Source organism: Lyngbya aestuarii BL J (genome assembly GCF_000478195.2).
GTDB classification, from domain to species: domain Bacteria; phylum Cyanobacteriota; class Cyanobacteriia; order Cyanobacteriales; family Microcoleaceae; genus Capilliphycus; species Capilliphycus aestuarii.
In genome coordinates this window covers 1-57671 of sequence record NZ_AUZM01000016.1, presented here as the reverse complement: position 1 = coordinate 57671, position 57671 = coordinate 1, and the positions used below count along the sequence as shown (strand labels likewise).

The window sequence follows — 57671 nt, the reverse complement described above, 5'->3', positions numbered from 1 at the left end:
TTAGTTGATTATCTGATGCACCCTACTCCTAATATGTTTTTAAGTGTGGGGTTCTCCAAACAAAACAATAGAACAGGTGAGTTGTTTGATCACTTCAGATGTTACATTACTTACCCCTAAACCTCCCGCAGTTCGACGCCGCATTGAACGCAAAACAACCAAATCAAAAGATTGGGCGGCTCTGACAATGACTTTGGAAACATCATCATAAGCAACGGTTTTAATTCTCGCCTGAACTTGGGGGCCACCTTGAGTTAAAACATCCGCCATTTCTGACTCAAACTTAGTAATTTGTTCTGGGGGTGTTCCGCGATCGCAGACGTGTAAAAGGGCTATTTTCGCCTGGTTGGTATCCGCAAACATTTGAGCAAAACGCAGGGTTCTAATAGCTTCAGGTGTAATATTTTTAACAGGGACTAAAATCCGACGAATATTAATCGGTTCATCTAATAGTTTTACCATCGCCACCGGACAGTGAGAAGACCAAAATACATTGTCAACCAAACTGCCAAATAATCGCGCTCTTAAACTGGTGGTGGAATCACTCCAACCCATAACAATTAAATTGGCATTTTGTTCACGAGCCGTCCGACTAATTCCTTCGGCAATATCGTCGTCTATTCTAACTTTTGGCTTGGCTTCGACTTTAAATTCTTTGGCAACTTCTACGGCTCTTTCTAATAGCTTATCGCTTTGTTCTAGGGCGATACCTAACTGGGGTTCGTCCATGTGAACGTGGGCTTGAGTAATGGATACAGGCACAATTATTCCCGACTCGTGACGCGCCAATAACGCTCCCATTTCGATGAGATAACGTTGGGATAGGGGATTATAAATTGGAACTAAAACGGTAAAGCGATGTTTGAGTTTACACACGGTAAATTTACCGTCTGACTGTTGTATTTCGGACGGTTCAAGCGGTTCTATTCCTAACGTCCATTCTTCGGTTTGAGGTTCTAAATCTGCTTTGGGAATGGTTAAATCTCTTGCGAAACGAGCGGTTAAAACTGAGCCAAGAATTGATGTGACAAGCATCAAAACAATCACGCTGTTAAAGACTTCTTGGCTGAGAAGACCCGCATTAACTCCGACTAAAGCTGCTGCTAAAGTTGCCGCCACTTGAGGAAGGGAAAGCGACCACATGGTTAGGGCTTCATTCCAGTTATAGTTGTAGAGAAGCTTCGCTGCAAAAGCCGCCAGAAATTTACTCCCAATTAGTCCACCGACAATCGCTAAAGTTAACGGTAATTCAGTGGTTAAACTACTAATAAAAGCGGGAACATCAATCAGTAATCCCATCTGAATAAAGAAAAAGGGAATAAATAGGGTACTGCCGACAAATTCAACCTTTTCTTCGACGGGACTGTGACCCAAAACATCATTAACGGCGAGTCCGGTGAGAAACGCCCCCACAATTTTGTCAATATTGATGAATTGGGCGCCGACGGATGCCAGAAAAACCGCCAACAAAATAAACAAAAATTGGTTTCCTTCTTCGTCTCCCGTGCGGCGAAAATATTCTTTTCCGGCCCAATCTAATCCCACTAAAACTATAGTAGAATAGAGCGCTAAAGCACCGAGTTGAATAATTAATGTTGCGGCTGAAAATTCTCCGCCATAAATAGAAATACAAATGGCTAAGACCAGGAGTGCGGCGATATCAGTAAAAATTGTTGCGCCAATAGTTACGGTAACGGCTTCGTTTTTTACAACTCCTAAACGGTTAACGATGGGATATCCGAGGAGGGTATGGGAAGCCAGAAGCGAACCCGTTAAAATTGCAGCATTTAATCCAAAACCAAACAGCAAACCCACACCAGTTCCCGTGAGTAGGGGAAGAATAAAGGTGGCTAAACCAAAACCCAGAGACCGATCTTTTTTCCGTCTAAATTCTTCTAAATCAATTTCTAAACCCGCCACAAACATCAGATAAATTTTACCGATATCCGCAAAGAGTTTCATCGTTTCGGAATCCGGATTAAGTAGCTGAAAGCCGTTGGTTCCCAAAACGACTCCAGCGACTAATAATCCGACTAATCCCGGTAGTTTTAACTTCTCAAAAATGGGAGGAATGGTTAAACTAACGAGAATTAGAATTGTAAACGTAACAATTGGACTATCCGGCAGACCTTGGATAATATTTTCCATACTAATTATTCAAAATAATAGAGATCAAACAAATTTAATGAACTTATATCAGCGAAAAAACTCTGATCAATATTGTGTCTATTGAGACTCGATGATCACAGATAGAGACAGTTAAAATTCAGCAATCAAGGAACAGGCTTTAACAAGATATACTGTTCGGTGATCACTGAATTTTAATTCATGGGTAGGATGGAAAATTATTCTAAATAATCCACTAGCCTCCTGTGAAAGATAAGACCAAAAATAATTTACGGGTTCCCTTGTTACTCTACACTAGATTTGGCTGGCTGTGCAGACTGTTTGAAAGCTAACCGCAGAAAAGGCGGTGCGATAAATGTGGTTATAATCACCATGATAATGATAGCGGCTTCTAGGGGTTTATCAAGTACACCACTGGCTGAACCAATTCCCGCAAAGACCAAACCGACTTCACCCCGAGGAATCATCCCGACCCCAATTGCCAAGCGGTTAATCTGAGGCTGACCAATTACAGCCCAACCTGTAATAATTTTACCGATAATCGCAACCACAATTAAGAAAGTGGCAATAATCAGTCCTTCACGATTGGCGGGAACTGCGGGATTTAATACGCCTAAATCTGCTTTTGCTCCTACACTAACAAAGAAAATAGGAACTAAGATGTCCGCAATTGGAACAACTTGTTTATCGAGTTCTTTGCGTTTGTCGGTTTCATCGAGAACTAATCCGGCTGCAAATGCTCCTAAAATAGCTTCTAAATGAATTGCGTTGGCTAAAAATGCCATCAAGAAAGCAAAGGTAAAAGCGGGAATTACTAACTGTCCTCGGGTTTGTAAAATGTCAGCAATTGAGACAAAAGATTTATTAAAGAATTTCCCGAGTAAAATGGAACCGAGCAGAAAAGCTGTAGCACTAATAATCAGATAAACAACGTTGAGAATGTCTATCTCGCCTGTTTTTGCTAAACTAGCAACAACTGCTAAAACAATAATCCCGAGAACATCATCAATAACAGCCGCCCCAACAATAATTTGACCTTCTTTTGATTTGAGATGTCCGATTTCCGAGAGAACTTTTGAGGTAATGCCAATGCTAGTTGCGGTTAATGCAGCCCCGGCAAAAATAGCAGGAATTGCAGAAACCCCAAAGAAATACATTAGTCCTAACGTCCCGGCTGCAAAAGGTGCTACTACTCCCACAACTGCCACAACTGCCGCTTGATAACCCACACTTTGAAGTTCTCTCAGTTCGGATTCTAAACCAATTTCAAACAGTAGAATAATCACACCCAATTCAGCCAGAACCGAAACTACTTCACTTTGACTGGCAAAAATTGAGGTGACTGATTCGGGACTCAAATCACTAATGGATTGTAAAAAAGTCATCAATAAAGAGTCAGAAGCGGTTGCACCACTTTCGGGAAAAACTAACAGGTTCAATGCCGAAGTTCCGACAATCACTCCGCCGATGAGTTCACCTAAAACTGGGGGTAAATCTAAGCGTTTTGATAATTCTCCGCCTAATTTACTGGCAATATAAACAATGACTAAACTCAGGAGAACAGAAGTTAATACCAGCGGTGCCTTTTCAGCTTCTGTAGCGGTTGCAAAAATTGGAAAAGATTGGGGAATGTTCAAGTCGTGTAACATAGTTTTTCAAGACAATAGCAATCTAAATCAATTGAATCATAAATTGGTTTTCAGAACAAAGCGAGTTGATCTTTATTTTGAATTTCTTAGAAGCAAATATTGATCAACCAGCCCTTAAAATAGCTTCTCACGTTTTAGTTGTGGAGATGATTATAGATAGAAAAATTGTAAAAAGTTTGGAAGGCAGAAACAGCAGAAACTTTAAAAACTCAGTTGATGATTAATTGTTTTTTAAGTGTTGAAGAGAGTTCTACCTTCCCCAGAGTTGAGATCGATCTCAAGTAGATTAGGAAATAGCCCCGATAAGAGGGAGAATATCACGGAGTTACAAACCGGGGCTAGACAATCAAGATTTTTGCAATGTCGCAGCATCAGTAGGATTAACCGGAGGATAGCTATTCATTTCTTCGTCATAGCTTTCAGGTTCAATGATTTCACCGTTAATGCTTGCTAAAGCACGTCGCAGAGCAACAACTCGGGTTGCTACTCGATTTTCTTTGGGTAAACGATCCAAAATATTGAAGCGTTGTAGACGGGTTCTAATTTGATGTTCACTGTTTTCAGCGCCGACAATGTAAACATCAATGGATTTGTTATAAGCGCTATCGATCATTTTCTCTAACGCCAGGGTTGCAGTTACACCCAACAGAGGAACGTGATTTAAGTCAATAATAATCGCTTGATAGTTATCTAAAATCCCTTGACGTTGAGTAATAGCTTTTGCCGCACCGAAGCTCATTGGGCCGCCGAGGTCGAGTAAGAGAATCTGACCTTTGGCTTGTTTCATTAACTGTTTGGCTTCTTCATTAGACATCACTTCATCGTTGGGTGTGTCAATGGCTTTGACTTGTTCGGCTTGGATATCAGCTAAACGTTTGATCGTCAGCATATTGGCAATGAATACTCCAACACCAACCGCGACAATTAAGTCGTAGAAGACGGTGAGCAAGACCACACCATACATGATGGCAGCAGCTTTCCAGGAAAGTCTGTGAGCGCGTTTGAGGAATTTCCAGTCGATAATATCGATACCCACTTTCAGGGCAATCCCTGCAAGAACGGCGAGGGGAATACCTTGTGTCAAGGGAGCAGCAGCCAGGACGATAACTAATAAAATCAGAGCGCGAGTCAAACCGGAAACCGCAGTGCGACCCCCAGCTTGGATATTAACAACGGTTCCCATTGTTGCCCCTGCACCCGGTAAACCGCCACAAATTCCAGAGATGAGGTTTCCAAGTCCTTGACCGAGAAGTTCTTTATCGGAATTGTGTTGAGATTGAGTTAAACTATCGGCAATGACAGAAGTCAGCAGAGAGTCAATACAACCGAGCATCCCCAGAACCAAACCATCAATTAACATGGTGTTGAGTTGGTCGAGGCTGAATACGGGCAGATGTAATTGAGGTAAACCCATCGGAATTTCACCGATGCGACGAATATCTACTTCCGGGAAGAATAATAGAGAAATCAGTGTTCCGATCACTAAAGCACTTAATTGAGGCGGAACAATCTTCTTTAATTTAGCAGGAGTGAAGAAGATAATGGCAATCGCAATCACACCCAACAGGGTTTCTAACGGATTGATATTAGCTATCAAGCTGGGAATATTTTGTAGGGTTCCGACCACTCCACCTTTCGGACCGGCTTGTCCGAGCATCGGCCCTATCTGAAGAATGATCAGGATAATACCGATACCGGACATGAACCCGGAAATTACCGTGTAGGGCATCAGGGTAATATATTTACCCAGTCTCAATGCCCCAAACGCCAGCTGAAATACTCCAGCCAACATGACAACGGTAAAAGCCATTGCCATCCCCGTTTCGGGGTTATCGGCGGTGAGTTTGGCAATGACGGCCGTGAACACAACGGTCATCGGGCCTGTTGGTTCGGAAATTAGAGTCGGCGTACCTCCAAATAAGGCGGCAAAGAAACCCACCAAAACAGCGCCCCAAAGGCCAACTGCGGCTCCGTCTGGCGCACCAGAAGCGACCCCGAAAGCGAGCGCCATCGGTAGGGCGATAACTGCGGCGGTTACTCCTCCAAATATGTCACCTTTTAGATACCTGAAATTAATTTCGTTTGTAATCCTGGTAAATTGCATGGGTTAGTGAAATCTGAGTGAATGCTAAAATAGACATAGGTCTATCGGAATACTAAAATTGATTGACTAAAGTCTATGGTGAGCATACCATAAAAGTCTTAATAGAGTGCAACCTTTTTCAAATTTCATTTACCTATAGTGATTCCAAGCCATACCTATAAAAAGGAGGAGTTCTTGATCCAGGCAACCCTACATCAGTTACGAGTCTTTGAAACTGTGGCTCGTCACGGTAGTTTTACCAAAGCGGCCGAAGAGTTATATATTACTCAGCCCACAGTTTCTAGCCAAGTCAAGCAACTCGCTCAAGCTGTTGGTTTACCGTTATTTGAGCAAATTGGTAAGCAACTTTATCTCACACAAGCAGGCCGGGAGTTATCTGCAACCTGTCACGACATTTTTAAACAACTAGATAACTTTGAGATGAAAGTGGCAGACTTGAAAGGCATGAAGCAAGGACAACTTCGCCTGGCAGTGGTGACAACGGCTAAATATTTTGTTCCTCGACTCCTGGGTTCGTTTTGTCAAAAGTATCCCGGTATTGACATTTCACTTCAGGTGAACAACCACCAAGAAATAACTCGACGAATACAGGATAATCAAGATGATCTTTATATATTGAGTCAACCTCCAGAAGATCTCGATCTTTGTACAGAACCTTTTTTGGATAATCCTTTAGTTGTTGTCGCCCGACACGATCATCCCCTCGCCAAACAGAAAAATGTCTCGATCAAACAACTTCGGGGTGAAGCATTCATCATGCGAGAACCGGGTTCTGGAACTCGACAAGCGGTTCAACAGTTGCTTGAAAAACACAAGGTTAAGGTTAAGGTTCGCCTAGAACTTGGTAGTAATGAAGCCATTAAACACGCGATCGCAGGCGGCTTAGGAATTTCTGTCCTCTCTAAACACACGCTAGTTTTGGAGAGTCTATCCAAAGAATTAACGATTTTAGATATCCAACATTTTCCCATTCAGCGGCGCTGGTATGTTGTTTATCTCGGTGGTAAACATCTCTCTGTGGTTGCTCAGACGTTCCTCGAATATCTGATCGAAGAAACTCAACCCATCACTAAGTTAGCCCTGCGAGCTTAATTGAGTTGGGTATGACACAAACTCTCACTCACAACTATTTTACGACTTACGGTTCACGATTCACTGTCTAAAATTCCCAATTTCTTTAAAGCTGCTTCTGCGGCTTTTTTTTGAGCATCTTGCTTACGACGTCCTTGTCCTAAACCATACACTTGATCTCTGACGCGCACTTCTGCGATAAACTCTTTGGCATGATCGGGGCCAGATTGATCAATAATAAAATACTTGGGATTTTCTCCAAATTCGGCTAACGCCCATTGCTGAAATCGATTTTTTGAATCAATTAAATGTTCAGAATTTTTTTCTTCAGTGTGCATTCCCAGAATTTCATCAGCAACTTTGGTGAATAGAGGAATAATAAATTCTCGAACTTTCTCTATTCCTGCATCTAAATAATAAGCTCCAATATAGGCTTCAAAGGTATCACTAAGCAAAGCCGGGTTTTGATATCCTCCATCTTTGATCGCACCTTTACCCAGTCGCATAATTTCACCAATTCCGAGTTGCTCCGCAAATTTTCCCAGTTGTTGTTCATCAACTAATGCGGCTCGTAAACGAGTCATTTTGGCTTCACTGAGTTCTTCTGGATAATAAGTATAAAGTAACTCCCCCACCACAAACCCTAAGACTGCATCTCCCAAGAATTCTAAGCGCTCGTTATTTTTTCCGTCTCCAGGATGTTCGTTGACATAGGAACGATGGGTTAAAGCACGCAACCTCAGTTTTTCATCTTTAATTTCTGGTAGTTTATCCATTTTCAATATCTTTGTTATCCAGCAAAACCTAACATCATCAATAAAATTTTCTGTTTCCTCACTTTGGTTAGTTTATCATTAAACAATGATGATCTACAACCCAGTGAGGATTTTTTTATCAATACGTTGATAGAATTAATCTTCCTTTATTTCATTAATCAGAAATATCTCTTGATTAACCTTGCGTATAATTCCTTTCTCTCTCACCCGATCAATAAATTTAGTAAACTTTGAAAATTTACTACCATCTGGTTTTCGGATTGATGAAACATTTTTATAGTTGGGAAATTTGGAATTATTACACATTAATTTAGCAATCAAACCGATGGTTGTTGATTTGCCGCTTTTGATCGCAGTTTGAATGGATTATATTAAACAGTTTACAGCATCTTCATAACAAATGTAAGCTTCTGTTTGCAGAGTTTCATAATCCAAATTTTTCACTAAATCAGGAAGTTGATCTATGTAGTAAAATTCATCAACCTGTTTCTTTAAAGAGTGACAATCACTTCCCCGGCGTGCAAGTACAATTAGTTTTCTGTTTTCTGACTTCAAGTTTTGTTGTATAATTTGACTATAACAATCTCCTGTCACTAAGATGATAACCTCTGGGTAAGAATTGGTTCTTGTTGGCTTAAAACAGTCTATTGCGATTTGAAAGTCAACTGCATTTTTAATTTTATCTGGATTGTCTACTTGAATACACTCAAAGCCTTTAAATTCAAGATGGCTTTTATGGTTTTCATTCCAGTTACAACTGTAAGCTTTTGAAGTCACAACTTTTCCTTGCTGACGAGCAAATTTTAACAAATCTGAGGCGATATAAAATTGAGATACATTTTCAAAATCCAAAAAAATTGCTATTGCTAATGACTTTTGTGAGTTTTTAGACTCATTGTTTTTGACTTTCATTAGTTTACTCCTAGTCGAGTTATTTTTTGTTAACTCACCTAGCACTAACGAAGTATTCTGTTATGAAATTCTCGAAAATTAATGGCTTCTTTCCAAAAAATAGAAGTCATCATCAAGGTTGCTTCAAAGGAATGCTATCTAAATTTAGATCTAGCATTTCCATTTGAAACTGATAAATTCAAAGCCAGAACACTTTACATCAATATGTCAGCTAATGTCTCACGACCCGCAATATGTATCCGTAAGTATGTGTATGTACATGGGTAGTAACGCTAAGTCAGACCTTAAAAACTAGGTTTTGCAGAAGATTAAAGCTTTTAATTAACTTGCAATCTAAGTTTTTGGCTGACCTGACGTAACAACCAATTGACACACCTATACCAGCAATACAGAAATTTTCCGGACGGTGAGACAGCAGCCCACAATAGTGCTAACTGATGAGCAGTATTATACACTCAATGATCGCGATCGCGCAACCCCTAATTTTTTTGACAACTCTCACAACTGGGGTAAGCTGAATTGTAGGTGCTTGAACGTTGACCAAACCACTGATAACGGTGATCGCGGACTTGCTCATAAACCCGATCACCTGTCCATTTCAACCCCGGTAATGCTCGATACGCACTCACAAATAGATTGCCTGCGGGTAATAAATTCCCAATTTCTTCGGCGGCATCACTGCCTTGCCAACGACGCTGAGGATGGTTATCATCAATTAAAATCATCCCCTGTTTACAGTCAGTTGATGTAATCCCAAAGCGGTTGAGTTCAGCTTCATTTTGCATGGGGATATATTGAAACTGTTGACCTTGATCGAAGTTCTCTAAAAACTGCACTAAGGTTACACACAAATTGCAGTTGCCATCGTAAATCACATGATAAGTCATAGGGGGAGAGTCAAAAAGAAACTAACACTATAATTGTTACAGATTTTTCTATTTTTTTGGGCTTCAGTCTGAGTGAAAAAACCAGTCAAACTTTTGAAAATCAGTTTGTTGTTAAGCTGGCATGATTTCTAACTTTTTTGATAGAGTCTAGCAACTCTAGGGGTAAATGAAGTTGGTTGAGACTGATATCAGAATTTGGGCTATGAAAGTCACTTCCTCCGGTTTTCAGTAAATCATATTCATCACACAAAGATTCTAAGTGCTTAATTTGTTTTGAGGTATGACTAGGATGATAAACTTCAAGACCCAATACCCCGGCTGAAACTAGATCTTTTAACACTGTTTCAACTTCACCGCCTCGAAATAAATAAGGATGCGCCCAAACCGGAATTGCTTCACAATTGAGTAAGAGTTGAATCCCTTCTGCGGTGGAAAATTTTTCATATTGAACAAAGGCAGGTTGATCATCTCCTAGCCATTTTTCAAAGGCTTCTTTGGAAGATTTAACATAACCGGCTTTGACCAAAGCTGTAGCAATATGAGGACGAGAAGGTGCAATTCCTTCACCCATTGAGGGAAGTTCAACTGGATAACCGAATTCAGCGAGTTTATTAATAATTAATTGGGCGCGTCTTTTGCGTCCTTCTAACCGTTCTTTAAGGGGAGAATAGAGTTTATTTTTATTGGGGTAAAATCCCAAAATATGTAAAGAACGCTCGTTGTAAACCGTAGAGAGTTCAACCCCAGGAACAATTTCCAGATCAAAGTCAGCAGCAGCAGCAAAGGCTTCTTCCCAACCTGAAAGAGTATCGTGATCGGTGATGGCGAGGGCTTTGACTCCGGCTTGCATGGCTAAAGCGACCAGTTCGCTGGGGGTAAGTGTACCATCGGAGTAAGTGGTATGACAATGAAGTTCTAGCATTTTTGAGGCTGTTGTAGGAGAGAAGATTTGTAAGGTTTCAGGAATTGACTAGAAAGCAAATCAAATTCTAGTGATTGACTTGACCCATCGATGGGTATGCTTTATGATAGCTTGAGTAAAGATATACTTGTACTTCCGCAAATTAACGGAGATCAGTAAGCTGACAACTACCATCTGGGTCTTTAAACGTAAAGTTGTCAGAACAGAATGTTAACTTTTTAACAAACTTTAGATCAAACTTTGAACATTTCAATCTTATACTAGATGTTCAGGTTAAAAACGACGCATCTGTCTACCGACAAAACACTTAATCGTTGTATAATAGAGATCAAACAGGTTTCAGTAAATTCCTGGTTTGTAGAGATTGTACTCACCCTAGGAACTTATGGAGCCACCGGTTGATCGAGTTCGTCTTTCCTCTGAAGCGAAAGAACAGCTAATTAAGCTGAAGCGAACAACGAAGATCGAGCAGTGGAATATTCTTTGTCGTTGGGCTTTTTGTCTATCACTTGTAGAGTCTACTGTACCTTCTTCAGTTTCATTACCTGCTGATCAGGGGATCGAAATGACTTGGCGGGTCTTTGGCGGTGAACTGTCTGATGTCTTTATAACTGCCTTGAAGTATAGGTGTTGTCAAGACGGCTTAGGCACAGATAGACAAACTCTCGCAGAACAACTTCGTCTTCATCTGCATCGTGGAATTGGCTATTTAGCCGAGGAACGTCAGGTAAATGAAATCGAGGAGTTGATCGAGACAGCCTTATGATCGACTCGCTAAAGGTTCATTTCTCAGTTATTAGAGATAATCCACAGTAGATTTGTGGACTACAGGGAAAGATCAGCACCAATTCAGTCAAAATACTCAATACACTAAGGTTTTCGGTGACGACTATGTCAGTGAAGCAACGCAGAAAATACCACAACATCATGGAAGACTTGGTGGCTGAGGAAGTCAGAAGTCAAATGGCTCTTTTGTCTCCTCGGTTAACGCAGTACATTCAGCGATCTGAAGTTGAAACCTACGCGCTTAACCGTCTGCCAACTCTCTATGCCTCTAGCCGCGAAGGGTGGCTGCATCAACAAAAATGCGCCCGAGACCAATATCAAGTTAAGATCAAAACGGCAGTTCGTCAAGCGTTAGCCGCCGTGCAGCGTGATCCCCTACGAAGTACAACTCCTCTCTTTCAAGAAAAAGAGGACGTTATGGGTGAAAGTGCCATTCGCAGTGATACAGCAGAAGTGGAAACCCCAAAGGAATTACCCTCTCATCCGTATTACTGGCAGCAAAAACGTTCTTCTCGCTCGGGTCAACGATCGGCTAGATAAATTAAATTTACCGATTCGGCGTGATGGAGCTAGAGTAAAGATTGGCTCTGGGAGAGAAGTGGAAAAAAATGTCCAACCGGACCTTGACCCTGACCGATACTCAGGGAAAATTGTAAAGCTTGGGTGACGTAAGTCTTTGCACCTTGGATAGCGGTCAATAGATCTTGTCCTTTGGCAAGGTTAGCGGTGATCGCGGCTGAAAGCGTACAACCTGTCCCATGAGTATGGGAAGTGTTGATGATTTCAGTTTGTAGAGTCTGAAGCTGTTTGCCATCAAACCACACATCTGTTCCTCGCAAAGACGCTTCTAAACTTCCTCCCTTCACCAAAACCGCTTTGACTCCCAGTTGATCATAAATCTGTTGAACAGCAGTATACATCTGATCAAGGGTTTGTATTTTCAACCCCGTGAGAATTTCAGCTTCGTAGCGATTGGGTGTAATCACCGTTGCATGGGGAAATAGAGTTTCTCGCAAAGCCGTAATTGCCTGATCATCAATCAATTGCGCTCCAGTCCGGGAGACCATCACCGGATCAACCACTAACGGCTGTAGATGCCATTGTTCAACCTGCGCGACAACCTGTTGAATAATCTCGGAGTTGAGCAACATTCCCGTCTTCGTCGCTTGTACCCCAATATCTTCAGCAACCGCCGTAATTTGGTCAGCGACGGCTTGGGGCGAGAGGGCATCGACTCGATTAACCCCCAAAGTATTTTGAGCAGTAACACAAGTTAAAGCACTGGTGCCATGAACGCAATGAAAGGCAAAGGTTCGCAAATCGGCTTGAATGCCTGCACCTCCACCACTATCTGATCCGGCAATGGTGAGAGCGACTGGAATCATGGATTGTAACCTACCCACACTGGCTATGCCTTTCAACGTGGGCTTTCGGTAGCCCTAGAACTACTGCACAAGACAAGAATTCCGAACCTCTAGGTGCGGTTACACTTGCACCCCATAATTTAATCATTTTTGACCCCTTAAAATCTGCATCGCAACTCTTGCCACAATTACCACATTTAAAGGTTTTATTGTTTCGATAAGATTGACCTTTGACTGGATGAATATACAGGCACTTATGACAGGTTTGACTGGTATAAGCAGGTGGAATTGCAATGACATTTACACCCTCTTTAATGCCTTGATATTCAAGGCAGGTTCTTAACTGATAAAAACTCCAGGAATTAGAACGTCTACCCTCTGTTTTTTTCCTGGGCTGATTATTTGTTCTATCCCTTATTCCGGTCAAGTCTTCGATAGCAACAATTGAATTTGTGCTAACTGCTTCTGTGATGATTGAACTCGAAATCTGATGATTTAACCAGGTTTGGTATCTTCTCTCACGTCCCGATAGCCGTTTCAAGATTTCTCGGCATCTACGCCGAGTTGACCTTGTGCGTCCGGCATAAACGCCTGGGGAAACCCTAGGCGACGCGGACTTACCTTGAGACGCTTTCTTTTGAAGGGAAGCTCTAGTCCTGGTATATTTGTCTCTAGTATTGTTGATATCTTTCCCCGACCAAGATTGACCTGTTGAAGTTACTGCTATATCCCGTCTTCCAAAGTCAACACCAATAACATTTTGAGTTTTTCTCGGTTTTGGTGCTTCAAATTTTAGTTGAATATGGAGATAAAAGTTACCATCTTTATGCTTACAAACTTGAGCCGAAGTCGGATTTTGGTTTTTGAGTTTTCCGATATGGTAATTACTTACTCGCATCGGAACTTTAACTCGTTTACCTGTTGTGCTGAGGCTGACTAGATAGCCGTCTTCAATAATCCGAAATGTTCTGGCATCACAGTCAAAACTGGTTGGTTTAAATCCTGTTACCTTGCGTCTTTTTTGTTTTGCAGTTAATCGATTTGCACCAACTCTCGCACAAGCTCTAACTACATGATTAGCTGTTAACCCAAATTGAGATTTAACCTCGCTATAGCAGACGGCTTGTATTGAGTTTCGGTTGGTCAGGTTTGAGTTCACGTTGTCGTTAATCCAATTACAGGCTGACGCAAACGCGACCACAGTATCGTCCAGCAATTTCTGCTGTTCTGCGGTCGGTTCAATTCGCACAGCTAAGGTCATAAGTTGTTTCACGACATCAAAAACTCACCGTATGATATAGTAACATAATGATAAACCCTATGCGTTCGCTCCTCGCCTGTGCGAAGCACATAGTTTTCCTCCACACACTGACACTTCGCTTTCAGTGTAGGCTTCCAACTCGCCGAAAAAGGTGAATTTGCCCTATACGCGAATACTGACTCGACTAACGTCGAGGACGCCGTTGTCTGAGGAAGTCCGGAATATCAAGTCCTGGCTGTTGGGATTGTTGTTCAGCAGGATCTTTTGACGGTTGTTGACCCAGAGGTGAAGGCGGCGGTGCATTCCGGGGTTGGGGCGTGGTTTCTCGAGTGCTAGGAATGCTTTGTTGTTTTTCACCCGAAAATCCAGTCGCAATCACCGTAATTTTAATTTCTCCCTGTAGCCGTTCATCAATCACCGCCCCAAAGATAATATTGGCATTGGGATCAACCACTTCATAAATCGCCTCGGCTGCCGCATTCACCTCATGAAGCGTTAAGTCAGTTCCGCCTGTAATATTAAAGACAACCCCTTTCGCCCCATCAATAGAAGATTCCAGTAACGGAGACGAAATCGCTCCCATTGCCGCTTCTCTCGCCCTTGATTTACCCGAACCTAAACCAATTCCAAGCAAAGCTGAACCCGCATCTGCCATCACCGCCCGAACATCGGCAAAGTCAACATTCACTAAGCCGGGAATAGTAATAATATCAGATATCCCTTGTACACCCTGACGCAAGACATCATCGGCATAGCGAAAAGCTTCCTGAACCGGCGTTTGTTCGTTAATCACCGATAACAGCTTATTATTAGGAATAATAATCAGCGTATCAACCCGACTTTGTAAAGCAGCGACCCCTTCATCGGCTTGAGAAATGCGTCGTCGCCCTTCAAAAGTAAAAGGTCGTGTCACCACACCAATTGTTAATGCACCCACTTCTTTGGCGACTTCAGCCACAACCGGAGCGCCCCCTGTTCCAGTTCCCCCGCCTAATCCGGCTGTAATAAACACTAAATCGGCCCCTTCTAAAGAATGGGCAATTTCATCACGAGATTCTTCTGCGGCTTTTTGTCCAATCGCCGGATTACCCCCCGCTCCTAGTCCTCGGGTTAACTTTTGTCCGACTTGTAAACGTTTCAGTGCTTTTGACTGAGCCAAGGCTTGGGCATCTGTATTGACCGCCCAAAACTCTACACCCGATACCTCACTCTCAATCATGCGATTGACCGCATTTCCCCCACTGCCGCCCACACCAATGACTTTGATCTTCGCTGCGTTGCTTGGTATGATATCGGTACTCCAAGACTCTTCGTGAGGCATAGAATTACTTTCGTTATTGGGGTTTACCATACGCTCGTTTTTGCGGAATGGATTTGCTGATTCCGCCGCTAACCAGAGATTGGCTTTCTGATCAGCTTGGTTATTATTATTATTCCTTTGGGTAGACCCCAGGTTACTCTTAGAATCCATTTTAATCGATAGGGGTAGTGAATAACGTTTCAATAAAGGACGCAACTCAAACTCAACTATAAAGTAAGTTGCGATCTAAACCAAGAGGAATTCAAGATGCAATCAGTTTACGCAACGGACTTGAACCAGAGGGCGACAAGCACAATCAATCGAGGGGTTTAGGTATCTTGATCGCGATAGTCGGCACAATAGCAAAGTTTTAGGGTTCTGGCAACATCTGAATGACTGGGTGATCTGGATTCTGTAAATCAATATAGTCCACTAGGGCTAAATCGACTCGTTCCGGTAAATTTCTCATCTGATCCAAAACACGAAGCTGTTGAGCAAACAAAGGACTATAAGCACCGAGATGTACAACTCCTATTTCGGTGGTGATCATTAAATTGGCTGGATCTTGCCAGTTAATTTCATCAACCACCACTGGAGAGCGACTCAAGGTTTCATACATTTGTTTCCAATGCGGACGGTACTGCTCTGGGTTGCCAATCACCTTCAAGCGGGGCAACTGTCGCGATCGCTCTAACTTAGCATAGCTTTCTAACGGAATCCAACCCCCATTCGCATCAAGCCAACCCACTTGCGAGGCTTCAGAACGTCGAGTTAAAGTCGGACTTGGTTGAGCGATCGCCACTGGACGTCGTTCTTGGACTTTAATCGTTAACTGAGGGGGAAACAACTGTCGGCTGACGCTGGCTTTGGCAATTTGGCCTTGAGATTCTAAGGTCTTTGCTAACGCTTGAGGTTGAATTTCCCAAAGGGATTGAGGATAGGATAAGGGAAGTAAAGCGCGAATTCGTCGATCAGAGAGTAATTGATTGCCTTCAATGCTGACTTGTTCAGGCTGATTAATAAACCAAATCGGCTGGTTAACAGCCCAAAAAACACCTCCAGTTAAACCACTAACGGCTAGAGCTTGCCAAAGAATTTGTACTAAACGTAGACGACGCTGACGACGCAATTGCTGACGCCGATTTCCGAGATCCCGAGAAGAAACAGATACAATATTCGTCATAAGTCTTTCTTGTCGCGACGATTGGGTTTGTTCACATTTATATAATGAGCGGAGAAAAGATTGGGGATCAATCATTTAGAGATTGATTCGCTCAACATTCAGATTTGGACTCAAACTACTGACCACTGACGAGGGTATATCAATTAATACCACCAGTGGGGTTAACCCTTCAGTAATATCACCTAGTCGGTTCGACTCTCCTGTTCTGTTTGAGTCCACACCCCACCGAGCCAAGTGTCAATCTATACTTTTGAGTAAAGAATTGTCACACAAGAGAGTCTGCTGTGGTGAGCTTAGATTTAATTCAATTTTACAAAGCCTGCAATCCGAGTAAAACCATTGATATGGCAAATCCTGAGGATCGGCAGTATTATATCGATTTTTCCTCAGTTCGGGGTAGCGATTTGGTTCGAGAACTCTGCCGCACCATTACGTTACTCTCTGGGGATGAACCGACTTGCCAACTGTTTTCAGGACACATCGGTTGTGGCAAATCGACTGAGCTATTTCGACTTAAAGATACCTTAGAACACCAAGGATACCATGTCGTTTATTTTGAGTCTTCCCAAGATTTAGACATGGCTGATGTCGATATTAGTGATATTTTACTGGCAATCGCTCATCAAGTCAGCGAAAATCTCGAAGGCGCTCAAATTCGGATCAAAGCTGGATACTTTGGCAACCTGTTCTCTGAAATTTCAGACTTTTTGCAAACTCCCTTAGAACTCTCTGGAGAAGCGGAACTATCAGTTGGATTTGCTAAATTAAGCGCTCGCACCAAAGATTCCCCAAAATTACGCTCTCAACTCAGACAATATCTCGAACCGCGAGTCAGTAGTATTCTTGATGCAATTAATAAAGAACTCCTCGAACGGGCTAACACGGCATTAAAAGCAAAAGGAAAAAAAGGCTTAGTTGTGATTATCGATAACCTTGATCGGGTGGATAACTCTCCTAAACCTTGGGGGCGAACTCAACCGGAATATCTGTTTGTTGATCGGGGCGAACAACTCAAACGACTCAATTGCCATGTGGTTTATACCATTCCTCTCACTTTAATGTTCTCTAACGATTATGGAAGATTGTCCAGTCGATTTGGAGTCAAACCCAAAGTTCTGCCGATGATTCCAGTTAAAACTCGTCAAGGTGAAGATTATTCTAAAGGAATGGCAATGTTGCGAGAAATGGTTTTAGCGAGGGCTTTTCCAAAAATTCCATCTGAACAACGTTTTGAGTTAATCCCAGAATTATTTGACACTCGAGAAACGCTAGATCGCTTATGTCGAATTAGTGGGGGTCATATGCGACGGTTGTTGATGTTGATGTATAGCTGTTTACAACAAGCTGATCCGCCTTTTACTCGCGATTGTCTCGACAATGTGATTCGTGAATATCGTGATGATCTCTTAGGTGCAATTACTGAAGATGAGTGGAAATTGCTGGTACAAGTCGTCAATCATCAACACGTTCGGGGAGAAGAAGAATGTCAAACTTTACTTCGGAGTATGTTTGTTTTTGAATATCGTGATGGTGATGGTCGTTGGTTTGGGATCAATCCCGCTTTAGAGGAAACTCGACAATTTAAAAAGGGTACTTTAGAGCTAAATCAGTCTTTAATGGGATAGTCTCTCTATGGGTTTTGTTTGAGTTGGTTGTTGTGTAAGCAGGTAAGCAGGTTAGTCTAAATTGTCTTAAATCCTGAATTCAAGTCTAAGCTTGACAAAGTACAAAACATACCAATTAAATTTGATTAATACTTTCTTTAACATTAGATAGAGCTTTCAGTTTATTGATGTTGAGGATAAATGTGTTCAATTGATTGGATCAAAAAGCAGAAGATGTAACCAATCTTGTGTATAAGAACAGGAGTCATCCGAAGAAGCTTAAGATCTTATTTTTTCGGTCTAATTTCTGCTGAGATCAAATAAACTGAACTCAGGGTCAACTTTTACAATGATTTTGAGCAAAATGGCTCATCCTATGGATACTCTATATACCTCCGAACAAACTGCCACCCATAATGATAAATTATTAACTCGATTGGTGCGGTCAATCGCTTTATCTCAAGGACAATTTTCTCTTGTTTTAGTGCGCTGTAACTATTCCAGTCTCCAACTCAAACTAATCCAACAATTACAACAAAAATCCCCGATTCCGATTCAAGAATTAACCTTGCCAGAATCAGTTGAAACTCTTTACACAACTTTATATTCAGCGATTCAAAATGAACCTCCGACTGCCTTAATGGTTTTAGGGTTAGAAACAGTTGCTTCTCTTGATCATTTACTCAATTCTACCAATCAAGTTCGAGATGAATTTCGGAAAAACTTTACTTTTCCATTGATTTTGTGGATTACCGATGAAGTCGCAACTAAATTAATTCGATTAGCCCCAGATTTCAAAAGTTGGGCAGCAGCAACCCTGAAATTTGAACTCGCAACCTGTGAACTGATTGAATATCTCCAACAGCAAGCAAATATTCTTTTCTCCTGCGCTGAACTGAAAATAAAAGAAGGGGAACTTGCCACTCAATATTCGATTTCTTTTTACCAATTTCCCCAGCAGGACTATGATTTTTCTATCGGTTCTCGACGTCGGCGCGAACTAGAATCAACTTGGCGAGACTTACAACATCGGGGTTATGAGTTGGAACCAACTTTAGAAGCCTGTCGGGAGTTTATTTGGGGCCAAGACCGAGATGCAAGTGACCAAAGTGATATTGCTCGAATTCATTACCAAAAAAGCTTTATAGCATTGCTTCACTATGATAGGAGTTGCCCAGAGGAAAAAAATCAGATTTGTGATCCTCAATTGATTAAATGGGAAGTCATCGTCGAAGATTCTATAGATATCAATTCTATTCCAGAAAATCAGCAAATTCATCCTGATTTTAGTGATTTAGATGAGCAACAATCTCTGATTAAATATCAGGGAATTGTGTTGTTTTATATTGCTTTAACTTACCGTTTACAAGCCGCGCGAAATCCGGGTTTAAGTCAAACATTATTGGAGAAAGCACAAGTTAGTTTAGAACAATGTCAGCAAGTATTTGAACAAGCTGGACGACCTGATTTAGTAGCAGGTGTGATGTCTTATATGGGGGAACTATTACAACGTCTGCAAAAGTGGGATGAGTTGCAAACCTTCGCCCAACGAGTATTAAAAATGCACCTCACCTATGGTACACCTCGTCAGCTTGCGAAAGATTATGGGTTTATGGCAGAAGTTAGTTTACAACATTCTCAATGGTTAAAAGCGGATCAACTGACTCGACTGGCGTTAACTATTTTACCGACATCTGAACCTGTTTCGAGTCGTAGTGTATATCTTTTGCTGTTAGCTCGAAGTACCAAACATCTAGGACGATGGGATGAGGCGGTTGAGGGCTTAGAACAGGCTCAAGCGGGAACAGAACCCGAATATGATCCTCATTTATATATTAATATATTAGCAGAGTTACGTTCAATTTACTACGAACAATGTCAATATTTAAAAGCATTTAGAATCAAGAAAAAACAACGAGAGATTGAGCATCAATATGGGTTTAGAGCATTTATTGGCGCTCATCAACTTCAGCCGACTAAACAGGTTGTTAATCCTTCGAGTTTAAAGGTTGAAACTCAGATGATGATGGCTGAAGAAATTGTCGCATCTTGTCGGCAAAAAGATATTCATAACCTTTTGCAAAGATTGGGCAGAGACGATCATAAACTGGTTATTATTCATGGACGTTCAGGAGTAGGAAAAAGCTCATTAGTGAATGCCGGATTAGTTCCCGCGTTAACGAATATTAACTTGAGCGCTCGTCATGTTTTACCTGTGGTGATTCGTAGCTATACCCATTGGTCAAAAGAAATTGAACAATCTTTGACAAAAGCAATCTTAGCCCAAGAAAGTATTTATCATAGAAAACCACAAGATGATGTTAAAAAACAATGGGACAAGGTGATCACTCAAGCCGCTTATAAATCCTGGAAAAAAACAAAAAATTATCCCTCTAATTTTTTACTCAATCCAAATTCATTTGTCTTAAAAACCCTTCATAAAAATGGAGAAATAAATTTACTAACTGTACTGGTATTCGATCAGTTTGAAGAATTTTTCTTTGTGAATTCTAGATCAGAAATTTGTGCTTTTTCTCAATTTTTGAGGATTTGTTTAGATCTACCTTTTGTAAAAGTTGTATTTTCATTGAGAGAAGATTATCTTCATTATCTTTTAGAATGTGAGAACTTGGTGAAGTTAGATGCAATTAATAATAACATTCTAGATAAAAAAATTCGTTATCACTTAAAAGACTTTTCTAAAAGTGAAGCAAAAGCTGTAATTGAACGTTTAACTCAGCGAGCAAAATTTGAATTAGAACCAGCTTTAATTGATGCTTTAGTTCAAGATTTAGCAGATGAACAAGGTGAAGTTCGTCCCATTGAATTACAAGTGGTAGGAGCGCAGCTTCAAGAAGAAGGAGAACAGGGAATTACCACCCTTACCCAATATAAACAACTGGGAAAAAATCCCAAAGCAGAACTAATCAAACATTCTATTGAGCAAGTGATCGAAGATTGTGGAAAAGAAAATGAAGATGCAGCTTGGGATGTTTTATTTGCTTTAACCGATGAAAAATTTACTCGTCCGATCAAAACTCGCCGAGAGTTAATTACAGCTATTCATTCCCACAATAAATTAGATCTCTCCAAAGATTTAGAACAACCTGTATCATTTATTGATGTCATTTTAGAATCGGGTTTATTATTACGTCAACGAGAAAAAACCTGTATTCGTGAAGCTTCTCTACCCGAAAATCGCTATCAACTTTTACATGATTATTTAGTCTTACCCATTCGTCAACGCTACGCCATCAAAGAACAACAACGTCGGACTGAAATTCATCGACGACTCAGACAAGCCCAAGTGGCGAAAAAAGAAGCAGAAGCTGCATTGCAAAAAATGAGTCAACAGCAGTTGATTCATCGCAACCGAGTTTTAAAACAATTATTAGGATTAGCCATTATTACCGCAGTCGGACTTGCTTTCACTGTAAAAATTGCTTATAAACAAAAACAACTTGCTAATATTGCGACTTTAACATCCGCTTCCGATGCCTTATTCTTTTCTCATCAAAAGTTTGATGCTATTATGGAAAGTTTAAGAGCAGCCAAACGCTTGCGACAACTCAAACAATTAAGCCTGATTAACTTTGACTTACAAAACACCGAAATTTCAATTGCAGCAACCCTACAACAAGCGGTTTATGGAATTCACGAATTCAACCGTTTAGAAGGACACAACGAAGTGGTTTGGGATGTTAGCTTTAGTCCAGATGGGAATATTATTGCTTCGGGTAGTGTAGATAAAGTAATTAAACTCTGGACTCCGAAAGGGAAACTTCTCAATACTTTGAAAGGTCATCAAAAAAGTATTACCAGTGTAAGCTTTAGTCCAAATGCTCAGATGATTGCCTCATCTTCCCAGGATCAAACTGTAAAATTGTGGACGTTGGGTCAAGATACTCAAATGGCTGCCATTCCCATTACACTCAGAGGTCATGGCGATATTGTTTCTAGTGTGTCTTTCTCACCGGATGGTCAAATTATTGCTTCGGCTTCCGAAGACAAAACGGTAAAATTGTGGGATTTAGAAGGACAGCTACTCAGAACAATAACTGCTCATAATTCTCCTTTAAATTGGGTGAGTTTTAGCCCCAAAGGTGATGTGATTGCCACCGCAGGAAATGATGGCACTGCCCGATTATTAACCCCGAGAGGAAGACGCCTTAAAACACTGCGTCATAGTAGTTCTGATGAGTCGAAAGTTTATACTGTGACCTTTTCACCCGATGGTGAATTAATCGCGACTGTCGGTTCAGATCGAACGATTAAATTATGGAATCGTCAAGGCCGTTTACTGAAAATTTTACGGGGACATGAACAGCTCATTTATGGTGTTGAGTTTTCTCCAGACAGTCAAATGCTCGCAACAGCAAGTGGAGATAAAACCGTTAAACTTTGGAGTCGAGATGGAGAACTTTTGATAACTTTTGAAGGACATGGAGATCAGGTGACGAATGTGAGTTTTTCACCGGATGGTAAAATTTTGGCTTCTTCGAGTTATGACAAAAAAGTAAAATTGTGGCGGATTGAAGATATTCCACTGAAACTATTAGAAGGACACCAGGATCGCGTTTTAGGTGTTAGTTTTAGTCCCGATGGTCAAATCTTGGCTTCTGCCTCTCAAGATCAAACCGTCAAACTGTGGAGTCGTTCCGGAACTTTACTACAAACCTTAAAAGGATATCAAGATCGGGTTTCAGCGATTAGTTTTAGTCCCGATGGTCAACTGTTAGCAACGGCGAGTTATGACAAAAAAGTAAAACTGTGGCGGATGACTCCTCATCCCAAAAAAGTTCAACAACAAGATCATTTTCTCTGGACTCATACACCATTGCGAGAACAGCTTTATTTTCGATCCTTTTATTTTCCACTGAGAGGAAGTCTAGACTTTGATCAATCTCCTATTCAGTCTGAGGCTTCAGTTTTTCATCGCTTCTCAACCGTGAAGACTTGGACGGCGCATAGTGATAGTTTGATGAGTGTGAGTTTCAGTCCAAATAGTCAGTTTATTGTGACGGGAAGCAAGGATAAAACGGTTAAACTGTGGACTTCAGAAGGTCGTTTACTCCAAACGTTTGTGGGTCATCAGGGATGGGTTAATAGTGTGAGTTTTAGTCCTGATGGTCGAATGATTGCTTCGGCGAGTGATGACGGTACGGTGAAGTTGTGGAATTTACAGGGAAGATTGTTGAAAACGATTATCGCCCATAACGCCTATGTGTTGGGGGTGAGTTTTAGTCCCGATGGTCATACGATTGCTTCAGCCGGTTATGACAATACAGTGAAGCTTTGGAGTCGTGACGGGATTTTGTTGGAAACATTATTAAAAGGTTCGAGTGATAGTGTTACAAGTGTAGTTTTTAGTCCCAATGGTCAGCTGATTGCTTCAGCGAGTTATGACGGGTATGTGAAGCTGTGGAGTCGCCACAATGGGACTTTACTCAAAACGTTACTGGGTCATCAAGATGGTGTGATGAGTATTAGTTTTAGTCCCGATAGTCGGGTGTTAGCCTCGGCGAGTCGAGATCAGACGGTGATTTTATGGAATTTGGATCTTGATGATCTGATGGAACGGGCTTGTCAATGGGTGGGTGATTATCTTAAGTACAATCCCTATATCAGCAATGAAGATCGGAGTTTGTGTCAGTTAACTGAAAAGAGAGAAGAATTTCCGGGTAGCGGGAATTGATGAATTGCCCCTACTGTCCAAAATTCTATGCTAAAGTTAACAATTGTAAAGAAATATAAGATTTCGATTATCTGCGGGTTAACAAAATCCTTTATCCTTGACAATTTAAACCTTGATAGAAAATCCCATGAAACAGATATGGCTTCGTCGGCTCCTGGTCTCTATCGTTGCGTGTTGTCTAAGCTTATCGACTTGGATGATCGCCCCGGCTGCTCAGGCTTATGATAATCCTGAGTTACTTCCCAAAATTCAAACTCCGATCATTGACTTAGCAGAAATTCTCACCGATACTCAAGAACAATTGATCGCCTCAGAAATTCAACAATTTGAGTCGGAGACGGGCTGGAAACTCAGAGTTCTGACTCAATTTGATCGCACTCCAGGTCGTGCAGTTAAGGGCTATTGGGGACTCGATGATAAAAGTGTTTTGCTGGTTGCTGACCAACGAGGCGGAAATATCCTCAATTTTAACGTCGGTCGTGACCTCTATGCTTTGCTTTCTCGGACGTTTTGGGTGGAACTGCAAACCCGTTATGGAAACCAATACTTTGTACGAGATAATGGCGAGGATCAATCCATCATTCAATCTTTAGATGCGGTTAAATCTTGCTTAGTTCAAGGGGGTTGTCGAGTTGTACCGGGACTTCCCCGTGAACAGTGGATTTTAACTCTGATTACTTCTGCTTTGGGGGGAGTGATTTGTGGTATTGCGGCGATTCCTCGTAAACCCGGACAAATTGTGGCTTGGCAGTGGGCTTTGATTTTTTCTCCGTTATGGGGAATCTTATTTATTGCCTTTGGGATCGGCCCGGTTGTCTCTCGGACTTCGGATTGGGTGCCATTAGTTCGTAATATCGCCGCATTTCTGATTGGTGTTTTGGCAGCTTATTTGACTCCTGCGTTCAATCAGCCTTCGACTTCTGAAAGCTAATTTTAAATTCAACAATCTAACTGATTTGACTACAGGATTGGGAATTGACGAAACTCTCGATCCTGTTTGATTTTAGGCAAGTCTAAATTCAATCCCTCGAAAGTGAGCGACTCTACATTTTGCCTGATAAACTTATCTAATATATAGAATCGTTGCTGCACTCAATTCCCATCCCGAACTCCTGTAAACAGACCATACCTGGCTCAGATTTTTTCGGTTCGGGGGTAATGCACCGATTCACAGACGGATAATAGCGGAAGATCATGATGGAATGGCACATTACCGATGCCCAAAGTCTAGGGATTATTGATCACGAAATTGGTGATCACGTTTTTTCTCCAGCCGAGTATGAGATTGTCCGTCGGGTCATTTACGCGACTGCTGATTTTGAGTACAAGTCCCTCGTTCGCTTTTCTGATCAAGCTTTACAAGCCGGAGCCGCCGCCTTAGCCGCCCGGACAACGATTGTTGTGGATGTACCGATGGTGCAGGTGGGGATTAGTCCCCAGATTTTAGCGACTTTTGCTAATCCTGTTTATTGTTCGATGGAAGCGGTGACTCGACCCCAACGGGAAAAAACCCGCACCGCTTGGGGAATTCAAACTTTAGCTCGACGTTATCCCGAAGCTATTTTTGTGATTGGTCAAGAACAAACGGCGCTTTCGGCTTTGGTTGATTTGATTGAGGCTGAAGAAATTAAACCCGCTTTAGTGATTGCAACGCCTTCGGGTTTTGTGGGGGCGGATGTGGCGAAATCTCGTTTACATGACTCAATGGTGCCTCATATTCGGATTGATGGCCGCAAAGGCAGTGCGGTGGTCTCTGTTGCAATTGTGAATGGTTTGGTCGATTTGGCTTGGCAAGCCTACGGTCGTGAGGTGAATGTGAATTAGTTTTTTTTAAAATTTAAGGGCGCTGGGGTTTGCGCCCCCTCTGCAACAAGTGGGTGATTAAGACTTTTTTATCCAATGCTTGAGTAAGTTATCCTTCACCATATTCTGACGCATCAGTTCCATCAGGTAGGCTTGAGCTTGTTCTTGGGTTAAGCGTTTCACTTCTTTTTGCAGAACTTCTAACTTGAATTGCTGCTCTAAACTGAGAGTTCCAGGTGTTTCCATTGTGTTTCCTCCGATGACTTAACAGGAAGTTGACCACCCCAGATACCTCTAATTTATACGAGCATCTTCTCCGGCTATCAGTCGTTTTTTCACATGAAACGCAGATGAAGGATACCTAGATTTTATCGATCTACAGAAGTTTGCGATCGCCTACGAGTATCGCGTTGAGAACGAACCCAGCGACTTACATCAACAAAGGCATCTCGACGCAAATACGGATAGTTACTCACCCACAAGTTTTGACTGGGAATATAGAGGTCAGAAACTTGGCTAATTCGGCTTAAATCTTCGAGGTAAGACATGACAATCAGTTGAGCAACTTGACCCCGATGAAGTTTTTTGTGAGAGCGGTTTAGAGGGGCTTGAATGCTTGTTGTAAATCCTTTTGAGTCTCCCACTTCTACATTTATTCGCCGCTCTAAGTTTTCGATAATAATTAAATCTCCTTTTTTGTTGACAGATTCCTGTTCGCTGGTTACTTCTTCGGTAATATAATAGTCGAGAACTTTTCCCTGCCAAAATCCACAGTAGGGATATTTACGACATTGTAGATTGCGTAAACTGGCTTCAACCACTGGCCCCCAAAACCAGTAAAGAATGGTGATTAATCCTAAGATTAATAACACCGATTTGATGCTATCAGATTCGACGGCAATCTCAATAATAATCCAAACCGAGGCACAAACGGCCGAAATCAACACTCGCTTTAAAAAATCCGAGAGTTTTCCCCAAGCATAACGATATTGATCGCTGGTGGCGACAGCAGGAATTAATTCCTCAAAGGTTTTGCGAGTTAAGGGAATCAACATATAGCTTCAGTGGTATTGCGTCAGGTGTTAGGTCATAGTGTGATCGGAGGCTCAGACAAAATTAATCAGTCAAATTACGATGATTTTCTATCCCTAACCCTGAACCTCTATAATATCTTTTCTAACCCATAAACGAGGGTTTTGAGTTCTAGAACTTTACGAATCGCTAGCTTTACGCCTGGCATATAGCAAGCGCGATCAGTGGTATCATGGCGGAGGGTATAAATTTCACCGGACGATCCGAAAATCACTTCTTGATGGGCGATTAATCCCGGTAAACGAATACTATGAATGCGAATATTTTCCGCTGCTGTCGCGCCTCTTGCTCCGGTTAATTTCTCGCTTTCTTCAACGCTCGGAGGGTTGTAGGCTTTCCCTAACTCTCCTAACATCTGTGCGGTATGAATCGCGGTTCCACTGGGAGCATCCGCTTTTTGGTTGTGGTGAAGTTCGATAATTTCTACATGATCAAAGTATTGAGATGCGGTAACTGCGGCTTGTTGAAGCAATACCATCCCAATACAAAAGTTAGGAATAATCAAACAGCCAATACTTGCTTTATCTGCAAACTCTGCTAAGTCTTGAATTTGCTCAGGACTTAAACCTGTCGTCCCCACAACCGGACGGATACCATAGGCGATCGCTGCTCTAACGTTATCATAAACAAAATCAGGATGGGTAAAATCGACCATCACACCGGGTTGTTTTTCCTGCGCTGCCATCACCAGTGTCGCTTCACGATCATTGGTAATTGGGATTTCTAGAGGCTCTATTCCGGCTAAAGATCCTGCATCTTGGTTTAATGTTTGCGGGTTGCGATCAATCGCACCCATTAGAGTCAGATCTGAGGCAGTCGCAACGGCTTTCACCACCTCTCGTCCCATTTTACCACCTGCACCATTAACAATTACTGGAATCGGAAATTGATTTGTCATCGGCTTTGATTGATCCTGCACTTTAATGACGAGATTTTTAAAACTCAAAACTCAGACTATCATAAGTCAGTAAGAGCCAAAATATATATTGTCAGCTTAATTGTTTCTTCAGGGGGAAGTTACAATAGTTGGATGACGATTTCATAGTCTAGATGACGTGATTTGGTTTGAATTCGGATTTTGAATTCTACACTTACTCCATGTGGTCTCCTAAACTTCGTTCAATTTTACCGCGAATCTCTTTCCTCAAAAGTGATCAAACTGGTGTTTATACCGGATTAAAGACTCTCCTCTGTCCGGGGTTAATTGCCAGTTTAGCGATCGCTGTGGTTGTTGCCATTTTACAACAATCGGGCAGTTTACAGCCTTTAGAATTGAGAATTTTTGATCTGTTGGTGCGACTCCAACCCGAAAAAAAACGTGATCCTCGACTGTTAGTGGTAACGATTACAGAAGCCGACTTAAAAAACCAAGGCTGGCCATTCTCGGATCAGGCTCTGGCTGAAATCTTAGCTCGACTCCAACAGTATAAACCTGTAGTGATTGGAATTGACGTTTATCGAGATTTACCCCAACCCCCAGGAATGGATAAACTCGCCGCTCAACTCCAAGCTGAGAATATTATTGCTATTACAAACTTAGGGGTTTCACCCATTCCACCGCCACCCAATATTCCTCCTGAACGGATTGGATTTAATGATGTTCCCGTTGATCCAGATGGTGTGATTCGACGTCAGCTTTTGTTTGCCAGTACGGAGGAGGAAACCTTATTTTCTTTTTCATTACAACTCGCCCTATTTTATCTTCAAGCCAGAGGAATTCAACCTGAAAATTATTCTTCTAACCCGAATTATATGCAGTTGGGTGATCAGGTTTTTGTTCCCTTGAAAACTTGGAGTGGTGGATATGCCCAAATTGACGATCAAGGGTATCAACTTTTACTCAATTATCGCAGTCCTCAAATCGCGAAAACGATTTCAATTGGAGAGATTTTAGCCGGAAATCTCAATCCAAGTTTAGTTCAGGATAAAATTGTCTTAATTGGCGCAACAGCACCGAGTTTAAAAGATTCTTTTTTTACTCCTTATAGTGCTGCGGCATTAAATGAAGCCATGATGCCTGGAGTATTTGTTCATGCTCAGATGACGAGTCATCTAATTAGTGTCGCGTTAAATGATTTTGGTATCAATCAATCTTTAAAATTTTGGCAATCTCCCCAATTATTTTGGTTTTTACCCAGATGGCTAGAAGCAATTTGGATTCTCGGTTGGGCTTTGATTGCTGGAAGAATAACTTGGCGAATTCGACATCCGATTAAACAAGCAATTACCTTGAGTAGTGGACTGCTGATTTTATTCGGAATTGGCTATGGATTATTTGTGTTTAAAGGATGGTTTCCTCTGATTTCACCTGCACTCGCTTTTGTGCTAACCAGTATTAGTATTATTGCTTATAAACAAGTTTATTATCTTTCTCATGATCCCTTAACAGGCTTACCCAATCGAGGTAGCTTTTTGAATTATATCGAGAAAGAAATCAATCTCAAAACAAGACAGAAAATATTCTGTGGAATCTTATTTTTAAATATTGATCGTTTTAAAGTGATTAATGATAGTTTAGGTCATCAGGCAGGCGATCAACTTTTAATTGATTTAGTGCAACGGTTGAGAACTTGTGTACGAAACCGTGACATTATTGCTCGCTTGAGTGCTGACGAATTTGCCATTTTGATTGAACATCTTAGACAGCCTCAAAATGCAATTTGGGTTGCGGAACGGATTCAGCAAGCGTTAGTTACACCTTTTTATTTACAAGGACAAGAAGTGTTTAGAACGATTAGTATTGGTATTGCTTTAAATGACGCTACAAATACCAGTGCTGAAGCTTTACTCCGAAATGCTAATACTGCAATGTATCAAGCGAGAAGTCAAGGAACAGGTTCTTATCAAATCTTTGAACACAAAATGAGTGTGGATGGAAAACAACATCTTCAGTTAGAAACTGATTTACGACGGGCTTTAGAACGTCAAGAATTTGTCCTACATTATCAACCTCTAGTTTCATTGAAAACGGGGAAATTGATTGGTTTAGAAGCCTTAATTCGTTGGCAACATCCTCAAAAAGATTTACTATTTCCCGATGAGTTTATGTCAATTGCGAAGGAAACTGGTTTAATTATTCCGATGGGTCAATGGGTGATTAGGGAAGCTTGTCATCAATTAAAAAGGCTGCAAGATCAGTTCGGAAACAATCTAGAGTTGATTATGGGGGTAAATTTATCAAGCCGACAATTTTCGCAACCTGATTTAGTTGAACAAATTCAAGAGATTATTTTAGAATCGGGTATTGATCCTCAGAATTTACGACTAGAAATTAGTGAAAGTGTTGTGATGAAAGAGGTTGATGAAACGATTGCTTTATTACAACAACTAAAAGCCCTGAATGTGCGGCTAAGTATTGATGATTTTGGCACGGGCTTTTCTTCACTGAGTTCTCTAAATCGTTTTCCGGTTGATACGCTCAAAATTGACCGCAGTTTTATTTCTCAAATGGAAGCGGATGGAGAAGGAGAAAATTTAGTGGTTGTACAGACGATTATTACCCTGGCTCATGTGTTAAAATTGGCAGTGATTGCAGAAGGAGTCGAAACCTTAAAGCAAGTCGAACAATTGCGATCCCTGGGTTGTGAATTTGCTCAAGGATTCTATTTTCTCAGACCTGTTCCGGCTGATCTTGCTATAGCGTTTATTGAGTCTGATCCGCGTTGGTAGACCGATAAGTTTTTACTCAAATAATGTTGTTCACTCTACTTGATTTTTAGTTTTCTGTCGGCATCTGACTTTCTAATTTCCAGCTTAATAAAGCAAATATCGTTAAGGGAACAGTTGCCAAAATTAAAAGCATTAAAAACAGACCGCTTCTCACCCAGTTGCGAAGGATAAGCAAAGAAGGAGTGTTGAGAGAAGAAAAAGTAGATTCAGAGTACAGCATAAGATTGATTGAAATAACTTCTACTTTTATTGTCCTATGAATCGCCAAAAAATAAAACCCTCAAAATACTGATTTTTTTGATTGATCCGTCTGGATAGACCGTTGAAAACCCCTTGAAATTACTGATAATCAAGGTTTTAAATAATACCAGTATTCAAAAGTCCGTTGATTTATCCAACTTATATTGATGACTTAATTATGACTTCAAACTTCCACTTAATTGAGCAACTGTAGTAACAAAATTCAAATTGAAAAGATAGAAATAATTTCGCTTTAAGGGTTGACAATGCGGAATTTTTCATTTACAGTAGAGGAAATGGTAGTCTGAGGAAAGCTATGGCTCAATATATGAAGCGATGGGAATCTCCACGCCGCCAGGGGAGAAACAATAAAGGAAAAGGCGGTTCCGCACGAGCAAGACAACTGAAAAAACGGCAACAAGTTCTGCGAAACAAACTGAAGCCCAACCCGGGCAATCAAAACAACTCAAACCAACCAGAACAGCCAGGGAAGGGAAAATCAGAAAACCCCTTCCCTTTGTTTTTGGAACTAAAGCTGAATATTCGGACAAATGGTTTGCGCGGCTTGGTTAGGTGAAGGTTGCTCTTGCCAATGAGCGAGTAACTCCTTTAACTCCCCTCTGAGCGTTTCCAAGGCGGCAATTTGCTGATTAATCGCTTCAACCTTAGACAGCAAACACTGCTTGACTTCGCCACAAGGCAATTGACCGAGATCACGAATTTCTAAAATTTCTCGAATTTCACTCAAACTCAAACCCAAAGATTTAGCCCGTTTAACAAAACTCAACCGCGTTAAAACTAAGGAGTTAAACAAGCGATACCCGGACTCTGACCGTTCAACCGTGGGACTGAGCAAACCAATATCTTCATAGTAGCGAATTGTTTTCACCGATAAACCACTCAGAGAGGCGACTTCCCCAATTTTGAGTGACTTATCGTGCGTTACAGAAACCATGAGAACAAATTTGAATTGATCAATAAGGAGGACGCTTGTGTTTGGGGTTCAACATCGGTAAGGGAGGTCGAGAAGAACTAGAAGGAAGATAATATTCGGGCGCCGCTTCTGGTGACTCCACTTTAGAACCTGGACTTTGCCACCATCGAACTGCAACTGCAACACCGACTGTTCCCAATCCAAAACTTAACAGCGACCAACTCGCACCGACACCGCCAATAATAGCATCAACCACTCCGACGGTAATGATAAAGCTGACAATTGGCTCTCTACGATAAGCGGACTTAAACATCAACATCTGTCGCCATAATGCGTTCATCTCTGCTGACTCTACTCTTTATTATCGTTATTTTCTTTGACTTTTAGTGGGTATCCGTATTGAAACTGACTCACTTGCTCAATTCAATTAACCTGAACAGATTAGAACTTCTTGGGAGAGCAATTTCCTCTAACCTCAGACAAGGAGAGGAAGTTGCCCATAGGTTAACTCAAGCCTAGCCAGGATAGCAACCCCTGTCCGGTAAAATATTCAATCGCCAGGGTAATGACAAATCCCATCATCGCCGCACGGCCATTCAAACGTTCCGCATAGTGATTAAATCCAAATTTCGGTTCTTCTAAGTTCGGTGTAGTTGTCGGTTGTGTTTGTGTCATAAATATTTCACTGTCCTATATGAGTCCTCACTTCAATTTTAGTCTTTCTAGCAGAAAACGTTCTTAATTTACTTGTGCTAAGAGACATCGACATAGTATACATTGAAGCGGGCGATCGCCAAATCCCCAGTTAGACCCAGATTGATTATCCCATTGGAGGTTTTGATTAATGATAGCCGACCAACCGACGCTTCTCGCCCTTGATTTTGATGGGGTTGTCTGTGATGGTATGATTGAATATTTTCAGACTGCATGGCGAACCTATTGTCGAATTTGGTCGTCTTCTGACTCTGTTCCTCCTGATGATCTCGCTCAAAAATTTTATCGAACTCGTCCAGTGATTGAAACCGGTTGGGAAATGCCTGTACTGGTGCGAGAATTGGTAAAAGGAACCCCAGAAGCGGATATCTTACACGATTGGCAAAGTATCGCCAAACAAACGATTACCTCCGAAAATCTTGACCCCAAAATGTTATCGACTCAACTCGATGGAATTCGAGATCAATGGATTTCTGCTGATTTACCGAGTTGGTTGGCTTTACATCGGTTTTATCCAGGGGTAATTGAACGGGTTAAAGCTTTTTTAGAGAATTCTTTAGATCTTTATATTATCACAACCAAAGAAGAACGGTTTGTGCGATCGCTTCTAGAAAAAGAAGGAGTTAATCTGAACCGAGGAAGGATTTTTGGGAAAGGTGAAAAACGTCCTAAATATGAAATCTTGCGAGAGTTATTAGCGGGGGTTCAACCGACTCCTCAAATTTGGTTTGTTGAAGATCGACTCAAAACGTTACTAAAAGTTCAACAACACCCCGACTTAGGAGATGTACATTTGTTTTTAGCAGACTGGGGTTACAATACCCAAACCGAACGAGATTCTGTTTCAGAATATCCGCGTATTCAGCTTTTATCTCAGTCTCAGTTTACTCAAGAGTTTTCGGCTTGGAGATCCTAAAAATCAAAATGGATGTTGAAAAGTTAATTTTATTCTAAACTTAAAGAAAGTACCTGTTTTCTTCTCGGGTAAAACACCATGCTTGATCTCACTAAACTCTCCCAACAAATGCAGGGAATGAGTCAACATATGAGTCGGGAAGTCGAAGCCGCCCACAAACGGTTAGAAATTGCTCAACGCTTTTTAGAAGCGGCTAAACCCCATCAAAGTCAGTTAGTTGAACATCAAGAAAATTTGGGAAATCGCATCCTGTTTAACCCCGCTAAACCGGTTGAACCGATAGATGCTTGTTGCTATATTCCTGTTCCTCCAAAAGTTCATACAGTATTCGCCACAGATGGTTCTCAAATTTCACCCAGCGCCCACGAAATTGCCTATTGTTATTTGTTAAATGTGGGTCGGATTATTTTATATTACGGTCAAAGTCGCCATCCGGTTTTAGATAGTATCCCCGAAATTTATTATCAACCGGAAGATTTATATATTTCTCGTCAGTGGGGAATTAGAACTGAAGAATGGATGGGATATCGACGCACGGTTTCTGAAGCGGTTATTCTAGCAGAAATTGGCGAGTATTTATCGATGATTCCCGGAAATCTACTATCTATTCCAACTTTAGCAATGGTGGATGGGAGTTTAACCTATTGGTTTCTCGAACAACTCCCTTCTGAAGCCCGTAATTTAATCTTAGAACCGATCTTACAAGCTTGGGATACTTTGCGGTTGGCGGGTATTCCATTATTGGGATATGTTAGCGCTTCTCGTAGTAGTGAAACGGTGTCTTTTTTGCGGTTAGAAGCTTGTCCCCACGAAGAACCTAACTGCGTTAAATATTGTCCGACGGTGGGAATTATTGACAGCCAAGGCTTTTCTAAAAAAGCACCCTGTCAAAGTTTTGAACCGTTGCGAGATACTGTCATTTGGGCGTCTAAATTACAACCAGGTCAACGTAGTCCGTTATGGCGAAGTCAAGCTAGAATATTAGATCTGTATGATTGTCATCAAGTTTATTTTTGTTATGTAAATGTGGGGACAGAAATTGCTAGAATAGAAGTTCCGGCTTGGGTTGCGGAAAATTCCGAACAGTTAGAATTGGCTTTGGGAATGATGATCGCCCAAGTAAAAAAAGGCTACGGTTATCCGGTAGCGTTAGCAGAAGCACACAACCAAGCTGTTGTTAGGGGAGGCGATCGCACCCGTTTTTTTGCTATGTTAGAACAAGAAATGATTAAAGCGGGAATGAAAAATATCGGTACTTCTTATAAAGAAGCTCGAAAGCGAGGAAGTATTGCGTAGAAAATGGCTTATCTGGAGTTTAACCAATCTTGGATTTCTTGAGCAAGCCAAAAACATTCTTCTTCTTTTATGTTTTCAATAATTGTATAACTTTTAGTTTCTGAACGAATCTTGACTCCTCGGCTAGACTTATTTTGATACACAAATACGCCCAATATGTCGGAAGTTTTACCCACTTTTAACCCATAAACTAATCCAAATAATTTGCGTTTAATTTCAAGTTGGTTAGGGTTGATATTAACGTAGGTTTTCTGATTGACTAAAACAATGATGCCCGCCAAAAGCATCAGCATCGTGGTTAAAAATACTAAACCAAATACTGGTGAATCATTCCACATCCTGGGAATCAGGGGAAATAAGACAACCGGAAAACTTAGACCTATCACAAATATAGAAGAGTAATAAATCCACTTGTTAATATTTGGATTATATTGATTGATGAAAGATTTAAGTCCTGGCGGAAAATAAATATTTAACTGTTCGGCTGTTTTTTCCAATTGAATTCGAGTATTTTTAGGCGGAGATAATTTATTGATTTTTGCAGATTGAGATGGAAGAAAATGCTGATTGTTTTGATCGATTAGACATTCCAATGCAATCTTTGCAGTTTGAAAGCGTTTTTCAACTGAAATTTCTGTCATTGTTTCCAACCAACTGATGAAATGAGGACTAATACTAACGCGATCGCGAAATTGAATCCGAGACTCTTTTTGAGGTAAATCTGCGGGAGGAATTCCGGTTAAAACATGAATTAATGTCGCTCCTAACGCATACAAATCAGACGCCGGAACCGCTCGTCCCCAAAACTGTTCTAAGGGTGCATAACCGCTAGTTCCAACTACAGTAAACGTCACTCCCGTCACATGAGCTTGAGCTTGTACCGCTCCAAAATCAATTAAATAAATCTGTTTATCGTCTCCGTAAATCAAGTTACTGGGTTTAATATCTCGATGCAAAACCGGAGGACTAAGCTGATGTAAATAAATCAGAATTTCTAAAACATTTTTGGCAATATTTTTGACATCAGACTCATTAAATCGTTTTCCGTTTTCAATCAGTTCTTGTAGCGAAGATCCGGGAATATAATCTTGAACTAACCCAAACCAAGGTAAACCCGATCCCGTTTCTCTATCGATGGAAAAATAGTCTCGATATCGGGGAATATAACGATGTTCGAGGGATTGTAAAACTTCTGCTTCTCGTTCAAATAATTTTAATTCCTCCCATTCCATCTGCGGACTAAACGCCAGTAACTTAACCGTAACTTGTTCCTGGGTATGTAAGTCTGTTGATAACCAGGTTTGATGTCCCGCAGCAGTTCGTCCCAATTGTTTTTGGAGTTGGTAGCGTTCCTGTAAAATGTTCCCTGAGGTTAACATAGCGGAAATGTGGTGAGGAGGTTGTACTGTTTCTAAGTTAGCATAGGTTTTTTCTCTAGCAAAATTTAGTTATTTATTTCTATTTATTTTCTTCTCGTGATGCTAGGATAACATAATCATCAAGTGTATAGCAGGTAGTATATTTTATATCTAAGTAATCTTTCATTAATTTACTCATATAGACTTGAGGGGATAAATTAGCTCGGGCAAATTTGGAAAACTCACTCCCTTTCATTGTACCTCTTTGAGGAGTAGAATTCAAGTATTTGTACCAAACTAAATTTAGATCCATTTCCCGAAGCATTTTTTCAACTAACTCTTGTTCTTGAACGGGATCTTCACAGCATTTTAAGTTGTTAATTTTCCAGAGTTTTTTATCTTGAATGATGAGTAAAACGTAACCTCCGGGTTTTAAGCTCGATTTGAATATTTGTTTGTATTTGAGATAAGCATAATTGCGAGTTTCAACCTCATAAAACCAGCAATGAGAAATCACAATAAAATCAAAAAAGTCTTTGGGTATTTTTTGAAAATCTGCTTTTTCGTCGAATAAGTCCACCGTATCAAAGCGAAAATAGGCATTGGTTGGATTTGCCTTTTGTTCGCTATATTTCCGCCAAAATTGCAAACCTCTGTATTGAAATTTATCTTGTTTTTCTAGGGAATAGTAAGCGACCTGAACCGGAGGTAACTGAATTGAAAAAAGATGACTACTTTGTAAGAATAAATCTAAACCGTAAGCCATTGTCCCAGGGCCAGCAGCAATATCAAGAATATTGAGATTTGTCGGTAAAAATCCAGATTGATAGATTAAAAACCAAGCCAGATAAGCACAATATACATTTTCTAAAAAATAACGAATCAAGTAAACATGAGGACTGAGAGTATAACTGTAATTTGGATCTTTTCCCCCTTTCAAACTATTGAGATCTTGTGTCGCATCTGCTAGCATTGATTCAAAATCCCTTCTGGTTCGACGGAATTGTTCAAACTCCCCTTCAATAAAATCGGCTAGACTCCGTTCAATATCCTCAAATATTTCTTGATGAATTCCCGTACATTGCAGTAATCCTGTATCACGTTCAATCAGTTTAAATTTATCCCAGATAAAATCGATAAACTGTTTTTCGGGTAACAAACAAAATTGGTTATTCGTTGAAACTTCTGTAAGAGAGTTCAATTGTTCTAACTCCCGAACAGTTGTTTCCAATTCTTCTTTTAATTGCTTGATAGTTTTATTCTTTTGATTGAGATTATAGGTTAGCTTCAACTTTTCTCTATACAGCTTTTCCGGTAAAGAAAGTTGACTTTCGGAAAGTTTAGCGTCTCGAATAATTTTTCGCGCTAAATCTTCGTTGCCTTGTTTTAAAGCCGCACAAAACTTTCGGGATCTCCACCAATTTTTAAACAAATTAATCATATTAATCATAGCCAAATCCTGCTTTTCCTTCAAAAACTTCTACGTCACACAGCAAAGCTTTTAAATTTTCAAGAAAGTTGTTATATTTTTCGGATTCGTTGTCATACCACCATTTATATTTTTCCTTAAGATTGACAGCTTCTTTGCGGGTAGTTGCTGCTAAAACTGATTTTTGACTCGCCGAATGAAACGCTTGAATCACTATGCGATCAATAACTTCTAATTTACAAATAAACGGGGTTTCATCCTCTGGAAAAATAGGGAGTAAAGGTGTTATAGTTATGGAAAATCTAATTTGATGATCTTGATTATCTGGAATATTATGTCGTAGTTTTCCAATCGCATTCAGTCGGGCTTGAATACTGGGTGATTGAGGTTCAAAATCTTTACGAACGGACTCGCTTCCTGTGGGAATACTCATGTTCACTCGCAAGCGTTTAAACTGTTTGAGTAAATCAATATCTCTAACAATAATTGGACTACGAGTTTGAATCACTAAAATCGGTTGATATGGAATCATCACCGATAATAAACCCCTAGTCAACTGAATTTGAGATTCTAAAGGTTGATAGGGATCGGTTACACTACTCATGTAGATAGTTGGAGGTTTATTCGGATTACGCTTGTACCATTTTTTTAGCTCTTTTTCTATCAATTCAACCGCATTTTGTTTGACAATTACCCAATTTCCCCAATCTTGACGCATTTGACTATTTGGACTAAATGCAGCCGCATAACAGTAACTACATCCATATTGACAACCTCGATAAGGATTGAGAGTAAAGTCATAAGAACCAATATATCCTGTTGCCTTATTGAGTATAGTTTTAGAATCTAAGTTATAAACATTTGTATTTCCAAACTTTTCTAAAACTCTCGGAGTAGATTGTCTAACAGAATATTCTTGAGATTTCACTGTGTTGATCAGAGAATAAACAGTTGGTCTTCTCTCTGATATTACCATATGAGTTTTGCTGTTTTGTCAAATCAATTTTTTTCAGTATTTTATGAATTAAAATTCTCGAAGCTGTTAATTCATATCATCTACATATCTTTCCATGATATACTGACAAAGACCGTGAGTCAATACAAGTCTCTCTGGTAAAAGTTAAGTTTAGTGATTTTTTGATTTTTTTAAAATTGTGATGTTTATTGTTACTGAAAGTCTGAATATTTGGCAACAAATTGCTTTAGTTGCGGTGTGGTTAGGTGTTGTTTTAGTGATTGCTGAAGGCTTAAACCGTCTAATTTCTGTGGAGGCGGAGGTTTCTCGAAAAGTTGTTCATATTGGCACTGGAAATGTTATTCTACTAGCATGGTGGTTGAATACTCCCGCTTGGATTGGAATTACAGCCGGGGTAATTTCTGGTATTATCGCTCTGATTTCTTATAAATTCCCGATTTTACCGAGTATTAATAGTGTTGGACGCAAAAGCTTAGGAACGTTTTTTTATGCCGTCAGTATTGGGGTTTTAATCGGCTGTTTTTGGTCAATTAACAAACCTGAATACGCTGTTTTAGGGATTTTAATCATGACTTGGGGCGATGGACTTGCAGCGGTCATTGGTCAGAGTTTTGGACGACATCCCTACAAAATTGGAGAAATTAAAAAAAGTTGGGAAGGTTCTCTAACAATGTGTTTAGTGAGTTATCTTGTTTCTAGCTTAATTTTATTCGCAGTTCAAGGAAATATTTGGCAAACTTGGGTTATTTCTCTGATTGTTGCAGTTGTGGCGACGACAATGGAAGCGTTTTCAAAATTAGGCATCGATAATCTAACCGTTCCCCTGAGTAGTGCAGCGTTAGCTTTTTTTCTAAATCAATTATGGGTAGGAATAATCTAGAATTTAAACCTGAAAAATTCAACCCAACTCTTTAGCCAGGGAAATCACCCAAGCTAAAATAATAGTAATTAAAACAATGGCTTCTAAAATCTGAAAAATTCTCGCTGAGTGGTTATTCAGAATTGAACTTATCTGAACATTTGCTTTCCATTCAGAAATATTTTTTTGCCATAATTTCGGATTATCCTGAGTGCGAAACTTCCAATTCATCATAGACAACAGCAACGGAGTTCCCCCAACTTTCGCCGCCATTAACACATGAAACGCGATCATAATCACTAAAACCACCCAAGAAAATAGATGAAGATAATACCAAATATGATTAAGTTCTCCTTGGGGCAACCATTTCTCACTCATCATCTTACCGGAGAACAGCGCAAAGGTAAGCGCAAAAATCGCCAAGGTATTTGTAATCCGGTGTAGTGTGTACCCAAAAATCGGCTTTCCCCGTTGACTTAGCTTTTGTAGAGAGTCGGGTTGAATTAGGCGTTTTTGACCCCGACGAAAGGCATATACTACAAAGAGGGGAAAAATCAGCAGCGTCCACAGCCCAAAAGTACCATGAATTCCCTCAATCGCTTCTAACTTCGGTAAAAAAAATCGCCCAAACCGTCCATCATAGGTGTCATAAGTCCAAGCTGCGGTGAAAATTGCCGCGATCGCACAGATCCCCGTGACTCCATGCAAAATACGGAGAAGCAGGGGTTGATAGGGCTGAGAAAGTTTACCAGGCATCTGTCAGACTCCGTTTTACTTTGATTTTTGTCTATAGTAAATCAATTAACTATTGACTTTCATCTATAGTTGATCACTCCACAAACCCCAGAATTAAAGGATTTTCCCCGTATTTGTCCCCGAGGTACAAGAATGGGATCAAAAAATTTTTGCCACACCCCTTGACAATTTATGTAGTATGTTTGTAGTATAAAAACATGGCAAGCAAAGGAAAGCGATAAAGCTTGATTGAGCAAGCCATCTGCACCTAGACAACTGAATATTATACTACATTTTTCCGATGTAGAACACCGAAATTGTGGGTATGTGTTACGCCGAGGCGACGCCAATAAATCCCATCACCCTCGCTCATAGCCTTGTGGACAATTAGAGAAGTCGCTGTGCCTTTCAAGCATAGAGGATCGGGTGCAACTCCCGTCAAGGCTGCTCACCGAGTCCAGGTTGCCCAATAGGCGTTGGACTGCAAACAACGCAGCGTAGCTTAAGAGTAAAGCCCCCGGCTCATAACCGGGTTGTTGCGGGTGCAAATCCCGCCGCTGCCACTTGTAGGGATGGTGTAACGGCTAACATATCGGTCTCCAAAACCGAGGATCTAGGTTCAAATCCTAGTCTCTGCGTTCTGTAGTATTACAGCTTATTGTAATACAAACAGTTTGGGTCGGCTCGCCTATCAGAGAGGGCAACTGTCTGTAAAACAGCCGCTAAAAGCATTGCAGGTGCGAATCGGTGCCCGGCTTACCAAATCGATGGAGAGTAAACCCGTCAGGGGATGGGTGCTGTTTGCTAAACAGATGGAGTTTAACTGCTTGTGGTTCGAGTCCACTGCTCTCCGCCTTTGACAGATGTAACGGGTTCAATTCCCATTCATTGCCCTGTGGTGTAATTGGCACCCGATCGCACTTTGAATGTTCGTTGAGTCCAGGTTCGATCCCTGGCGGGGCAACCAATAATTAATTTTTTATTCCTAATACCTCCTGTGGCGGAATTGGAAGAGGGGGCAGACTTAAAATCTGTTCTATTTTGCAGGTTCAAATCCTGTCAGGAGGATTAAACAAAAGAGGTGGATAATATGACTCAAATGACCGTAACCGATGCCTTAGCAGAATTAACGTTATTAGAAAAACGAATTGAATCAGCCCGAGCCGCTTTAGACGGGAATACTTTAATTACTGTCATTGAAATTGGTAAAGTTCCAACGGGTTACAAATCCCGCCAAGATTATACCACTCAAGCCCGTGCTGCTGTGCAGAAAGTTGATGCGTTAATTGCCCGTCGGCGCATGATTAAACGAGCAATTGTGTTATCAAATGCGTCTATAACCGTTTCAGTTGCAGGTCAAGAAATGACGGTGGCAGAAGCCATTGAAATGAAAAGTTTCATCCTGTATTCAGAAGCGGTTATGAATACCATGTTATTAGTTTATAACCGCACTCGCAAAGATTTTGATGTCGCCCAAGCACGAGTTAAAGAACGTCTGGATAAATTGGCGATGGAAGTGTTAGGAAAAAATGCGGCTTCTGAAAAATATCAATCTTTAGCCGATAGTTTCTTAGCGCGAGAAGGCGTTGAACTGCTAGACCCCATTGAGTTGGCTGCAAATATTGAACAACGCCAAACTTTCGTCGAAGAATTTCAATCAACGGTTGACCGGGTATTATCGATTAGTAATGCTCGAACAATGATTGAGATTCCCGATTAATTCATCTAAGATTGTCGGCAATTAAATCACTTAATTTTTGACAGTCTTAAACCCCAAAAATCTGTGCTGGTCACTCGAAAACCTCTAAATTTATGGATTTGATGGATAGCTCAATAGGTAGAGCGCATGACTGAAAATCATGAGTTGTTGGTTCGATTCCAACTCCATCGAGCATAAATCTTAAAGCTTAAAGCTCAACGCTTAACGCTTAAATCTCAAGCCTCAAATCTTAGACTTTCAAGCCTTAAATCCCAAAGATTAACATTCGATAAAATCCGGGAGTTTTGGTTGTAGGTTCCATAAAACCTAGGGGTTTCCACCTGGCTGAGTGGTCAGCACTTTAACACATTTTAAAAATTAAAAAATGAGGGTCTGTAGCTTAATTGGGAAAGCACCAAGCTTGCAACTTGGTAGATGTCGGTTCAAGTCCGACCAGTTCCACTGTGGAGTCTGAAGTCAAAGCGGTCGAGACGCTGGTCTGTGACACCAGTAATAATGGGTTCAAGTCCCATCAGACTCCCCTTTCGGAAGATACTGCTGAAGGGACAGCAACCCGTCTTGAAAACGGGAGCAGGGTAAAACCTGGGGGTATCTCCTGCGGAGACGCTTCGCGAACGATTCCTCTATCTTCCTTTATTTTTTTATAGCACTACGCATTTAAGTTAGGACATTTCTAGATCCTAAAACCCTTTCACAGTCTACTGTTCCCTGATCCGGTGTTCCCTGTTCCCGATTCAAGTAGCGCTATATGTTAAAAATTTCGATAAAAACCAATTTACTTTGACTTAGTTTTCAGCTAAAACAGGTTCTAATTCTTGTCGAAATTGATTCCAATTTTCTACCTAAATTTCGCATTCGGTAGATTAGGTGGGGTTTACAGCGTCTTCGTTGTAACCCCGTTTTTTATGGCTATGCGGTTCAAATCCTAGTCTCTGCGTTCTGTAGTATTACAGCTTATTGTAATACAAGATGTAACGGGTTCAATTCCCATTCATTGCCCTGTGGTGTAATTGGCACCCGATCGCACTTTGAATGTTCGTTGAGTCCAGGTTCGATCCCTGGCAGGGCAACTAATAATTAATCTTTTATTCCTAATGCCTCCTGTGGCGGAATTGGAAGAGGGGGCTAGAAACCCCCACCAAAATAGTTTACTTCAACAACGCGATCACCCGTTTAACACTTTCAGGAAAAATCACCACTAAACTTCCTTCGGAAGCTTCCGCCAAAGCCGTTTGAATAGCTTCTGTTTCATCCCAAATTTCTTGATAATTAAACTGCGGTTTTTCCTGACAAATTCCTTCTCGAATTAAACGGGCTGCATCTCCACGCGGGCGATCGCGAGTATGATCATCTTCTTTGATAATCACCCAATCAAACATCTGAGTTGATAACCGTCCTAACTCTTTTAAGTCTTGATCACGGCGATCGCCAGGGCCTCCAATCACCCCAATTCGTTCACCCTCAGACCACTGACAAACAAACTCACCAATTGCTTGATAACCTGCGGGATTGTGAGCATAATCAATTAAAACATGAAACTTGCCCAATTCAATCAAATTCATCCGGCCAGGAGTGTGTTCTAAAGAGGCTTGAAAGGTTCGTAATCCTGTACTAATATTTTCAATACTCACCCCTTGCACATAGGCTGCCAAACTCGCTGCTAAAACATTAGCAATCATAAAGGAAACCAAACCCCGCAACGTTGAAGGAACATTTACCATTTGTTCAACTTGAAGGGTATCTTGCCCATTACAAAAGGTGAGAAAACCTCCGTCATAAATGGCTGCAATTCCCCCTTTTCGCAGATGTTCTTTAACAATTTCATTGTGAGGATTCATCGAAAAATAAGCGACTTTTCCTTTGACCCATTTTGCCATATTTGCCACTAACGGATCGTCAGCATTCAACACCGCATAACCGTTGTCATCAGTCGCTTCCGCAACTACAGTTTTCACCTGAGCCATATCTTCGAGGGTGTTAATATCTTCTAACCCCAAATGATCGGCAGCAACATTTAAAACCACACCTACATCACAGCGATTAAATCCTAAACCAGACCTTAATATTCCGCCTCTTGCCGTTTCTAAGACTGCTACTTCAATGGTGGGATCATTGAGAATCAGTTGAGCGCTTTGACGTCCGGTATTATCTCCTGATTCTAACAAAAAATCACCGATATAAGTCCCGTCTGTGGTGGTGTAACCAATCACCTGTTTGGTCTGTTTAAAAATATGGGCAATCAGACGAGTTGTTGTTGTTTTCCCATTGGTTCCTGTGACTGCAATGATCGGTACTCGATAGGGAACTCCTGGCGGATAAAGCATCTCTAAAATCGGTGCTGTTACATTACGAGGTTTTCCTTGACTGGGCTGTAGGTGCATTCGTAAACCTGGGGCGGCATTGACTTCGATAATGACTCCATCTACTTCTCGCAGAGGACGACTAATATCGGTACAAGTGATATCAATTCCGGCAATATCTAAACCAATAATTTGGGCAGCCCGTTCAGCCATCCAAACGGTTTCGGGGTGAATAATATCTGTGCTATCAATGGCAATTCCACCTGTACTCAGGTTTGCTGTGGCTTTGAGATAACAGATTTCATCTTCTTCTAAAATACTATCGAGATCGTAGCCTTGAGTTGCGAGAACATCATCGGTATGACGGTCAATTTCAATCCGAGTGAGAATATTTTCGTGACCACTTCCTCGACTGGGATGACGATTGATATCTTCGATTAATTCCTCAATTGTTAAGTGACCATCGCCTGTGACATGAGCAGGAACTCGTTCAGCAACGGCTTCCACTTTACCATTAATGACTAAGACGCGATAATCTTTGCCGCGATAATAGCGTTCCACTAAAATTCCGCCGGCTTTGGATTCTTCCTTGGCAACATCATAAGCATTTTCTGCATCTTGCCAACTGTTAATATTTAAAGTGATTCCCCGACCATGATTTCCATCTAAGGGCTTAATCACAATTGGAAAACCACCGACTTGATCAATCGCTTCTTCGAGTTCATCAAAATAATAGATGACTTCTCCGAGAGGGGTTGGTAAACTGGCCGCTTCCAATAATATTTTTGTGGCTTGTTTATCTCCAGCAAATTCAATCCCGAGAATATTTGTTTGATCGGTTTGAGCCGTTTGAATCCGACGTTGATATTTACCGTAGCCTAGTTGAACGACATGACGAACGGGTAATTCTTGCCAAGGAATTCCTCGTTTTTGGGCTTCATTAATAATCGCTTCTGTTGTTGGCCCGAGGGAATCTTCGGCTTTGATTTCTTGTAAATCTTCGAGATCAATTTCCAGTTCGGCTTGGGGATAATAGCCTCGATTCATTAAGCTTTGACAGATACGGACAGCCCCTCGCCCTGCATAACGTCCAGCTTCAGGATTTTGATATTCAAACACAACCCGACAAATTCCCGGTGTAGCAGCCAGACGAATCCGACCAAAATCAACAGGCATTCCAGCCAAGTTTTGTAACTCTAAAGCGACGTGTTGGATAATTTTGGCGATGGAGATTCCTTCTTGCATCTGTTGTAAAAAGCCACCTCGACAACCCCGAGATCCATGATGTTCCCTCAATCCGGGAAGCACCTTGACGAGTTGATCACAAAAGTCAGACATCTCGTTGGAGAGGCGACGTTCGTGATCTTCTAGCTCGAGTTGCAGGACAATCAGATGAGGGTGATTAATACTCCAGAAGTTTGGGCCATAGAGAGTTTGAGTTTTAAGGATTTTCATGGTTGCCGCCTCCTAAGGGGTAGATGCATCAACACAGATACAGGCTATTGTCATTTTTACGAATATTTCTACTGTCTCATACAAGGGAGAGTTTTCTACTTCCTTCTCTCAACATGAGGCTTGAAAAAGAGATTTGTCACCTTGGTTAAATTTCATCGTTAGTCTCAAGGAAAGTTCCGTGAAACTACTGTTTCATCTCTCGGCAGGAAGCCATAGAATAGGGAAAGAATCCATGTCATATTTTTTTAGATTGATGAATTGGTCTATTCCCTCGATTGTTACGATTTGGGTGGGTGGAGTTGGACTTCTAGCTTTAGTCAACTTCCTGTTCAATTTTCCTCTGTTTTCTGGTGAATTGTTGCCAACATCTCTATCACTCCACCCCTCGATTTTCTTGTCTTTTATCCTGTTCAGTATTGTTCTAAAATGGCTTCAGAATAGACAACAGCGACAAAGGTTTAAATCTATAGCTCAATTGTGTAGTGTCCTAATTATTGGAATTGGATTCTTTACATTTAGTGAAGAGGCACGAAACTGGAATTTGTATTTTGAACCAGGGTTGATTCAGGATCATCCCTCCTTATTCATTTTACGTGTTTCTTCGTTTATTTTTGAACAGTCAAGTTTCGTGTTAATTTCCTTAGCCACTGTGCTATTACTGCTTATTCATAAAACCCCGACTCGAATTCAAGTTGCTCAAACAATAATCGGTCTAGTTTTAGCCATTGAAACCACGAACTTAATCACATTTTTGTTTTCCGTTCCCTTTTCAGACTTGGGAATAGTTTTCTCTAACAGAGGAATACCTCTCAAAACGATTAGCTTTATTATACTTTGTTTTGGTCTACTTTGGATCTATCCCCATCGCGGTTTGATGAGAACTTTTACTCATCGTTCTATGTTCACAGTCAGACCCTACCCCTTATTTATAGGAATCATTTTTCTAGTATTTTTTAATATTATTAAACTCGACTTACCGCAAGACTTACAACAAGAAAAAGCATTTTTATTAGGATCAAAAATAATTCTAGAAATTTCAGTTATTTTAGGGTTATTTTACTGGACGAATAATCGCTTATATGCCGTTAATCTTCGTCACCAACGCTCAAAACAACAACTTCAATACACTCGTCAAACCTTAGAAAATCGAGTGAATGAATGTCAGAGTTATCAACAAAAAATCGCTGTACTTCAGCAACAAGAACAAGATTTTAGAGCATTAGTAGAAAATTCACCGGATATTATTTCTCGGATAGATCGTCAATATCGCTTCCGTTATGTTAACCCCCAAGTTGAACGAGAAACAGGAATTAAAACTTCAGATTGGATAGGTAAAACTGAGCTAGAATTGGGATTTTCTGAAGAAATTGTTACTCCCTGGCATCAAGTAATTCAGCAAGTGTTTGAAACAGGTAAGCAACAGTTATACGAATCAAAATTTCCGGCTGCTGATGGAACATTCAAATATTGGCAATGTCGAATTGTTCCTGAATTTAATGCTCAAGGAATGGTGGAGTCCGTCTTGACAGCAAGCCGAGAAATTACCCATAAAAAAATTGCAGAAGATGCACTGTATCAATGTGTTCAACATGAAAAATTATTAGCAGAAATTAATGATCGCATTCGTCAGTCTTTAGAACTCGATCAAATCTTAGTAACCGCAGTCACGGAAGTTCAGGAAATTTTGCAAGCGGATCGGGTGTTAATTTATCGGTTTAATCCCGATTGGAGTGGTACAATTATTACGGAGTCAGTTGTCCCCGGTTTTGACTCTATTTTAGACAAAAGTTGCACAGATTCCTATCTGCTTCAAACCCGAGGAGAAGCCTTTCGCCAGGGGAATATTCAGGTGGTGAATGATATTTACACCGCCAACTTAACCCCTTGTCATCAAGAATTACTCACTCAACTGCAAATTCGAGCCTCTTTGCTATTACCTATCTGTATTTTTCCCCCCAATTCTCAGCAGGAAGTCAATTCACAAACCGTTTGGGGTTTACTGGGAATTAATAGCTGTGTCGAACCCCGAGATTGGCAAACTCAGGATATTGAATTTCTCAAACGTTTAACCGGACAATTGGCAATCACTGTTCAACAATCAGCCCTTTATGAAAGACTTCAAAATGTCAATCAAGAACTCAGCTATCTGGCTCATTATGATCAATTAACTCAAATTGCTAACCGTCGTTATTTTGACGAATATTTTGAGCAAGAATGGCATCGACTCAAGCGGGAACAGGCTCCTTTATCGTTAATTCTTTGTGATGTTGATTATTTTAAATATTACAACGATACCTATGGTCATTTAGCAGGTGATCGGTGTTTAGTACAAGTAGCTGAAGCGATTTCTCGGGGAGTTAAACGTCCAGCAGATTTAGTGGCTCGTTATGGCGGAGAGGAATTTGTGGTGATTTTACCGAATACAAATACTGAGGGAGCCGTTGAGGTTGTGCGTTGCATTCAAAATGAAATTCAAGCATTAAATATACCCCATTCCACCTCACTCAACGCGAAACAAATTACCCTCAGTTTTGGGATTGCTTGTGTTTATCCTTCTTTGAGTTCTTCGAGGTATAATTTAATTGATCAAGCTGACAAAGCACTTTATCAAGCGAAAGAGGCTGGACGAAATGGTTATGCGATGATTGAGATTGAATCGTGATTTTATAGAGAAACTTTAGATTTAGATTGATAATCTGTTCGGTTTGCAAGAGAAGAATCGTTGTTTGAAGAATTTTTTGGAGAATAAAAACAAACTTCAACGAGCATTTCTAGATAAGATAAAGGAAGAATAATAAGGAAGAAAATTAGGGCTTTTAAAAAAGAGAAAAAACGATTTTTAGAAGTTGAGGGTAAGGGGTTAGACGGGGAAGGACGGAACGTTAAAAACTCTGATCTGAGAATTCCAACGGTTGTGGCTAAAAGGATGAATGCAGACAAGATCAGGAATTTCATACGTTACGCTTGCGAACCTTACTAAAACTGTTTCTAGTTCTAGTTTAGTCAATGAGAGTTGCGAAGTGTAACCGTAGAGTTACGGAAATTGAGCCGAGTATCTTCAGATAAATCCGTGAAAATACGGATAACGAGAGTTCAAAATTCAAGCATCAAATCAGAGATTTAAAAGTTTGAACTTTGAACTCCTCAAAACTAAACCTTTACACCAGAAGTCTGGGATGGTTCTGTGGGTTTTCCCTCATCAGGGTTTCCCAGAACTCGGTTATAGATTTTAATGTACTCGTAGGCTGACTTTTCCCAACTAAAGTTTTGCCACATTCCTCGTTGTTGCAGTTTCCGCCATTGGTCTTTATAGCGATAAGCCTCTAACGCCCGGATCATCGCAGTCAGGAAGTCCATCGGTTCATAACGATCGAAACAGTAACCCGTACCCGCCTCATTCATGGGGTCGTTATAGAACACCGTATCAACCAGTCCACCAGTCCGACGGACAATCGGAACACAGCCATAACGCATTGCTAACATTTGGCTAATCCCGCAAGGTTCAAAGCGACTGGGCATGATCAAAGTATCACAACCGGAATAGATGCGTCGAGACAAGGCTTCATTAAACAGAATATGACTCGACATACGACCCGGATAGCGAGATGCCATCTGCCACATTTGGGTTTCATAATAGCGATCGCCTGTTCCCAAAACCACAAGTTGGGCATCGGTATAAGACAAGAACTGATCCATAATTTGAATGACCAGATCGAGTCCTTTTTGTTCAACCAAGCGACTGACCATCCCCACCAAAAACACACCCGAGTCTACAACTAACCCCAGTTCTTCTTGCAACGCCACCTTATTGGCTTTACGTCGTTCGACGGTATCAGCATTATAGTTTTCGACAATAAAGCGATCCGTTTCCGGGTTATAGCTTTCGACATCAATGCCGTTGAGAACACCTGAGAGTTTACCACTGACAAAGGAAAGTAACCCTTCGAGAGTTTCACCATAAGCGGCGGTTTGAATTTGTTCGGCGTAGGTCGGAGAAACAGTTGTGACTTCATCGGCAAACTGCACCGCCGATGCCATCACATTATGACCTTCCATATACCAAGGACACCAGGTAATCCGTTCTAGGAACCACCGCCAAGGCCCTTGATAAGCTAAATTGTGAATGGTGAAAATAGTTTTAACGTCTGGGGTCTCGTTCATCCAAACCGGGATCATGGCGGTGTGCCAGTCATGGCAGTGAATCACATTCGGCTTCCAATAATTCCAGGTAAATTCGGCCGCACCATTGGAAAATAAGGTGAAACGCCACTCCTCATCTTCTCCGTAGTAGACACGACGGGGCATAAAGGAAGGATGTCCAAACAAGTAGAGTGGTACATCTGACTTGGGCAGTCGGGTTTCATAGACTGCAAACTTTTGATACATTGCAGTTCCCCACCAAATCGGTTCGGAGGGAATTTCCAGTTTATCGGGGAGGAAACCGTAATAGGGCATAAACACCCGTACATCGTGTCCCATTGCCCGCAGCACTTTTGGTAAAGCGCCGACGACATCTCCCATGCCACCCACTTTAGCCAAAGGTGAGGCTTCAGCAGCTACAAATAGAATTCGCATGATTGACTTTGCGTTCCCGTACTATGCTTCGTAATATCACCATAGTTCCAAGTTGGCTCTGTTGTTGAGACTAAAACTTGGTTTGGATAGAGTTTTGATTTCTATCTGGGCAAACTATACACCCTCGATCTCCTGACCCAATCGGTTCGCTTCTCAATAATGGGCAGGTTAACTCTGTTGAGTTGATCCCCTACTCACCGTTGTCCTTCAACAACAGCGATCAAACTGAGGGGTTAGATCAAAATTAGCCTTAGCAGCAGTCACCTGTGAGAAGACAGACTCTACCCCTCAATCAACGATTGTGGTCTGTTTGAGATTCTCAACGATTCTACCGTATTTCTTAACATTTCTAATGATTGGTTTTGATCGCCTCAGAAAGCTGACTGTTTGAATATTTTGATACAGTCGAGGACAATTCAAGTCAGTTAGGCTAGACGGATTATAGGCACCCTCTATTTCTTATTGTATGTTGGAAATAGGGTCGATTAATTTTGGGATCAGATCAACGAATAGCAATATTGTTTTTTCTGCCCTATTGACCATCATGTTTGAGGATTATCAAAATGCCACAGGATCAATTATTTGAATCAGGGTTTCAAAGGGTGCGTCATCGCAATTTATTAAACAACTGCAATTCTATCAATCTTTTATTTCTTTTAATAATTAGTTTTTTGAATAGTCCATTGCCAACGCAGATGGCGCAAGCTAATCCGACGAATGGCTTCCAACCAAAAACTGTAGTTGCTCAGTCTTTTGAACCAGGAACACGTTTTCTTGACAATGGGGTTTACCTCTATGGTCAATCTCCCCAACGGGATCAAATAGGCCTTGCTTACATGGTGTTTGAGATCAACCAGGGTCAGATGGTGGGTGCTTTCTATATGCCGCATTCTACGTTTGATTGTTTTTGGGGAACTCCTCAAGGCAATGGGTTAGCTTTAACGGTTGTCGATACTTACACTCAGGAAACACATCCTTATGCGATTGGCTTTAATCCCTCAGTTGTGGCTGCTTCCACTTCCGGGGGAGCCGATCAGCGGGTTTCACTAGAGGGATTTTACCCGATTGAATCTATAAGTCAAGCGGATCGCCAAATTTTAGAGACTTGTAAATCGGATTTAAGTCAAAGAAAAGCGGGAAATTAGGAGGGTAAACCTCCCATCAGGACAGGGTTTAAGAAATTGGGGAGACTTTTTCGAGAATCTGCATATTTTTCTAGATTTTCTGACATTCAATACTTTTTCTTCTCAATTGCCGGATCGAATTTCTGAGGGGGAAGGTTTATAGCAAGTCGCGAGTCGTCTATTTACAGATCGCCATTGTAAGAAATTGCTCAAAGCCTTGCACTATAGGCATTTATCTCTTCTGTTCCCTGATCCGGTGTTCCCTAAGATTGCAAACTAAGTCTCGCCGGAAACCGCCGGGCCGCAAGGCAAGCGCTGTTCCCTGTTCCCGCCCGCGTTGCGCTATAACTTTCGACTCCTTGAGTTGATCCAATACGTCTTGGAGTAAGTTGATCGCTTGCTCTAGTTTGTCTACAATTTCAGGAGTTGGGCAATTGCCTGAAATCGGTTCACTCGGAGTAGGGGTTTGAGTTTCTGGATTTTCTTGCAGTTGCGAGATATAACTGAGTAAATCCCGATCTCGTTTTAGCCATCCTTCTAGAAAGATTTCCTGAGAAGCGTTGACTTGAACTCGTTGGTAACGATAATTAATCCGAGCTTGACAATAGCGTTGGGCTGTTTCTAAACTGTTATTCTGTTCTAAAACCGCTTCGCTATTGGGGCCCATACGTCCATCAATTACTAATCCCCCCAAGGCTTCTTGTAAAAATTCTATACTTCCTCTAACACTAAAATTAACGGCAGTATCAAAGTGAACAATGGCTAAAGGTAAAACCATCAAGTCTGCTTTTGAGGGTTTCCAATACATCTCTAAATAGACTTGTTTGAGTTCCTCAGCAGTAATATCGATCACTGATTTTAAAGGTAAACCTTGACGGCGAAGATAGGTGTCAAACGTGGCTTGGGTAATGCCATATTGAACAATACCGCCCAAATCTTGGGGATGTCCGGCGCCGCCTTCCCACTTCAGGGTAAACTGGAGAGCGATCGCAAACGGATTAAGTTTTTCAGTCATATTGGGAGAAGAATTAGAGAGGTTAGTTATACTTATTTCCATACAAGAACGGTCCCATTTCATCTGGAAATAAGTTTCTATAGAGATTAGTTATCAGTTTTTTAGGTGGAGAGTTCCCCCAAACCGTGTTTAACCGTTCGTTTCTCCGTTCCCGCCAAACTGACAACCAACAACTAACTTCTTCACACGCCTATTGCCGTTGAATTTCAGCAAAGATTTGATCTAAAATTTCCTTGGCACCTTGTTCTCTCAAACGATGGGCCAGATCAATTCCTAACTGTTCGGCGTTGCTTGCTTCTCCACTAACCGTATCGCGAATTAGGCGTTTTCCATCCAAACTGGCAACCATTCCAATTAGCGTCAGTTGGTTGTTTTCTACTTGGGTATTTACCCCGATGGGAACCTGACAACCCCCTTCTAGTTCCCGTAAAAAAGCACGTTCGGCGTGACAACGTTGGGCGGTGGGAGTGTGTTCTAAGACTTTAATCACTTCTAAAATCTTCTCATCCCCATCCCGACATTCTATCCCCAAAGCCCCTTGTCCGACGGCGTGGAGGGAGACATCGGGGGAAATGGTTTGATGAATGCGATCGCCCATTCCCAAGCGTGTCAGTCCTGCTACTGCTAGAATAATCGCATCATAGCCGCCTTCGTCGAGTTTTTGCAGGCGGGTGTTGAGGTTTCCGCGAATATCTTTAAATTCAAAATGGGGGAAATGGTGACGCAGTTGGGCGAGTCTCCGCAGGGAAGATGTTCCGATAACGGCACCTTCGGGAAGGGTTTCGAGTTGTTTGTCTTTGTGTTTTTCGTGTAGAACAACTGCATCTGCGGGGTTTTCCCGTTCGGTGACGCATCCTAACATTAATCCTTCGGGAAGGTTTGTCGGAAGATCTTTGAGGGAGTGAACGGCGATGTCGGTTTCGTGGTTGAGCATTCCGACTTCGAGTTCTTTGGTAAAGAGTCCTTTATCCCCAATTTTAGCGAGGGCGACATCTAAGATTTTATCGCCTTGGGTTGACATGGTATGCACTTCAAATTCGATATCCGGGAAGTGCTTCTGAAGTTCGGCTTGCACCCAATAGGTTTGGACGAGTGCGAGTTGACTTTTGCGTGAACCGATCCGAACGGTTCGACTGGGGGCAGATACGGTTGTCATGCTGTGTGCGATCGCTTGTTATCGTTGGTTTTTTGTCCATTCTTTAGCGTACCGCAACGGGGGACGTCGGTTGGTGTTTGCCGAAAATTTGGTAACTATCCTTAACAGTCTGAGGCGGTGACGGGGAATTTTTCAAAAAATGATCATCGCTTTAACGTTTGAGCCTGTATACCATAGTCAATTTTTGGGTTTACTAGCCCTTTAAAATTTTAGCTCTGAGCTTATCTAAGCAGTATCAAGGTCAAAAATGACCTCACTAAAAGAGGTTTGATTAATCTGTACCAAAAAATCTAAAATGCCCTACTCAACAGGGATTGAAACCAACAAAAAACTTATGACTAATTGACGTTTGCAGTGCCATTTGGGATTTGACATTATAAAAATGTTCGCTCCCCTATGGTCATTTTGACCACTCCCATCTGATCATTTTGATCACTCCTCTGATTAAAATGATCGCCCAATAAACCCTTGACATTTTTGAGGATATTTATGCTATGATTCAAAAAAATAAGACCCCTGTATCCTACTCAAATGGTATTAGCAGTACCATCAGAGGGACTTGAAAGAGGTCGTCTTACAAATGTTGATTTTTTTCTAATGTTATGAGCATATCAAATTTTGCTGGAAATGTCCAGCAATCGGATTCGTTTGCTCCTGTTTCGTTGGTGTTAATTCCAATGAGCGCCGATGAACTGAAGCAGGTTGTGTTTGAATTACGTCACGGTCAACTTATTTCTATTGACGAATTAAAATATGTTCGGGAATTGAAAGAACAGATTCAACAATTGGAAATGCTGAACCGAACTAAAGATGAGAGGATTCAAGAATTAGAATGTTTGCAAAATCCTTATTCAAATGATGGGGATGCAATTTGTAACTTTGAGTTATAAAAATCGGAACTAATTTATTTGTAGGTTGGTGTCGAGTTGACGAGACTCAACATTTTGAGTGAATTGTTGGGTTTTAGTTCGTTCAACCCAACCTACTGTTTGAAGACTAATTTATTTGTAGGTTGGTGTCGAGTTTACGAGACCCAACATTCTCAGAGGATTGTTGGGTTTCAGTTCGTTCAACTCAACAAATCTCTTTGTGTTGTCTGAAACACAAAACTAATATTCAAAACCTATGATATTATACAATAAATCATGATAAAGCAGTATTTGTATTAGAGTCAAGTGAAACCCGTACAGTTATCTTTATTTTCAGAAGGTGAAAACTTTACTGTCGATCGCGAACAACACCAAGACCAACTAGAACACCAGTCAAATTTTAAATCTCAATCCAAAACTACTCAAGAAAAGTATAATGAAAAATCGGTGCAATTATCCCTTTTTTCATCCGAGGAACAAACCCAAACTCTTGAGCCAAATATCAAGAAAGTTAAACTGGGACGCTACGAGCGACTTCAGCGAGAACTAGAACTAAATTCTGAAGATGATTCGGCCAAGATATTCATTGATATTGGGGAAAATAAATCAAGTTTAACCTCCAATTATACGTTTATCGATCTTTTTAGTGGTGCTGGAGGGTTTACCCAAGGTTTAGTACAAGCAGGTTTTCAAGCCATTGCTAGTGTAGAAAATAACCCAATTGCATCAGCAACTCATGTCAAAAACTTTCCAGATTGTAATCATTTTTGCGGAAATATAGAAGAATTTAATCCCGCAGAATGGTTGAGAAAAATTGACAATCCTGAAGTTCATTTGGTTGTTGGTGGCCCACCCTGTCAAGGATTCTCCGTCGCCGGAAAACGGAAAGCGGACGATCCGAGAAATTACTTATTTCTAGAGTTTATCAGAGTTGTAGAAGCGGTACGTCCTTGGTATATCATCATGGAAAATGTGCCGGGAATTTTAACGATGAAAGGCGGAACGGTAAAACGGTCAATTTTTGAAAAATTTAAAGCAATTGGCTACAATAATATTTCGGTTGCAATCCTTGAATCTGCGGCTTATGGAGTTCCACAAATTCGACCCCGTGCTATATTTATAGCCAACCGATTTGGAATGTTGAATCCCTATCCCAAACCCCAACTTTTACCCGATGAATATATTCCCATTGAGTCAGCAATATCTGACCTTCCCGAATACACCCCGATTCCTGAAATTAATCACCAATGGACTCGCCATTCTCCTGAATACATGGAAAGAATTGCTCAAGTTCCTCCGGGGGGTTCTTTATATAAAAGCTATGCGGATGCTTTTAAACGTCAATATCCGGGTAAACCTAGCATGACAGTTAAAGAAAATCATGGAGGAACTCACATTCACCCTTACCTAAATCGGGTAATTTCGGCGCGAGAGATGGCGAGATTACAGACATTTCCTGATACATTTATTTTTGAAGGAACGATGAAAAAAGCCATGTGGCAAATTGGTAATGCTGTCCCGCCCCGTTTGGCTGAATGTATAGGATATGCACTGCTTCCATACTTGTCTATGATCTCACAAAATGAGTCAAAATAAAAGTGAATTCGAGTTATTCAGAAAACTCTTTTAATTTCTGATTAACAGCTTGACGCCAAGCTTCTAAGTCATACCAACCGCAACCCAAACAACCCTGTTCCGCTTCTTTTCCTGTTTTTGGAATCTCCTCAGACCATTGTTCGTTACCTTGGGAGTAAAATTTTATTCCAAAGGGATATCCTCGAATATTAGTCTGATAGCAGCTACGACAAACTTCTCGTTTTTGCAGATTTCGCTGATTCGATAAAAGCTGAAAATCTCGTCTAATTTCTTCATCTGTAAGATGTTCAATAGAGTTTCGTTTTGTTTCTAAATTCCATCTAATTTCCGGAAATTTATGATCGGGTAAAAGACTTTCGCTTTTGACCCTTTTTCCTTCATAAGCATCGTAGCTCCCCAGGACTTTAACAATTTTTTCCCTTAAAGCTTGTGACCAAATTTCGTAACCGGATAAACCGCCTCTGGGTAAAGGAACCAAAATTAGAAAAGTTCTGCGTTTTCCACATTGTTCGCAAAAACGGTTTGTATCTGTTGCAATTGTATAACCCATTTCTTTGAGATCTTGATTTCTTCTCGCCCAGTTAGGATTATTGTAAACACAAGAAACACAAGTCCATTTAAAGGTTTTGAGTTGTTCAAAAAGTTGCCATGTTTCTTCCTTTCGCTTACTCGCCCAAAATTTTTCCTGTTCTGCTAGCCATTCTTGTCGCTTGCTAGGTTGACAATAATCGTAGGCTTTTTTTAGGTATTCTTGAATTTCTTTTTCTTCGTAAAGATTGGTTCCTGTCCGACGGTACTCAATGGGAATTGAACCTTCCCAAACTGTTCCATCTTCATAATAGAAAGTTACGTCTTTGTAGCGTTCAGAAGCTTTGCGGTGACTACGGCTTTGGTGAATTCTGATTTTATTCATTGGGTTTGGCGATCATCCCTTCTAGTCCATCAAGAAGTTCGGATACAGTTATTCCCAAGCCATTAGCCAAACTCACAAGTGCTGTCAGTGAAGGGTTTCTAATTCCTCGCTCGACTCCCGAAATGTAGGTTCGATCTAAATTCGCACGAAACCCAAGTTCTTCTTGCGAAAGCCCTAACATTGTGCGATGTTGTCTGACTAAATTACCCAAAGCCTGGAGTATCTGTTTTTTTGATGGTTCCATAGACTAATAACTTAGATGTCTGCGGACTATCAGTCTACGGACGATGTGTCACATCAGCAGATTTTCAAGAAACTAGGTATTTAAACCATTAAATTATCATAGAAAAATCTACAATCAACTAATTTAGACATAAAAAATACCCGAATTATTGAAGAAATCGGGTAGTTATTGAACCGAGTTTAATCGATTACAAAGTTACAAAATCATCTGCACTGATAACAGCAGCATCAACCCCGTTTAACGTAGCAATTAATTCGTTGGTATTGGCGATACGAATAACAGTTGAATTTGTATCTTGAGCGATCGCCAACTGTTCAAAAGTTAATTCTTGGGCTAATAATAGTTTATCAGTTCCGTTCTCAAAGTCAAGTAAAAGATCGCTTCCAGAACCAATGACAAAAGTATCGCTTCCGCTTTCACCGACGAGGGTATCATTTCCCAAATCACCACTAATAAAATCGTTACCCTCTCCACCAACTAACGTATCATTAGCCTGACCTCCATACATTGTATCATTGCCCGTATCTCCTAAAATCAAATCCTCACCCAAATTTCCCAAGAGTAAATCTTCACCCTCTCCTCCGCAAAGACTATCATTATTTTGTCCGCCAAAAATGGTGTCATCTCCCCCATTTCCAAACAATTCATCATTTCCTTGATTTCCAAACAGATTATCATTGTCATCACCCCCGCTAACGACATCATTTCCAATATCACCAAACAGCCAATCTTCTCCCAAACCTCCCCAAATATAATCATCTTCTTGACCGCCATAAATGCTATCATTTCCCGAACTTCCCATGAGAGAATCTGAATCTAAATTCCCCCAAATCATATCATTTCCCTCTTTTCCCCAGACTGCATCATTATTTTTACCGCCATAAATGCTATCATTTCCCAAGCCTGTATCGATGTGGTCGTTTCCTTCATTTCCAAAAATTAAGTCATCACTATCTTGACTATAAATATTGTCATCTCCCCCCATTCCAAAGAGAGTATTATTGTTGGAATTTCCAAGAATTTCGTCGTTTTCAACGGTTCC

The 57671-nt window shown here is 40.9% G+C and carries 45 protein-coding genes and 8 tRNA genes; 24 read left to right on the top strand and 29 right to left on the bottom strand.

Translation table 11 applies throughout. From position 1 onward, the window contains the following. Positions 1 to 39: 39 nt before the first annotated feature. The 3 genes from M595_RS09135 to bicA form a co-directional block, all read right to left on the bottom strand. Positions 40 to 2148 carry a cation:proton antiporter domain-containing protein gene (locus M595_RS09135; RefSeq protein WP_023065923.1) on the bottom strand — a complete coding sequence of 703 codons (2109 nt, stop codon included), beginning with the start codon at positions 2146 to 2148 and terminating at the stop codon, positions 40 to 42. Positions 2149 to 2411: 263 nt separating this feature from the next. Next, positions 2412 to 3776, bottom strand: coding sequence for a cation:proton antiporter (locus M595_RS09130; protein WP_023065925.1), 1365 nt, complete (start codon positions 3774 to 3776; stop codon positions 2412 to 2414). Positions 3777 to 4122: 346 nt separating this feature from the next. After that, positions 4123 to 5880, bottom strand: a complete 1758-nt coding sequence (gene bicA / locus M595_RS09125; RefSeq protein ID WP_023065844.1) for a bicarbonate transporter BicA — start codon at positions 5878 to 5880, stop codon at positions 4123 to 4125. A 174-nt stretch (positions 5881 to 6054) separates the two neighbouring features. On the opposite strand from bicA, the gene M595_RS09120 reads away from it, so the two are divergent. After that, positions 6055 to 6972: a LysR family transcriptional regulator gene (locus M595_RS09120; RefSeq protein WP_023065864.1), complete on the top strand. Its 918-nt coding sequence runs from the start codon at positions 6055 to 6057 to the stop codon at positions 6970 to 6972. A 53-nt stretch (positions 6973 to 7025) separates the two neighbouring features. Here the strand turns inward: M595_RS09120 and rnc are convergent, their stop codons facing one another. The 4 genes from rnc to M595_RS09100 form a co-directional block, all read right to left on the bottom strand. Then, positions 7026 to 7727 (bottom strand): ribonuclease III, encoded by a 702-nt coding sequence (gene rnc, locus M595_RS09115; RefSeq protein ID WP_023065933.1) that lies wholly within the window; start codon positions 7725 to 7727, stop codon positions 7026 to 7028. A 366-nt stretch (positions 7728 to 8093) separates the two neighbouring features. Further along, positions 8094 to 8639, bottom strand: coding sequence for an NYN domain-containing protein (locus M595_RS09110; RefSeq protein ID WP_023065874.1), 546 nt, complete (start codon positions 8637 to 8639; stop codon positions 8094 to 8096). A gap of 479 nt (positions 8640 to 9118) precedes the next feature. Beyond that, on the bottom strand, positions 9119 to 9526 hold the full coding sequence (locus M595_RS09105; protein WP_023065908.1) for a thiol-disulfide oxidoreductase DCC family protein: 408 nt from the start codon (positions 9524 to 9526) through the stop codon (positions 9119 to 9121). Between the two features lie 100 nt (positions 9527 to 9626). Next, positions 9627 to 10448: a PHP domain-containing protein gene (locus tag M595_RS09100; protein ID WP_023065899.1), complete on the bottom strand. Its 822-nt coding sequence runs from the start codon at positions 10446 to 10448 to the stop codon at positions 9627 to 9629. 385 nt (positions 10449 to 10833) lie between these two features. Between M595_RS09100 and dndE the strand changes: the two genes are divergently transcribed. Both dndE and M595_RS09090 read left to right on the top strand, forming a co-directional pair. After that, positions 10834 to 11214, top strand: a complete 381-nt coding sequence (gene dndE / locus M595_RS09095) for a DNA sulfur modification protein DndE (RefSeq protein WP_023065835.1) — start codon at positions 10834 to 10836, stop codon at positions 11212 to 11214. Between the two features lie 125 nt (positions 11215 to 11339). Continuing rightward, entirely contained in the window at positions 11340 to 11774 is a 435-nt protein-coding gene (locus tag M595_RS09090; RefSeq protein WP_238987048.1) for a late competence development ComFB family protein, read from the top strand. A 29-nt stretch (positions 11775 to 11803) separates the two neighbouring features. On the opposite strand, the gene thiD is transcribed toward M595_RS09090, so the two are convergent. The 4 genes from thiD to M595_RS09070 all read right to left on the bottom strand — a co-directional run bounded on the left by thiD (position 11804) and on the right by M595_RS09070 (position 16342). Beyond that, complete coding sequence (thiD, locus tag M595_RS09085; protein ID WP_023065926.1) at positions 11804 to 12619, bottom strand: bifunctional hydroxymethylpyrimidine kinase/phosphomethylpyrimidine kinase; 816 nt, start codon at positions 12617 to 12619, stop codon at positions 11804 to 11806. A gap of 10 nt (positions 12620 to 12629) precedes the next feature. Further along, positions 12630 to 13859, bottom strand: coding sequence for an RNA-guided endonuclease InsQ/TnpB family protein (locus M595_RS09080; RefSeq protein ID WP_023065917.1), 1230 nt, complete (start codon positions 13857 to 13859; stop codon positions 12630 to 12632). A gap of 184 nt (positions 13860 to 14043) precedes the next feature. Next, the gene (ftsZ, locus tag M595_RS09075; protein ID WP_023065873.1) at positions 14044 to 15330 is read right to left on the bottom strand and encodes a cell division protein FtsZ; all 1287 of its coding nucleotides are present in this window, start codon (positions 15328 to 15330) and stop codon (positions 14044 to 14046) included. Between the two features lie 199 nt (positions 15331 to 15529). Then, the gene (locus M595_RS09070; RefSeq protein ID WP_040483846.1) at positions 15530 to 16342 is read right to left on the bottom strand and encodes a cell division protein FtsQ/DivIB; all 813 of its coding nucleotides are present in this window, start codon (positions 16340 to 16342) and stop codon (positions 15530 to 15532) included. 284 nt (positions 16343 to 16626) lie between these two features. Here M595_RS09070 and M595_RS09065 point away from each other — a divergent pair, with 284 nt between their 5' ends. The 4 genes from M595_RS09065 (at position 16627) to M595_RS09050 (ending at position 25465) form a co-directional block, all read left to right on the top strand. Beyond that, positions 16627 to 17967: a P-loop NTPase fold protein gene (locus M595_RS09065; RefSeq protein ID WP_203419045.1), complete on the top strand. Its 1341-nt coding sequence runs from the start codon at positions 16627 to 16629 to the stop codon at positions 17965 to 17967. 343 nt (positions 17968 to 18310) lie between these two features. Beyond that, positions 18311 to 23641 carry an nSTAND1 domain-containing NTPase gene (locus M595_RS09060; protein WP_152983550.1) on the top strand — a complete coding sequence of 1777 codons (5331 nt, stop codon included), beginning with the start codon at positions 18311 to 18313 and terminating at the stop codon, positions 23639 to 23641. A gap of 127 nt (positions 23642 to 23768) precedes the next feature. After that, positions 23769 to 24572 (top strand): TPM domain-containing protein, encoded by an 804-nt coding sequence (locus tag M595_RS09055; protein ID WP_040483829.1) that lies wholly within the window; start codon positions 23769 to 23771, stop codon positions 24570 to 24572. Between the two features lie 266 nt (positions 24573 to 24838). Continuing rightward, the gene (locus M595_RS09050; RefSeq protein WP_023065893.1) at positions 24839 to 25465 is read left to right on the top strand and encodes a precorrin-8X methylmutase; all 627 of its coding nucleotides are present in this window, start codon (positions 24839 to 24841) and stop codon (positions 25463 to 25465) included. Between the two features lie 57 nt (positions 25466 to 25522). Here the strand turns inward: M595_RS09050 and M595_RS09045 are convergent, their stop codons facing one another. The 3 genes from M595_RS09045 to dapB all read right to left on the bottom strand — a co-directional run bounded on the left by M595_RS09045 (position 25523) and on the right by dapB (position 27434). Further along, positions 25523 to 25690 (bottom strand): NblA/ycf18 family protein, encoded by a 168-nt coding sequence (locus tag M595_RS09045; protein ID WP_023065847.1) that lies wholly within the window; start codon positions 25688 to 25690, stop codon positions 25523 to 25525. Positions 25691 to 25812: 122 nt separating this feature from the next. After that, positions 25813 to 26499 carry a DUF8619 family protein gene (locus M595_RS09040; protein ID WP_023065885.1) on the bottom strand — a complete coding sequence of 229 codons (687 nt, stop codon included), beginning with the start codon at positions 26497 to 26499 and terminating at the stop codon, positions 25813 to 25815. A gap of 107 nt (positions 26500 to 26606) precedes the next feature. Continuing rightward, positions 26607 to 27434 carry a 4-hydroxy-tetrahydrodipicolinate reductase gene (gene dapB, locus M595_RS09035; RefSeq protein ID WP_023065891.1) on the bottom strand — a complete coding sequence of 276 codons (828 nt, stop codon included), beginning with the start codon at positions 27432 to 27434 and terminating at the stop codon, positions 26607 to 26609. 200 nt (positions 27435 to 27634) lie between these two features. On the opposite strand from dapB, the gene M595_RS09030 reads away from it, so the two are divergent. After that, positions 27635 to 30205, top strand: a complete 2571-nt coding sequence (locus M595_RS09030; protein ID WP_023065922.1) for an EAL domain-containing protein — start codon at positions 27635 to 27637, stop codon at positions 30203 to 30205. A 46-nt stretch (positions 30206 to 30251) separates the two neighbouring features. Here the strand turns inward: M595_RS09030 and M595_RS31075 are convergent, their stop codons facing one another. The 4 genes from M595_RS31075 to M595_RS31785 form a co-directional block, all read right to left on the bottom strand. Further along, a complete protein-coding gene (locus tag M595_RS31075; RefSeq protein WP_023065842.1) occupies positions 30252 to 30425 on the bottom strand; it encodes a hypothetical protein in 174 nt (57 codons plus the stop codon). A 549-nt stretch (positions 30426 to 30974) separates the two neighbouring features. After that, entirely contained in the window at positions 30975 to 31400 is a 426-nt protein-coding gene (locus M595_RS09025; protein ID WP_023065845.1) for a heavy metal-responsive transcriptional regulator, read from the bottom strand. 19 nt (positions 31401 to 31419) lie between these two features. Further along, positions 31420 to 31719 (bottom strand): hypothetical protein, encoded by a 300-nt coding sequence (locus tag M595_RS09020; protein WP_040483828.1) that lies wholly within the window; start codon positions 31717 to 31719, stop codon positions 31420 to 31422. Positions 31720 to 31883: 164 nt separating this feature from the next. Continuing rightward, complete coding sequence (locus tag M595_RS31785) at positions 31884 to 32054, bottom strand: CAB/ELIP/HLIP family chlorophyll-binding protein (RefSeq protein ID WP_009785784.1); 171 nt, start codon at positions 32052 to 32054, stop codon at positions 31884 to 31886. Between the two features lie 169 nt (positions 32055 to 32223). Between M595_RS31785 and M595_RS09015 the strand changes: the two genes are divergently transcribed. Together M595_RS09015 and M595_RS09010 are read left to right on the top strand one after the other, a co-directional pair. Beyond that, the gene (locus tag M595_RS09015; RefSeq protein WP_023065886.1) at positions 32224 to 33009 is read left to right on the top strand and encodes an HAD family hydrolase; all 786 of its coding nucleotides are present in this window, start codon (positions 32224 to 32226) and stop codon (positions 33007 to 33009) included. Between the two features lie 78 nt (positions 33010 to 33087). Further along, positions 33088 to 34305, top strand: a complete 1218-nt coding sequence (locus M595_RS09010; RefSeq protein ID WP_023065915.1) for a DNA double-strand break repair nuclease NurA — start codon at positions 33088 to 33090, stop codon at positions 34303 to 34305. A gap of 8 nt (positions 34306 to 34313) precedes the next feature. On the opposite strand, the gene M595_RS09005 is transcribed toward M595_RS09010, so the two are convergent. The 3 genes from M595_RS09005 to M595_RS08995 form a co-directional block, all read right to left on the bottom strand. Then, positions 34314 to 35684, bottom strand: coding sequence for a serine/threonine protein kinase (locus M595_RS09005; RefSeq protein ID WP_023065848.1), 1371 nt, complete (start codon positions 35682 to 35684; stop codon positions 34314 to 34316). A 79-nt stretch (positions 35685 to 35763) separates the two neighbouring features. Continuing rightward, positions 35764 to 37113, bottom strand: coding sequence for a hypothetical protein (locus M595_RS09000; RefSeq protein ID WP_023065841.1), 1350 nt, complete (start codon positions 37111 to 37113; stop codon positions 35764 to 35766). After that, positions 37106 to 38020 (bottom strand): SPL family radical SAM protein, encoded by a 915-nt coding sequence (locus M595_RS08995; RefSeq protein WP_023065850.1) that lies wholly within the window; start codon positions 38018 to 38020, stop codon positions 37106 to 37108. Before M595_RS08995 ends, M595_RS09000 begins: the two co-directional genes overlap by 8 nt. Before the next feature lie 229 nt (positions 38021 to 38249). On the opposite strand from M595_RS08995, the gene M595_RS08990 reads away from it, so the two are divergent. Next, positions 38250 to 38948, top strand: a complete 699-nt coding sequence (locus M595_RS08990; protein WP_023065872.1) for a diacylglycerol/polyprenol kinase family protein — start codon at positions 38250 to 38252, stop codon at positions 38946 to 38948. Positions 38949 to 38966: 18 nt separating this feature from the next. Here the strand turns inward: M595_RS08990 and M595_RS08985 are convergent, their stop codons facing one another. After that, complete coding sequence (locus M595_RS08985) at positions 38967 to 39683, bottom strand: cytochrome b/b6 domain-containing protein (protein WP_023065913.1); 717 nt, start codon at positions 39681 to 39683, stop codon at positions 38967 to 38969. Positions 39684 to 40153: 470 nt separating this feature from the next. Between M595_RS08985 and M595_RS08980 the strand changes: the two genes are divergently transcribed. From M595_RS08980 to M595_RS08945, 9 genes are all read left to right on the top strand, one after another. Next, a tRNA-Ile gene (locus M595_RS08980) sits at positions 40154 to 40225 on the top strand. A 3-nt stretch (positions 40226 to 40228) separates the two neighbouring features. Beyond that, positions 40229 to 40300, top strand: a tRNA-Trp gene (locus tag M595_RS08975). A gap of 251 nt (positions 40301 to 40551) precedes the next feature. Then, positions 40552 to 40629, top strand: a tRNA-OTHER gene (locus M595_RS08970). A gap of 24 nt (positions 40630 to 40653) precedes the next feature. Then, positions 40654 to 40730: transfer RNA gene (locus tag M595_RS08965), tRNA-OTHER, on the top strand. Between the two features lie 22 nt (positions 40731 to 40752). Then, complete coding sequence (locus tag M595_RS08960) at positions 40753 to 41382, top strand: hypothetical protein (RefSeq protein ID WP_023065882.1); 630 nt, start codon at positions 40753 to 40755, stop codon at positions 41380 to 41382. A gap of 99 nt (positions 41383 to 41481) precedes the next feature. Continuing rightward, positions 41482 to 41553 (top strand) — tRNA-Phe (locus tag M595_RS08955). Positions 41554 to 41750: 197 nt separating this feature from the next. After that, positions 41751 to 41823: transfer RNA gene (locus tag M595_RS08950), tRNA-Ala, on the top strand. Positions 41824 to 41828: 5 nt separating this feature from the next. Further along, positions 41829 to 41902, top strand: a tRNA-His gene (locus tag M595_RS30560). Positions 41903 to 42377: 475 nt separating this feature from the next. Continuing rightward, positions 42378 to 42452 (top strand) — tRNA-OTHER (locus M595_RS08945). Between the two features lie 78 nt (positions 42453 to 42530). On the opposite strand, the gene cphA is transcribed toward M595_RS08945, so the two are convergent. Beyond that, the gene (gene cphA / locus M595_RS08940; RefSeq protein ID WP_023065884.1) at positions 42531 to 45137 is read right to left on the bottom strand and encodes a cyanophycin synthetase; all 2607 of its coding nucleotides are present in this window, start codon (positions 45135 to 45137) and stop codon (positions 42531 to 42533) included. A gap of 649 nt (positions 45138 to 45786) precedes the next feature. Here cphA and M595_RS08935 point away from each other — a divergent pair. After that, positions 45787 to 47799, top strand: coding sequence for a diguanylate cyclase domain-containing protein (locus M595_RS08935; RefSeq protein ID WP_161809813.1), 2013 nt, complete (start codon positions 45787 to 45789; stop codon positions 47797 to 47799). A 488-nt stretch (positions 47800 to 48287) separates the two neighbouring features. Here the strand turns inward: M595_RS08935 and glgA are convergent, their stop codons facing one another. Then, complete coding sequence (glgA, locus tag M595_RS08925) at positions 48288 to 49712, bottom strand: glycogen synthase GlgA (protein ID WP_023065920.1); 1425 nt, start codon at positions 49710 to 49712, stop codon at positions 48288 to 48290. 695 nt (positions 49713 to 50407) lie between these two features. Between glgA and M595_RS08920 the strand changes: the two genes are divergently transcribed. Continuing rightward, positions 50408 to 50857 carry a hypothetical protein gene (locus tag M595_RS08920; RefSeq protein WP_152983549.1) on the top strand — a complete coding sequence of 150 codons (450 nt, stop codon included), beginning with the start codon at positions 50408 to 50410 and terminating at the stop codon, positions 50855 to 50857. Positions 50858 to 51068: 211 nt separating this feature from the next. On the opposite strand, the gene M595_RS08915 is transcribed toward M595_RS08920, so the two are convergent. Together M595_RS08915 and hemC are read right to left on the bottom strand one after the other, a co-directional pair. Then, the gene (locus tag M595_RS08915) at positions 51069 to 51893 is read right to left on the bottom strand and encodes a glycoside hydrolase family 108 protein (protein WP_238987044.1); all 825 of its coding nucleotides are present in this window, start codon (positions 51891 to 51893) and stop codon (positions 51069 to 51071) included. A 148-nt stretch (positions 51894 to 52041) separates the two neighbouring features. Beyond that, positions 52042 to 53007, bottom strand: coding sequence for a hydroxymethylbilane synthase (gene hemC, locus M595_RS08910; protein WP_023065861.1), 966 nt, complete (start codon positions 53005 to 53007; stop codon positions 52042 to 52044). A 602-nt stretch (positions 53008 to 53609) separates the two neighbouring features. On the opposite strand from hemC, the gene M595_RS08905 reads away from it, so the two are divergent. Both M595_RS08905 and M595_RS08900 read left to right on the top strand, forming a co-directional pair. Beyond that, a complete protein-coding gene (locus M595_RS08905) occupies positions 53610 to 53897 on the top strand; it encodes a hypothetical protein (protein WP_040483826.1) in 288 nt (95 codons plus the stop codon). Between the two features lie 285 nt (positions 53898 to 54182). Next, a complete protein-coding gene (locus M595_RS08900; protein WP_023065837.1) occupies positions 54183 to 55472 on the top strand; it encodes a DNA cytosine methyltransferase in 1290 nt (429 codons plus the stop codon). Positions 55473 to 55485: 13 nt separating this feature from the next. Here the strand turns inward: M595_RS08900 and M595_RS08895 are convergent, their stop codons facing one another. The 3 genes from M595_RS08895 to M595_RS08885 form a co-directional block, all read right to left on the bottom strand. Then, on the bottom strand, positions 55486 to 56385 hold the full coding sequence (locus M595_RS08895) for an ICEA (protein WP_023065902.1): 900 nt from the start codon (positions 56383 to 56385) through the stop codon (positions 55486 to 55488). Continuing rightward, a complete protein-coding gene (locus M595_RS08890) occupies positions 56378 to 56629 on the bottom strand; it encodes a helix-turn-helix domain-containing protein (protein WP_040483825.1) in 252 nt (83 codons plus the stop codon). The genes M595_RS08895 and M595_RS08890 overlap by 8 nt, the downstream gene beginning before the upstream one ends. Positions 56630 to 56816: 187 nt before the next feature. Further along, on the bottom strand, positions 56817 to 57671 hold an 855-nt coding region (locus M595_RS08885; protein ID WP_023065897.1), incomplete at its 5' end, for a calcium-binding protein.

Bases quoted from the DNA above. Each gene is read 5' to 3' on its own strand.
- M595_RS09130 (WP_023065925.1), bottom strand. From the start codon at position 3,776: ATGTTACACGACTTGAACATTCCCCAATCTTTTCCAATTTTTGCAACC.
- hemC (WP_023065861.1), bottom strand. From the start codon at position 53,007: ATGACAACCGTATCTGCCCCCAGTCGAACCGTTCGGATCGGTTCACGC.
- M595_RS09000 (WP_023065841.1), bottom strand. From the start codon at position 37,113: ATGATTAATATGATTAATTTGTTTAAAAATTGGTGGAGATCCCGAAAG.
- bicA (WP_023065844.1), bottom strand. From the start codon at position 5,880: ATGCAATTTACCAGGATTACAAACGAAATTAATTTCAGGTATCTAAAA.
- M595_RS09105 (WP_023065908.1), bottom strand. From the start codon at position 9,526: ATGACTTATCATGTGATTTACGATGGCAACTGCAATTTGTGTGTAACC.
- thiD (WP_023065926.1), bottom strand. From the start codon at position 12,619: ATGATTCCAGTCGCTCTCACCATTGCCGGATCAGATAGTGGTGGAGGT.
- M595_RS09015 (WP_023065886.1), top strand. From the start codon at position 32,224: ATGATAGCCGACCAACCGACGCTTCTCGCCCTTGATTTTGATGGGGTT.
- M595_RS09080 (WP_023065917.1), bottom strand. From the start codon at position 13,859: ATGACCTTAGCTGTGCGAATTGAACCGACCGCAGAACAGCAGAAATTG.
- cphA (WP_023065884.1), bottom strand. From the start codon at position 45,137: ATGAAAATCCTTAAAACTCAAACTCTCTATGGCCCAAACTTCTGGAGT.
- M595_RS08960 (WP_023065882.1), top strand. From the start codon at position 40,753: ATGACTCAAATGACCGTAACCGATGCCTTAGCAGAATTAACGTTATTA.
- M595_RS09060 (WP_152983550.1), top strand. From the start codon at position 18,311: ATGGCTCATCCTATGGATACTCTATATACCTCCGAACAAACTGCCACC.
- M595_RS08895 (WP_023065902.1), bottom strand. From the start codon at position 56,385: ATGAATAAAATCAGAATTCACCAAAGCCGTAGTCACCGCAAAGCTTCT.
- M595_RS31785 (WP_009785784.1), bottom strand. From the start codon at position 32,054: ATGACACAAACACAACCGACAACTACACCGAACTTAGAAGAACCGAAA.
- M595_RS09020 (WP_040483828.1), bottom strand. From the start codon at position 31,719: ATGAACGCATTATGGCGACAGATGTTGATGTTTAAGTCCGCTTATCGT.
- M595_RS09050 (WP_023065893.1), top strand. From the start codon at position 24,839: ATGGAATGGCACATTACCGATGCCCAAAGTCTAGGGATTATTGATCAC.
- M595_RS09100 (WP_023065899.1), bottom strand. From the start codon at position 10,448: ATGCTAGAACTTCATTGTCATACCACTTACTCCGATGGTACACTTACC.
- M595_RS09040 (WP_023065885.1), bottom strand. From the start codon at position 26,499: ATGTTGATTCCCTTAACTCGCAAAACCTTTGAGGAATTAATTCCTGCT.
- M595_RS09135 (WP_023065923.1), bottom strand. From the start codon at position 2,148: ATGGAAAATATTATCCAAGGTCTGCCGGATAGTCCAATTGTTACGTTT.
- M595_RS08990 (WP_023065872.1), top strand. From the start codon at position 38,250: ATGTTTATTGTTACTGAAAGTCTGAATATTTGGCAACAAATTGCTTTA.
- M595_RS08915 (WP_238987044.1), bottom strand. From the start codon at position 51,893: ATGGAAATAAGTATAACTAACCTCTCTAATTCTTCTCCCAATATGACT.
- M595_RS09045 (WP_023065847.1), bottom strand. From the start codon at position 25,690: ATGGAAACACCTGGAACTCTCAGTTTAGAGCAGCAATTCAAGTTAGAA.
- dndE (WP_023065835.1), top strand. From the start codon at position 10,834: ATGGAGCCACCGGTTGATCGAGTTCGTCTTTCCTCTGAAGCGAAAGAA.
- M595_RS31075 (WP_023065842.1), bottom strand. From the start codon at position 30,425: ATGCTGTACTCTGAATCTACTTTTTCTTCTCTCAACACTCCTTCTTTG.
- M595_RS09090 (WP_238987048.1), top strand. From the start codon at position 11,340: ATGTCAGTGAAGCAACGCAGAAAATACCACAACATCATGGAAGACTTG.
- ftsZ (WP_023065873.1), bottom strand. From the start codon at position 15,330: ATGGATTCTAAGAGTAACCTGGGGTCTACCCAAAGGAATAATAATAAT.
- M595_RS08905 (WP_040483826.1), top strand. From the start codon at position 53,610: ATGAGCATATCAAATTTTGCTGGAAATGTCCAGCAATCGGATTCGTTT.
- rnc (WP_023065933.1), bottom strand. From the start codon at position 7,727: ATGGATAAACTACCAGAAATTAAAGATGAAAAACTGAGGTTGCGTGCT.
- dapB (WP_023065891.1), bottom strand. From the start codon at position 27,434: ATGACAAATCAATTTCCGATTCCAGTAATTGTTAATGGTGCAGGTGGT.
- M595_RS09010 (WP_023065915.1), top strand. From the start codon at position 33,088: ATGCTTGATCTCACTAAACTCTCCCAACAAATGCAGGGAATGAGTCAA.
- M595_RS09005 (WP_023065848.1), bottom strand. From the start codon at position 35,684: ATGTTAACCTCAGGGAACATTTTACAGGAACGCTACCAACTCCAAAAA.
- M595_RS08890 (WP_040483825.1), bottom strand. From the start codon at position 56,629: ATGGAACCATCAAAAAAACAGATACTCCAGGCTTTGGGTAATTTAGTC.
- M595_RS09070 (WP_040483846.1), bottom strand. From the start codon at position 16,342: ATGACGAATATTGTATCTGTTTCTTCTCGGGATCTCGGAAATCGGCGT.
- M595_RS09025 (WP_023065845.1), bottom strand. From the start codon at position 31,400: ATGGTTTCTGTAACGCACGATAAGTCACTCAAAATTGGGGAAGTCGCC.
- M595_RS09110 (WP_023065874.1), bottom strand. From the start codon at position 8,639: ATGAAAGTCAAAAACAATGAGTCTAAAAACTCACAAAAGTCATTAGCA.
- glgA (WP_023065920.1), bottom strand. From the start codon at position 49,712: ATGCGAATTCTATTTGTAGCTGCTGAAGCCTCACCTTTGGCTAAAGTG.
- M595_RS08920 (WP_152983549.1), top strand. From the start codon at position 50,408: ATGGCGCAAGCTAATCCGACGAATGGCTTCCAACCAAAAACTGTAGTT.
- M595_RS09055 (WP_040483829.1), top strand. From the start codon at position 23,769: ATGAAACAGATATGGCTTCGTCGGCTCCTGGTCTCTATCGTTGCGTGT.
- M595_RS08985 (WP_023065913.1), bottom strand. From the start codon at position 39,683: ATGCCTGGTAAACTTTCTCAGCCCTATCAACCCCTGCTTCTCCGTATT.
- M595_RS09030 (WP_023065922.1), top strand. From the start codon at position 27,635: ATGTGGTCTCCTAAACTTCGTTCAATTTTACCGCGAATCTCTTTCCTC.